General features: G+C 71.2%; 46 protein-coding genes and 1 riboswitch (2 of these 47 cut by a window edge). Of the genes, 26 read left to right on the forward strand and 20 right to left on the reverse strand.

Annotated elements, in window-relative coordinates; translation table 11 throughout:
- A protein-coding gene (locus IDM40_RS14945) for an acyltransferase family protein (RefSeq protein ID WP_193122618.1) crosses the window boundary here: on the forward strand, positions 1-53 show its final stretch. 1,159 nt of this gene lie to the left of the window's left edge; the window shows 53 of its 1,212 coding nt (coding positions 1,160-1,212); its start codon lies beyond the left edge, outside the window; the stop codon is at positions 51-53.
- Positions 54-195: 142 nt separating this feature from the next.
- Here IDM40_RS14945 and IDM40_RS14950 read toward each other — a convergent pair whose 3' ends face one another.
- A complete protein-coding gene (locus tag IDM40_RS14950; RefSeq protein WP_193122619.1) occupies positions 196-1,125 on the reverse strand; it encodes a CDP-alcohol phosphatidyltransferase family protein in 930 nt (309 codons plus the stop codon).
- Positions 1,126-1,360: 235 nt separating this feature from the next.
- Between IDM40_RS14950 and IDM40_RS14955 the strand changes: the two genes are divergently transcribed.
- A complete protein-coding gene (locus IDM40_RS14955) occupies positions 1,361-2,800 on the forward strand; it encodes a GuaB1 family IMP dehydrogenase-related protein (RefSeq protein WP_193122620.1) in 1,440 nt (479 codons plus the stop codon).
- A 504-nt stretch (positions 2,801-3,304) separates the two neighbouring features.
- Here the strand turns inward: IDM40_RS14955 and IDM40_RS14960 are convergent.
- Together IDM40_RS14960 and IDM40_RS14965 are read right to left on the reverse strand one after the other, a co-directional pair.
- The gene (locus IDM40_RS14960) at positions 3,305-4,075 is read right to left on the reverse strand and encodes an endonuclease V (protein ID WP_193122621.1); all 771 of its coding nucleotides are present in this window, start codon (positions 4,073-4,075) and stop codon (positions 3,305-3,307) included.
- A 71-nt stretch (positions 4,076-4,146) separates the two neighbouring features.
- Positions 4,147-4,986: a M23 family metallopeptidase gene (locus tag IDM40_RS14965; protein WP_193122622.1), complete on the reverse strand. Its 840-nt coding sequence runs from the start codon at positions 4,984-4,986 to the stop codon at positions 4,147-4,149.
- 207 nt (positions 4,987-5,193) lie between these two features.
- On the opposite strand from IDM40_RS14965, the gene IDM40_RS14970 reads away from it, so the two are divergent.
- The 4 genes from IDM40_RS14970 to IDM40_RS14985 all read left to right on the forward strand — a co-directional run bounded on the left by IDM40_RS14970 (position 5,194) and on the right by IDM40_RS14985 (position 9,419).
- Positions 5,194-6,042: an ATP-binding cassette domain-containing protein gene (locus tag IDM40_RS14970; RefSeq protein ID WP_193122623.1), complete on the forward strand. Its 849-nt coding sequence runs from the start codon at positions 5,194-5,196 to the stop codon at positions 6,040-6,042.
- Between the two features lie 10 nt (positions 6,043-6,052).
- Entirely contained in the window at positions 6,053-8,134 is a 2,082-nt protein-coding gene (locus IDM40_RS14975; protein WP_193122729.1) for a YhgE/Pip domain-containing protein, read from the forward strand.
- Positions 8,135-8,316: 182 nt separating this feature from the next.
- The gene (locus IDM40_RS14980; protein WP_193122624.1) at positions 8,317-8,958 is read left to right on the forward strand and encodes a TetR/AcrR family transcriptional regulator; all 642 of its coding nucleotides are present in this window, start codon (positions 8,317-8,319) and stop codon (positions 8,956-8,958) included.
- A gap of 65 nt (positions 8,959-9,023) precedes the next feature.
- Positions 9,024-9,419: a DUF3592 domain-containing protein gene (locus tag IDM40_RS14985; RefSeq protein ID WP_193122625.1), complete on the forward strand. Its 396-nt coding sequence runs from the start codon at positions 9,024-9,026 to the stop codon at positions 9,417-9,419.
- A 66-nt stretch (positions 9,420-9,485) separates the two neighbouring features.
- On the opposite strand, the gene IDM40_RS14990 is transcribed toward IDM40_RS14985, so the two are convergent.
- Positions 9,486-10,577, reverse strand: coding sequence for a hypothetical protein (locus tag IDM40_RS14990; protein ID WP_193122626.1), 1,092 nt, complete (start codon positions 10,575-10,577; stop codon positions 9,486-9,488).
- Between the two features lie 519 nt (positions 10,578-11,096).
- Between IDM40_RS14990 and IDM40_RS14995 the strand changes: the two genes are divergently transcribed.
- The 7 genes from IDM40_RS14995 to IDM40_RS15025 all read left to right on the forward strand — a co-directional run bounded on the left by IDM40_RS14995 (position 11,097) and on the right by IDM40_RS15025 (position 18,969).
- The gene (locus IDM40_RS14995) at positions 11,097-13,781 is read left to right on the forward strand and encodes a sensor histidine kinase (RefSeq protein WP_193122627.1); all 2,685 of its coding nucleotides are present in this window, start codon (positions 11,097-11,099) and stop codon (positions 13,779-13,781) included.
- Between the two features lie 2 nt (positions 13,782-13,783).
- Complete coding sequence (locus IDM40_RS15000) at positions 13,784-14,224, forward strand: roadblock/LC7 domain-containing protein (RefSeq protein WP_193122628.1); 441 nt, start codon at positions 13,784-13,786, stop codon at positions 14,222-14,224.
- Positions 14,225-14,232: 8 nt separating this feature from the next.
- Positions 14,233-14,712 (forward strand): DUF742 domain-containing protein, encoded by a 480-nt coding sequence (locus IDM40_RS15005; protein WP_193122629.1) that lies wholly within the window; start codon positions 14,233-14,235, stop codon positions 14,710-14,712.
- A complete protein-coding gene (locus IDM40_RS15010) occupies positions 14,693-15,271 on the forward strand; it encodes a GTP-binding protein (protein WP_193122630.1) in 579 nt (192 codons plus the stop codon). Before IDM40_RS15005 ends, IDM40_RS15010 begins: the two co-directional genes overlap by 20 nt.
- Positions 15,272-15,447: 176 nt before the next feature.
- Positions 15,448-16,428 carry an oxygenase MpaB family protein gene (locus tag IDM40_RS15015; protein ID WP_193122631.1) on the forward strand — a complete coding sequence of 327 codons (981 nt, stop codon included), beginning with the start codon at positions 15,448-15,450 and terminating at the stop codon, positions 16,426-16,428.
- 214 nt (positions 16,429-16,642) lie between these two features.
- The gene (locus tag IDM40_RS15020) at positions 16,643-17,614 is read left to right on the forward strand and encodes an oxygenase MpaB family protein (RefSeq protein ID WP_193122730.1); all 972 of its coding nucleotides are present in this window, start codon (positions 16,643-16,645) and stop codon (positions 17,612-17,614) included.
- A complete protein-coding gene (locus IDM40_RS15025) occupies positions 17,611-18,969 on the forward strand; it encodes an MFS transporter (RefSeq protein ID WP_407939976.1) in 1,359 nt (452 codons plus the stop codon). The genes IDM40_RS15020 and IDM40_RS15025 overlap by 4 nt, the downstream gene beginning before the upstream one ends.
- 713 nt (positions 18,970-19,682) lie before the next feature.
- On the opposite strand, the gene IDM40_RS15030 is transcribed toward IDM40_RS15025, so the two are convergent.
- The 4 genes from IDM40_RS15030 to IDM40_RS15045 are packed head-to-tail and all read right to left on the reverse strand — an operon-like array spanning position 19,683 to position 23,693.
- On the reverse strand, positions 19,683-20,432 hold the full coding sequence (locus tag IDM40_RS15030) for an SDR family NAD(P)-dependent oxidoreductase (protein WP_193122632.1): 750 nt from the start codon (positions 20,430-20,432) through the stop codon (positions 19,683-19,685).
- A gap of 3 nt (positions 20,433-20,435) precedes the next feature.
- Positions 20,436-21,842 carry an FAD-binding oxidoreductase gene (locus IDM40_RS15035; protein WP_193122633.1) on the reverse strand — a complete coding sequence of 469 codons (1,407 nt, stop codon included), beginning with the start codon at positions 21,840-21,842 and terminating at the stop codon, positions 20,436-20,438.
- The gene (locus IDM40_RS15040) at positions 21,839-22,714 is read right to left on the reverse strand and encodes a decaprenyl-phosphate phosphoribosyltransferase (RefSeq protein ID WP_193122732.1); all 876 of its coding nucleotides are present in this window, start codon (positions 22,712-22,714) and stop codon (positions 21,839-21,841) included. The genes IDM40_RS15035 and IDM40_RS15040 overlap by 4 nt, the downstream gene beginning before the upstream one ends.
- A gap of 28 nt (positions 22,715-22,742) precedes the next feature.
- Positions 22,743-23,693: a DUF3068 domain-containing protein gene (locus IDM40_RS15045; protein ID WP_193122634.1), complete on the reverse strand. Its 951-nt coding sequence runs from the start codon at positions 23,691-23,693 to the stop codon at positions 22,743-22,745.
- 263 nt (positions 23,694-23,956) lie between these two features.
- Between IDM40_RS15045 and IDM40_RS15050 the strand changes: the two genes are divergently transcribed.
- Positions 23,957-25,276 carry an acyltransferase family protein gene (locus IDM40_RS15050; RefSeq protein ID WP_193122635.1) on the forward strand — a complete coding sequence of 440 codons (1,320 nt, stop codon included), beginning with the start codon at positions 23,957-23,959 and terminating at the stop codon, positions 25,274-25,276.
- A 36-nt stretch (positions 25,277-25,312) separates the two neighbouring features.
- Here IDM40_RS15050 and IDM40_RS15055 read toward each other — a convergent pair whose 3' ends face one another.
- Both IDM40_RS15055 and IDM40_RS15060 read right to left on the reverse strand, forming a co-directional pair.
- A complete protein-coding gene (locus tag IDM40_RS15055) occupies positions 25,313-25,768 on the reverse strand; it encodes a nitroreductase family deazaflavin-dependent oxidoreductase (protein WP_193122636.1) in 456 nt (151 codons plus the stop codon).
- A 476-nt stretch (positions 25,769-26,244) separates the two neighbouring features.
- Positions 26,245-28,311 (reverse strand): hypothetical protein, encoded by a 2,067-nt coding sequence (locus IDM40_RS15060; RefSeq protein ID WP_193122637.1) that lies wholly within the window; start codon positions 28,309-28,311, stop codon positions 26,245-26,247.
- A gap of 175 nt (positions 28,312-28,486) precedes the next feature.
- Here IDM40_RS15060 and IDM40_RS15065 point away from each other — a divergent pair, with 175 nt between their 5' ends.
- The 4 genes from IDM40_RS15065 to IDM40_RS15080 all read left to right on the forward strand — a co-directional run bounded on the left by IDM40_RS15065 (position 28,487) and on the right by IDM40_RS15080 (position 31,091).
- The gene (locus tag IDM40_RS15065; RefSeq protein WP_193122638.1) at positions 28,487-29,233 is read left to right on the forward strand and encodes a class I SAM-dependent methyltransferase; all 747 of its coding nucleotides are present in this window, start codon (positions 28,487-28,489) and stop codon (positions 29,231-29,233) included.
- Positions 29,230-29,988, forward strand: coding sequence for a class I SAM-dependent methyltransferase (locus IDM40_RS15070; RefSeq protein ID WP_193122639.1), 759 nt, complete (start codon positions 29,230-29,232; stop codon positions 29,986-29,988). Before IDM40_RS15065 ends, IDM40_RS15070 begins: the two co-directional genes overlap by 4 nt.
- 51 nt (positions 29,989-30,039) lie before the next feature.
- Positions 30,040-30,507, forward strand: a complete 468-nt coding sequence (locus IDM40_RS15075; protein WP_193122640.1) for a hypothetical protein — start codon at positions 30,040-30,042, stop codon at positions 30,505-30,507.
- Between the two features lie 98 nt (positions 30,508-30,605).
- Positions 30,606-31,091 (forward strand): hypothetical protein, encoded by a 486-nt coding sequence (locus IDM40_RS15080; RefSeq protein ID WP_193122641.1) that lies wholly within the window; start codon positions 30,606-30,608, stop codon positions 31,089-31,091.
- Between the two features lie 2 nt (positions 31,092-31,093).
- Here the strand turns inward: IDM40_RS15080 and ligD are convergent, their stop codons facing one another.
- Together ligD and IDM40_RS15090 are read right to left on the reverse strand one after the other, a co-directional pair.
- Positions 31,094-31,975: a non-homologous end-joining DNA ligase gene (ligD, locus tag IDM40_RS15085; protein WP_193122642.1), complete on the reverse strand. Its 882-nt coding sequence runs from the start codon at positions 31,973-31,975 to the stop codon at positions 31,094-31,096.
- Entirely contained in the window at positions 31,972-33,459 is a 1,488-nt protein-coding gene (locus tag IDM40_RS15090) for an aldehyde dehydrogenase family protein (protein ID WP_193122643.1), read from the reverse strand. The genes ligD and IDM40_RS15090 overlap by 4 nt, the downstream gene beginning before the upstream one ends.
- A 263-nt stretch (positions 33,460-33,722) precedes the next feature.
- On the opposite strand from IDM40_RS15090, the gene IDM40_RS15095 reads away from it, so the two are divergent.
- From IDM40_RS15095 to IDM40_RS15105, 3 genes are all read left to right on the forward strand, one after another.
- Positions 33,723-34,886, forward strand: a complete 1,164-nt coding sequence (locus tag IDM40_RS15095; protein ID WP_193122644.1) for an RNA-guided endonuclease InsQ/TnpB family protein — start codon at positions 33,723-33,725, stop codon at positions 34,884-34,886.
- Positions 34,887-34,973: 87 nt separating this feature from the next.
- A complete protein-coding gene (locus IDM40_RS15100; protein WP_193122645.1) occupies positions 34,974-35,444 on the forward strand; it encodes a Rossmann-fold NAD(P)-binding domain-containing protein in 471 nt (156 codons plus the stop codon).
- Positions 35,445-35,513: 69 nt separating this feature from the next.
- A complete protein-coding gene (locus tag IDM40_RS15105) occupies positions 35,514-37,355 on the forward strand; it encodes a hypothetical protein (protein ID WP_193122646.1) in 1,842 nt (613 codons plus the stop codon).
- A gap of 70 nt (positions 37,356-37,425) precedes the next feature.
- On the opposite strand, the gene IDM40_RS15110 is transcribed toward IDM40_RS15105, so the two are convergent.
- The 8 genes from IDM40_RS15110 to IDM40_RS15145 form a co-directional block, all read right to left on the reverse strand.
- Positions 37,426-38,370 carry an electron transfer flavoprotein subunit alpha/FixB family protein gene (locus IDM40_RS15110; RefSeq protein WP_193122647.1) on the reverse strand — a complete coding sequence of 315 codons (945 nt, stop codon included), beginning with the start codon at positions 38,368-38,370 and terminating at the stop codon, positions 37,426-37,428.
- Between the two features lie 36 nt (positions 38,371-38,406).
- Positions 38,407-39,186, reverse strand: coding sequence for an electron transfer flavoprotein subunit beta/FixA family protein (locus IDM40_RS15115; RefSeq protein WP_193122648.1), 780 nt, complete (start codon positions 39,184-39,186; stop codon positions 38,407-38,409).
- Between the two features lie 433 nt (positions 39,187-39,619).
- A complete protein-coding gene (locus IDM40_RS15120) occupies positions 39,620-42,034 on the reverse strand; it encodes a protein kinase domain-containing protein (protein ID WP_235997610.1) in 2,415 nt (804 codons plus the stop codon).
- A gap of 308 nt (positions 42,035-42,342) precedes the next feature.
- Positions 42,343-43,131, reverse strand: a complete 789-nt coding sequence (locus tag IDM40_RS15125; RefSeq protein WP_193122649.1) for an enoyl-CoA hydratase/isomerase family protein — start codon at positions 43,129-43,131, stop codon at positions 42,343-42,345.
- A gap of 57 nt (positions 43,132-43,188) precedes the next feature.
- Complete coding sequence (locus tag IDM40_RS15130) at positions 43,189-43,962, reverse strand: energy-coupling factor transporter transmembrane component T (protein WP_193122650.1); 774 nt, start codon at positions 43,960-43,962, stop codon at positions 43,189-43,191.
- Positions 43,959-45,464, reverse strand: a complete 1,506-nt coding sequence (locus tag IDM40_RS15135) for an ABC transporter ATP-binding protein (protein ID WP_193122651.1) — start codon at positions 45,462-45,464, stop codon at positions 43,959-43,961. The genes IDM40_RS15130 and IDM40_RS15135 overlap by 4 nt, the downstream gene beginning before the upstream one ends.
- Positions 45,465-45,466: 2 nt before the next feature.
- Positions 45,467-46,075 (reverse strand): ECF transporter S component, encoded by a 609-nt coding sequence (locus IDM40_RS15140; protein ID WP_193122652.1) that lies wholly within the window; start codon positions 46,073-46,075, stop codon positions 45,467-45,469.
- A 71-nt stretch (positions 46,076-46,146) separates the two neighbouring features.
- Positions 46,147-46,255: riboswitch (TPP riboswitch) on the reverse strand.
- Between the two features lie 315 nt (positions 46,256-46,570).
- Entirely contained in the window at positions 46,571-48,706 is a 2,136-nt protein-coding gene (locus IDM40_RS15145) for a transglycosylase domain-containing protein (RefSeq protein ID WP_193122653.1), read from the reverse strand.
- Between the two features lie 648 nt (positions 48,707-49,354).
- On the opposite strand from IDM40_RS15145, the gene IDM40_RS15150 reads away from it, so the two are divergent.
- The 5 genes from IDM40_RS15150 to IDM40_RS15170 all read left to right on the forward strand — a co-directional run.
- Positions 49,355-51,325: an alpha-1,4-glucan--maltose-1-phosphate maltosyltransferase gene (locus IDM40_RS15150; protein WP_193122654.1), complete on the forward strand. Its 1,971-nt coding sequence runs from the start codon at positions 49,355-49,357 to the stop codon at positions 51,323-51,325.
- A 91-nt stretch (positions 51,326-51,416) separates the two neighbouring features.
- Positions 51,417-53,261, forward strand: coding sequence for a maltose alpha-D-glucosyltransferase (gene treS, locus IDM40_RS15155; protein ID WP_193122655.1), 1,845 nt, complete (start codon positions 51,417-51,419; stop codon positions 53,259-53,261).
- A gap of 1 nt (position 53,262) precedes the next feature.
- Complete coding sequence (locus IDM40_RS15160; protein WP_193122656.1) at positions 53,263-54,648, forward strand: maltokinase N-terminal cap-like domain-containing protein; 1,386 nt, start codon at positions 53,263-53,265, stop codon at positions 54,646-54,648.
- Between the two features lie 447 nt (positions 54,649-55,095).
- Positions 55,096-57,252, forward strand: coding sequence for a 1,4-alpha-glucan branching protein GlgB (gene glgB, locus IDM40_RS15165; protein WP_193122734.1), 2,157 nt, complete (start codon positions 55,096-55,098; stop codon positions 57,250-57,252).
- Between the two features lie 176 nt (positions 57,253-57,428).
- On the forward strand, positions 57,429-57,671 hold the 5' portion of the coding sequence (locus IDM40_RS15170) for a heparan-alpha-glucosaminide N-acetyltransferase domain-containing protein (RefSeq protein ID WP_216630837.1). 1,248 nt of this gene lie beyond the right edge of the window; only the first 243 of its 1,491 coding nucleotides appear in the window; the start codon lies at positions 57,429-57,431; its stop codon lies beyond the right edge, outside the window.

The following is a 57,671-nucleotide window of genomic DNA, read 5'->3' on the forward strand; positions in this document are numbered from 1 at the left end:
CCGCCGGACCGTCCTCCGGCGGGGGTGAAGGGCCGCGCCCCGGCGCTTCCTGACCCTCCCGGGGCACCCCGCGGTGCCCCCGCATACGACGAGTGCCGTGTCGGATCCCCTCGGGGAACCGGCACGGCACTCTCGTGTGTACGGGGAAGGCCTCTGCGTCCGTGTGTGGGGGCGGAGGCCTCTGCGTCGGGGCTGCTAGCTCCCGTTGCCGGCGGACGTGCCCCCGGAAGCGGCCAGCTGGGCCATGCGCGCCTCGAAGCGGCGGGTGTCCTTGTACAGGCGCCCCACGAGCACCACCTCGAAGAACGACAGCGCCAGGATCGAGAAGACCGCCACCGGGATGATGAGGCTGTTGAGCGGGGTGAACAGCGCCACCAGCACGGTGACCGGGGCGACCACGCACAGGAACATCTCGAACTCGATGCCGCTGAACAGGTGCGGGCGCACGCGGTGCCGCAGCAGGGTGTCGCGCACCCGCGGGTACAGGCCGGTCGGGCGCGGGGCGTCGGCCGCGCGGGCGGGCTCGGGGGCTCCGGTCTCCGCGTCCTCGGGGTCACCGGCGGGCTCGGCCACCTGCGCGGCGGGGTCGGGACGGCCCTCGGCCTCCGCCAGCTTCTGGTTCATGGTGCGGCGGGTCTTGGCCACCTGCGGGCCGTTGAGGTAACGCAGCAGGTCGAAGAAGACCACCACGGGCGCCAGGATCAGGTACGAGACCTCGCCCGTGGACAGCCACTGCCCGATGAGCAGGGCCATCACGCAGCCGAAGAAGCGGATCCGGTCGAACACGAAGTCGACCCAGCTGCCGAACACCGATCCGGTGCCCTTGAGCCGGGCGATCTTGCCGTCCATGCAGTCCAGCACGAAGCTCAGGTGGAACAGCAGGGCGCCGGCCAGCAGCCACGGCCATCCGGTCCCGGGCGTGAACGCGGGGACGAGGAAGGACAGGGCCGACAGCAGGCCCAGCACGCCCGCGCCCGCGGTGAGCTGGTTCGGGGTGATGGAGGTCCGGTTGGCCGTCCACACCACCAGTGGGCCGGCGAGCGGGTCCGTGAGATAGACCGTCCACCAGGCGTCCTTCGCCTTGTAGGTCTCGGCCTTGACCTGCGCCAGAGTGAAACGCGTCATAGAAGGGCTCTCCAGAGCGCCCCGCCGCCGCGGCGCGAGAGGTCACGGCACCGGATTTCGTGGGGCGGCCAAGGGGCATGAACAAGCGGGAACCGAGACATCATGGCAGACGGGGTGTCGACCGGCCTAATCAGTGGACGGCATAATTGACCGGTAAGAGGGGGATCAACAGGCGGCCGCTCTCGCACAGACGGCGGATGGTCCACCCCCTTCGGTCTCGACCAAGGTAGAGGCATTGCGTTTTCTCAACGACCAGGTCCCGCAGCACGACCTGACCTACAGCGACGTGTTCATGGTCCCGGGCCGCAGCGCCGTCGGGTCCCGGCTGAGCGTGGACCTGTCCTCCAGCGACGGAACGGGCACCACGATCCCCCTGGTGGTCGCGAACATGACCGCCGTGGCGGGGCGCAGGATGGCGGAGACGATCGCCCGGCGCGGCGGTATCACCGTCATCCCGCAGGACATCCCCATCGACGTGGTCGCCGACGTCGTCGCCTGGACCAAGCAGCGCGACCTGGTCCACGACACCGCCATCACGCTGAACCCGACCAGCACGGTCGGTGAGGCGCTCAACCTGCTTCCCAAGCGCGCACACAACGCCGTGATCGTCGTCGACGAGGACCGCCGCCCCGTCGGTGTGGTCACCGAGGCCGACTGCGCGGGCGTGGACCGCTTCTCCCAGCTCCGGGACGTCATGTCCAGTGAGCTGCTCACGATCCCGGCGGGCACCGAGCCCCGGGAGGCCTTCGGGATCCTGCACGACTTCCGGCACCGGCTCGCCCCGGTGGTGGACGGCGACGGCGCGCTCCAGGGTGTGCTGACCCGGACCGGCGCGCTGCGCTCGACCCTGTACAGCCCGGCCGTGGACACCGAGGGGCGCCTGCGGGTGGCCGCGGCGGTGGGCATCAACGGCGACGTGGCCGGCAAGGCCGCCGAGCTGCTGCGGGCCGGGGTGGACACCCTGGTCATCGACACCGCGCACGGGCACCAGGAGAAGATGGTCTCCGCGATCGCCAAGGTGCGGGCGCTGTCCCCGGGTGTGCCGATCGTGGCGGGCAACATCGTCACCGCGCAGGGGACCCGCGACCTCATCGAGGCCGGCGCCGACATCGTCAAGGTCGGCGTGGGCCCGGGCGCGATGTGCACCACGCGCATGATGACGGCGGTGGGGCGCCCGCAGTTCTCCGCCGTGCTGGAGTGCGCCGAGGCCGCGCACGAGCTGGGCGGCCACGTGTGGGCCGACGGCGGTGTGCGCCACCCGCGCGACGTCGCCCTGGCTCTGGCGGCGGGCGCGTCCAACGTCATGGTGGGTTCGTGGTTCGCCGGGACCTACGAGTCGCCGGGTGACGTGCTGCGCGACGCCGAGGGCCGCCAGTACAAGGAGAGCTTCGGGATGGCGTCGGCGCGTGCGGTGCGGCTGCGCACCTCCGACGACTCCCCGTTCGACCGTGCGCGCAAGGCCCTGTTCGAGGAGGGCATCTCGACGGGCCGCATGTACCTGGACCCGGAGCGCCCGAGTGTGGAGGACCTCGTCGACCAGATCGTGGCCGGCGTGCGCAGCTCCATGACCTACGCGGGTGCGACGTCGCTGGCGGAGTTCGCCGAGCACGCAGTGGTCGGTGTGCAGAGCTCGGCCGGTTACAACGAGGGACGCCCGGTTCCCACGAGCTGGTGACCCGTCCCGAAGGGGGCCGGCCCACCCGGCCGGCCCCTTTCGTGTGCGCGAGGCCCGACAGCGCACGACGCGGATCGGCATGCTCGCGCTCCTCGCGATCCCCGGGCCGAAGGGCATGCGATGAGCCCCTGCACGCGGGATGCTCGCGGATGACCCCACCCCGCACCCGCTGATTGCGCGGGGTCACGCATGCGGGGACCTTGTCCGGTCCGCCGACGGGCCCGGGCCGAAGGCCCGGCACCAGCCTCGACGCACGCGGGATACGGGGCGTGGCAGCGAAGCGGCATGCTCGCGAATGACCGTTCATCGTGCGGGCCCCGCTGCACCCGCCGTGCGCTCACACGCGTGCCACGCGTGCTGCATGCGGGTGCATACCGCGGAGCGGCCCCCACATGCATCGTGTGCCCCTCGCATGCGGGCTGCCTGCGCAACAGGCCGACCGGGCGCAGACCCGGCGATGAATCCGGGCAGGCGGGATGCTTCCGGCCTCTTTCGCGGACCCGGTCAGAGCTGCGCCTTCTCCGCCTCGTAGGCCTTGCGGCGCTCGCCGCAGAGCCGGTCGGCGTGGCGGATCGGCTCGGGCACCCGGTAGCTGGGCGAGAGCCGCAGGATCAGGTCGGCCGAACCGGCCAGGTCCACACGGTGCCCGACGGAGACGTAGACCGGCTTGACGCCCGTGCGCGTGCGCAGCACACGCCCGATGACCTCGGCCCCGTCGTCGGCCAGGCGGGTGGAGTCCTCCACGACCTCCGAGCGCCCGGCGACCATGGGCGTCCAGGACCCGCGCTCCTCGCCGGGCACGCTGTGCCGCCCGTACAGCACCGACTTGGCCGAGCCGACGACGGGCCTGTCGAGCAGCACCCCGAGGTGGCTCGCGATCCCGAACCGGCGGGGGTGGGCCACGCCGAACCCGTCGCAGACGATCACGTCGGGCGTGGTGGTGAGCTCCGTCAGCGCGGTCAGTACCGGGGGCAGCTCACGGAACGCGAAGAGCCCCGAGATGTAGGGGAACGCCACCTCCGCGGTCACGGCGACACGTTCGACGACCTCCAGGGTCCGGGCGTCCATGACCACGGCGGCGGCCGCGAGCGCGGGGTCGTCCTTGGCGTAGGAGACGTCGAGGCCGCACACCAGGCGCACCCCGTCCACGTCGAGCGCCTCCTCACGCACCCGGTCGGCCATGCGGCGCTGCACCGCGACGGCCTCCTTGGGGTCGGAGGGCCAGCGCTCGGGGTCGTCCAGGACCCGTGCCGCGAGCTCGGCGATCTCTGCCACGTCGTGTCCTCCCGTTACGTGTGGGGCCGTCCCCTCCATCCAACCGCACCCGGGGAGCGCGCGGTCCGGCGTCACGAGGTCCCGGGCACGCGGAACGCGGCGCCGTTCTCCGGGATCCCGACACCGGTCCAGGTGAAGGGCACCCCGACGGCCAACCGCGGGTCGGGCGCGTCCATGAGCTGGAAGTGCAGGTGGGGTTCGCTGGTGTTCCCGCTGTTCCCGCACTCGGCCAGCACCTGACCGGCGCGGACCTTCTCCCCGGCCTGCACCCGGGCCGACCCCTGCCGCAGGTGGGCGTAGAGCGCGTACACACCCCCGCCGAGGTCGAGCACCACGTGGTTGCCCAGCACCCGGCGGGCGCCGACGGTCTGGCGCACGATGCCCTCGACGAGGAGGTAGGCCAGCCCCGCGTAGGTTCCGCGGCTCAGGTGGTCGCGCGCGCCGTCCTCCACGTGCACGACCTGCGCCTCGGCCGGGGCGAGCAGGGGCTGCCCGAAGGCGGGGAAGGCCCCGTTGCGGCTCATGGGCGGCCACCAGGGGGAGGTGGGGCGTTCCTCGGAGTCGATGAGCACGTCGATCGCGTACTCCTGCCCCAGGTAGCGCACACCGTGGCTGGGCACCTTGTCGGCGGGGCCGTTGAGCGCGAACCACTCCCCCGCGACCGGCGCCGCGGTCTCGACCGGCCCGTGTGTGCTCTCGTCCCGCAGACGGCGAAGGGCGAACAGGATCCCGACGTGGACCGCCAGCCCGGCGGCGACCAGCACCAGGAACCAGAGGCCGAGCACCCCGCCGAGCGCCAGGTCGACCGCGGCCACCGCGAGCAGGGCCGGGACGATCCGGACGAGCACGCTGATCAGGCGCCACCGCAGTCGCCTCCGGCCCAGGTCCACCGCGCCCGCATCCCGCTCCATCACAAGCCCTCCGTAGTTTTTGAGTTTCTACGTAGGAGCGTAGTTCTGCGGCGCGACACATGACAACCGACGGGGCCGCAACCGGCCGACCGCCCCGCTGTGCCGGACCACACATCCCGCTGCGCGCAGGACATCGGCCCCACGGGCGTACCGTGAACCCACTGGTTTTTGCACTGACTGGTCAGTTCAAAAAGGAGGAGGGCAGTCATGCGATGGGCCACCGGCGCCCGCGTCCGGGCGGAGGGCCTCGCGCTCACCACGGGCGAGGGCCCCGTCTACACCGGCGTCGACCTCACCGCCCGGCCGGGCACGCTCACCGTGTTCCGGGCCGACTCCGGAGGCGGACGCAGCGCACTGCTGCTGTCGCTGACCGGACGGATGCGCCCCACCACCGGGAGCCTGTACGTGGACGGCTTCACGCTGCCCCGGCAGGCCCGCAAGGTGCGGCGCCTCAGTTCGCTCGGGCTCATGGACGACGTCAACGCGCTCGAGGAACGGCTGCGCGTACGCGAGCACCTCACCGAGGCGGTCATGCTCCGCAACCGCCCGGCGCACCGGGGCCTGGTCGACCAGGCGCTCGACGCGGCCGATGTGCCGGGTATCGACCGCGACAGCCTCACCAAGGACCTGACCATGCTGGAACGCCGCCGGCTGGGCGTGGCCCTGGCGCTGATCGCCGAGCCCCGTCTGCTCGCGGTGGACGACGTCGACGGCGGACTCGGGCCCGGCCACCAGGCCGATCTGTGGGGCACCCTGGCCCGCCTCGCCGAGGAGGGGATCACCGTCGTGGCCACCTGTGCCGACGCCGACGAACTGGAGGAGGTGCGCGGACCGCTGGTGAAGGGGCCGTTCCCGATCGAGCAGGGCCCGGACACCCGGCCCGGGGCCGGCGACGGGGACAGCACCTCCGACCGGACCGACGCCTCCCACGGAACCGGGGCCACCGCCACGGGCACCGCGGCGACCCCCGCCCGCTCCGGCCCGCGGTCACGGCTGAGCGCGCTCCTGCGCCGCTCCGAGCGCCGAGGGGGTGACCGTGGCACGTCGCAGGCGTGAGGCCCCCCGCATGCGCTGGTTCGCCTCCCCGAGACTGGGCCTGCTCACGCTGTGGTCCTTCCTCCGTTCCCCGCTCACCGCCGCCGCACTGTGCGCGCTCGTGCTCATCCCGCTGCTGTACTCCGGGATGTACCTGTGGTCGAACTGGGACCCCTTCGACCGGGCCGAGCAACTGCCGGTCGCGCTGGTCGACGAGGACGAACCGGTCGAGGTCGACGGGGAGGAGGTCGCGGTCGGCTCCGAGCTGGCCGACGAACTCCTCGACCGCGGCGACCTCGACTGGCACCTGGTCGACGCCGACGAGGCCGAGACGGGGGTGCGGGACGGCGACTACTACGTCTCCCTGACGATCCCCGAGCACTTCAGCGCCGACCTGACCTCCCCCTCCCGCGACCGCGAGGACCCCACGGACGCCCTGCTGACCGCGCACTACAACGACGCGAACGGCTACATCGTCCGCCAGCTCACCGGCAGCGCGTTCGCCGAGATCCGCGAGACCGCCGCGCAGGGGGCGATCAGCGAGTACTTCGACCAGATCTTCGTGGGCTTCAACGACATCCACGGCCAGACCGAGGAGGCGGCCGAGGGCGCGGACGAGCTCTCCAGCGGGGCCGACGACGCGGAGGAGGGCTCCGGCGAGCTGTCCGCGGGCGCGAGCGACGCCCACGACGGGGCCGGGGACCTGAACGACGGGCTGACCGAGCTCCTGTCGGGTTCGCGCACGCTGGCCTCCGGCGCCGAGACCGCATCGGAGGAGGTCGGTGACCAGGTCGAGCGGCTGAACGACGTCGCCGACGAGCTGCAGCCGCGCCTGGAGGAGGAGATCCCCGAGCTCCAGGAGCAGGCCGAGACGGTCGCCGAGGTCTCCGGTGACCTTGCCACGGCCCTGGAGTCGCTGCCGGCCGAGACCGAGACCGGCGAACTGGCCGAGCTCGACCGGCGTGTGGAGGCGTTCCTGGAGGAGAACCCGGACCTGGCCGAGGAGGACCCGGAGATGCACGGGCTCCTCACCGACGTGCAGGACGGCCTCGGGACCGCACAGTCGCTGGCCGACTTCGTGGACGAGCACCGCGCCGACATCGACGAGGCCGCGGAGACCGCCGCGTCGGTCAGCTCGGCCGCCGAGACCCTGGCCGAGGACCTGCCCGGCCTGGTGGACGACGCCGAGACCGCCCGTGAGCGCGCCGACGAGCTCGCCGAAGGGCTGGACGAGATGGCCTCGGGCGCGGGCGACCTGAGCGAGGGCCTGGAGGTGGCCTCCTCGGGCGCCGGTGAACTCGACGAGGGGCTGGACTCGCTCAGCGGCGGCGCATCGGAACTGCACGAGGGACTCGGGGAGCTGTCCGGCGGGGCCGACGAGCTCGCCGAGGGCCTGGGCGAGGGCGTCGACGAGATCCCGACCTTCTCCGACCGGGCCCGGGAGAGCGCCGCGGACACCATGAGCGAGCCGGTGGCGCTGAGCAGCGAGGTCGACAACGAGGCACCCGACTACGGCACCGGGTTCGCGCCGTTCTTCATCCCGCTGTCGCTGTGGCTGGGCGCGATGATGGTGTTCATGGTGCTGCCGCCGCTGTCGTCGCGGGCGCTGGCCTCGTCCGCGCCGTCGTGGCGGGTGGCGTTGTCCGGGCTGGTGGTGCCGTTGGTGCTGGGCGTCGGGCAGGTCCTGGTCATGACGGCGGTGCTCAGCGGCGGACTCGGGTTGTCGACGCCGCACTGGCCGGCGTTGATCGGGTTCCTGCTTCTGACCGCGGCGGCGTTCGCGGCGGCGGTGCAGTTCGTCAACGTCAAGTTCGGATCGTCGGGGCGTGTGGTGGCCCTGGTGCTGCTGGTGCTGCAGTTGGCCTCGGCCGGGGGCACGTACCCGACCGAGACGAGCCCGCAGTTCTTCCAGACGATCGGACCGTTCCTGCCGCTGTACTGGGCGGTGACGGCCGTGCGCCAGTTGCTGCCCGGCGGTGAGGCGGAGCTGGTGTGGCAGTCGGTCGGCGTGATGTCGCTCTGGCTGGTCGTGCCCCTGATCCTCACGTGGATCACCGTCGAACAGAAGCGCACGTGGACGATGAAGGCGCTCCACCCGCCGCTGAAGCTCTGAGGGCACGCCCGGTGGCCCACCGGGCGCGGTCCCGCAGGTCCCTGCGGGTGTGCGGTCCACGGAGCACACCCGCAGGGTGCACAATGGGCGGTCGACCCGACCCGGGCCGTCCGCGGTCCCGCACCACGTGTGCCGTCACCAGGAAGGAGTGGGCGCGTACCCCACGCGCGTCCCGGACGAGGATGAGCACGAGCACCCCGCGCCGCGGGAAGGCCTCCGGCGGTCGCCGCGAGGCCACCCGGCAGCGCCTCTACGACGCCGCGCTGTCGTTGATCGCCGAGCAGGGTTACGACGCCACGACCGTCGACCAGATCGCCGAGCGGGCCGGCGTGGCCAAGGGAACCGTCTACTACAACTTCGGCGGCAAGGAGGAGCTCTACACCGCGCTCCTGGAGTGGGGGGTCAGCCGCCTGGCCGAGACCCTGCACGCGGCGATCCCCGCCCCGGAGGAGGGTGTGGACGACCGTGAGTCGCTCACGCGGGTGCTGCGCGCGGGTGTGGTCTTCATCGGCGAGCACGAGGAGCTGGCCCGCATGCTCATGGCCGAGGCCTGGCGCACCAACCGGGCCTGGTACGCGACCGTGCACCAGCTGCGCAACGAGGCGATCGGGGTCATCACCGGCCAGTTGGAGAAGCTGGCCGAACGCGGCCGCCTGCGGCCGGACCTGGACACCGGCCTCGCGAGCACCGCTCTGTTCGGCATGGTGGTGACGGTGGCGTTGAACTGGCGTAACCTCCAACCGGAGCGGCCCGTCGAGGACATCCACGCCACCCTCGCCCACATGGCCGACGGCCTGATCGGCCCCGCGGAGGGGCCGGCCTGACCGCGGCCGGTGCGCTGCCCGGCGCGCCGCCTCCGCCTCCGTCCCCCGCCGAGAGGATCAGTCCCGTGGCCGACCTGTATCCGTTGCTGCCCCTGTTGTCCGGGATCGCCGTGCTGTGGCTCGTCTCCCGCGACACCCGACTGGAACTGCGGCTGATCCGCCACGGTGTGCGCGCCAAGGGCCGCGTCATCGGCTACCACGAGACCTCGACGGCGGCGCGCATGATCGTGCAGTTCCGGACCGAGGACGGGGTCGAGGTGCACGCCGAGCACGAGAACACCGGGTGGACGGCGTCGCGCTCGGGGGAGATCGTCACCGTCTCCTACGACCCCGACGCCCCGGAGCGGGCGCGCATCGTGTCGGGGCCGTGGATGACCCACTACGTGCGGGTGCTCTTCGGCGGGCTGGGTCTGTGCCTGGCCGGCATCGGTCTGCTGCTCGGTTACCTGGAGTGGACCTGACCGAGGATCTTGCTGCTGGAGCCGTATTCGGCGCCGAAGTCGGCTCTGGTGGCAAGATCCCCGCGGTCAGGTGTCGGCGAGCGCGGGTTCGGGCGCGGGCTCGCGGTGCAGCACCAGCCGGGTGGGCAGTTCTCCGGTCAGCGTGGCCCGGGTGGTCACGCGTACCCCGGTGACCAGGTCGGCCAGGCCGGCCCGGTCGTCGCGCACGACCGCGGTGCTCGAGTGCAGGACGACGAGCACGGGCGCGAGCCAGATCGGGGCGAAGACGAGCGCGAGCGCCACCGGGACCGGCAGCAGCAGCGCACGCACCAGCACCCGCCACCGCGCGGCCGGGCGGGACGAGCGTGCGTCGGCCAGCCCCAGACGAAGGGCGGCCCCTCCGGGTGTGGCGCGGTCGAGGCGCAGGAGCGGGACCAGAACGGCGCCCGCGACGGCGACGGCCGGGAGCACGGCGTCCGCGGTGTCGGGCGCGGGTTCCCACCCCGTCCACAGGCGGGCCAGGGCGAGCGCCGCGGCGGTGCCGAACCACCACAGCCCCAGGTCCACGACCGTGCCCAGCAGTCGGCGGACGAGGGCCGGGATGCCGCGGTCGGGCACGGCACCGGGCCATCCGCGGGCCAGGCGCCCGGGTCCCGTGCCGAGGGCGAACCGCGCGATCAGCCAGCCCAGGAGGGTTCCGAGCACACCGAGCGCGACCAGGAGCCACGAGGTCTCGGCGTAGGCGCAGGGGTACACGCCCAGGAGCCCGGTCGCCCGCACGGCGGCCGCGGCGAGGGCGAGCGCCGTCCCGATCGCGAGGGTGGTCCACAACCCGCGCCGGAACCGGTACCTGGCGAGCAGGCCGACGGGCAGCAGGACCGCGGCGGCCAGGACGAGCTCGAGCGGTCCGTGGCCGGTGACGGGCGGCGCTGCGGGGTCGGCGGTGCGCACGCACAGGCCGTCGGTGTGGGTGGGCAGCGGCCAGACGGCGTAGGCGGCCAGACCGGCGCCCGCGTACAGTGCCAGCAGCGTGAGTTGGCCGGGCATGCCCGACATGGGCCCGTAGCGCACGTGCTGTGCGCGCAGGTGGAGCGCGCCCCCGAGCACCACCAGCAGCGGGACCAGCGCCACGGCGGCCTCGACGGCGGCCGGTGCCCCGGTGTCGAAGGGTCGTTCCATGCTCGGTCCGCCTCTGTCCCGTCGTTCTCGGCTGCGCCTCCGGGCGCGTTCCGGTGGGCCACGCTAGTGCTCCGCGGGACGGGCCGGTGACCGAACGGAAAAATCTCCGCCGCGTCGATGTGTGATCGCTCCCCCGGCCCCCACAGCCCCCTCGTGGCCGGGGCTGCGTTCACCAGGCAGAACACAGGACCATATGTGACCTTTGTCCTATTGTCGCATTCTGTAGTCAGTTGTATTCCGAGACGTTATACGGGCTCGACTGGACATTCTCGCCCGTCATGGCAGACTGCCGACATCCCCCGCATCATCGGCCCATTACGGGGCGAGATACGATCCCCAACGCCATAAGCCGCGTTTGTGGTTACCCTGCGGTAGTCCCGCGTCATGCCCCGATGGGCCGGACCACCGCGCCCTTGGGGACGTCCCCCCACCCGCACCCCGAGCGGGCCCCCGGTGCCCCTCAGCACCCGGCGACACCACCGCAACCGATGAACTTCGACGCGGATCGACAGGAGAACCGTGCAGGCAGTACCCAAACGACGCGGGCGCAGCATCACCGCCCGTATCCGCGCGATGGTCATGATCCCCACCAGCGCACTCGTCGCGCTGTGGCTGATCCTCACCGGCGTCCTCGGCACCTGGGCCGTCTTCCAGCTGATGCTCGCCAACGCCACGGAGGACCTCGTCACCCCGGCCGCCGTCGGCCTCGTGGACGCGATGGAAGAGCGCTCCGCCACCATCGCCCACCTCGAGGACCCCGACGACCCCCAGGTCACGCAGGACCTCGCCGAGGCGCGCCAGGCCACCGACGACTCGCTCGGCGTCGTCGTGGAGGACCTCATCGGCTTCGCCGACCTGGCGCCCGGTGACGGCGGCATGCACATCGAGATGCTGCACGGGATGTACCAGGACATCGGCGAGATCCGCGACTCCGTCGACTCCGGCAACGCGGGCCGCGACGACGTCCTGGACTACTACAACGAACTCGTCCTGCACGGCGCCGACAGCTTCGACAGCCAGGGCCGCGAGGGCAACTCCGGTGACGCGGTCAGCCCCGGTTTCAGCGCGATCTACATGTTCCGCACGGTCGACACCCTCGCCCAGGCCGACGCGCAGGTCGCCCGCGCGTTCAGCACCGGCGAGCTCACCGTCGAGGACCAGCGCGAGTTCACCCGCCTCGTGGGTGCCTACGACGCCTTCCTCGAGGCCAACGCCCACTACCTGTCCGAGGAGCAGGCCGAGCGCTACGAGGCCGTCATCGCCAGCCCCGAGTGGGAGCGCCTCAAGGGATACGAGCAGGAGATCATCGACCGCCAGGTCGAGAGCGGCACCGTCACCGACCCGGTCACCCTCGAACCGGAGAACGTCGACGACCTGACCATGCCCGTGGACGCCGCCGACTGGCACGACGCCCACCAGCCCGTCCGGGCCGAGCTCACCGACATCGGCGCCGAGGAGGCCGTCTACGCCGCCTCCATGACGCGCGCCGGCGCCAACACCTGGGTCTACACCGCCATCGGCGGCAGTCTCGGTGTGGCCGCCGTCATCACCGTGGCCACCCTGCTGGCCCGCCGCTCCTCCCGCGAGCTCACCGGCCAGCTGCTCAAGCTGCGCGACGACTCCGACGACCTGGCCCGCAAGAAGCTCCCCGAGCTCATGGGCCGCCTCCACCGCGGCGAGCGTGTGGACACCAAGACCGCCCTGCCCGAGCTGGAGCGTTCCGACGACGAGATCGGTGACGTCGCCGAGGCCTTCAACACCGCCCAGCGCGCGGCCGTCGACGAGGCCGTGCAGCAGACCGAACTGCGCCACGGCGTCAACCGCGTCTTCCTCAACATCGCCCACCGCAGCCAGACGCTGGTCCACCGCCAGCTGCGCCTGCTGGACAAGATGGAGCGCGAGCAGGAGGACCCGGAGCAGCTCGGCCAGCTGTTCAAGCTCGACCACCTGGCGACCCGTTCGCGCCGCAACGCAGAGAACCTGCTGATCCTGGGCGGCGAGGCCCCGGGCCGTACCTGGCACCGCCCCATGCCGCTCATCGACGTGCTGCGCGGCGCCATCTCCGAGTCCGGCGACTACACCCGCGTCAAGCGCGAGCGCATCGCCCGCGTGCACCTCAACGGCCCCGCGGTCGCCGACGTCATCCACCTGGTCGCCGAGCTCGTCGACAACGCGACCATGTTCTCGCCACCGCACACGAGCGTGCGCCTGAGCAGCGACGACGTGCCCAACGGTGTGACCGTGGAGATCGAGGACCGCGGTCTGGGCATGTCCGACGGCGAGCTCTCCGCGGCCAACTCCCTGCTGGCCGAGCCGCCCGAGTTCGACGTCATGCGGCTCAACGAGAAGATGCGCCTGGGCCTGTTCGTGGTCTCGCACCTGGCCCACCGCCACGGCATCAAGGTGCACCTGCGCGCCTCGCCCTACGGCGGTGTGCAGGCCATCGTGCTGCTGCCGCAGGAGCTCATCTCCGGCGACCGCGCCTCGCTGCCCGCCTCGCCGGACACCGGGGAGGACATCTGGGAGGTCCGCCAGATCAGCGGCCCCGGCGAGGACACCGACAGCGGGAGCACCGGCGGCACGGACACCGCGTCCGGCGCTTCCGACACGAACGGTGACGGGCAGCAGAGCGGGCAGCCGGACACCGAGCCGGCCAAGCCCGTGCTGACCTCCGTGCCGTCCGCGCCCGCCGGCACCCCCGCCGACACCGGGGAGACCCCCGCGGCCCCGGCGGACCCCGCCCCGCAGACCGGCGGCGAGGACACCGGGAACGGCACCGGCGCACCCGCGGGCGGCAGCGACGTGCTCGCCGCCGGCCCCGACAGCCCTGCCCCGCAGGAACAGAGCAGCGCGAACGGTTCCTCCGCCTCGCGTCCCCCGCTGCCCACCCGTACCTCCAAGATCGCCGCGGTCCCGGCCGAGGACGGGAGCCGCGACGGCGGTTCCGGTTCCGACGGCGACGGCCAGGGCAGGCCCGCCCTGCCCAAGCGGCGCCCCCAGGAGAACCTCGCCCCCCAACTGGCCGCCGACCCCGCCCCGTCCAGCGGTGGGGCTCCCCGCTCCGGCGGTCCCTCCGGCGGTGAGACCAACAGCGCCGAACGGCTGGCGCGCCTGCGCAAGAACATGTCCGCGTTCCAGAAGGGCACCGACCGCGGACGGCGCGACGGCAAGCAGCAGACCAACGAGACCGACAAGGACGAGTGACCGTGACGAGTACCCCCGAGAACGGAAACGGCGCGGGCAAGAAGGACATCAACTGGCTGCTGGACGAGCTGCTCGACCGCGCGGTCGGCTCCCGCCACGCCATCGTCCTGTCCGCCGACGGCCTGCTGATCGGGCGCTCGGCGGACCTGGTCAAGGAGGATGCCGAGCACCTTTCCGCCGTGGCCTCGGCCTTCCAGAGCCTGGCCCGCGGAACCGGACGCCACTTCGGCGGCGGCGAGGTCCTGCAGACCGTCGTCGAGATGGAGAGCGCCTACCTCTTCGTCACCGGTGCCGGCCGCGGGGCCTGCCTCGCGGTCCTCGCGGAGGAGAGCTCCGACGTCGGCATGATCGCCTACGAGATGAACGTGCTGGTCGAACAGGTCGGCCGCTACCTCGACGCCGCTCCCCGTTATGAGAGTGCGGCCGGGGAAGCCACGCGATAGGGGACAGCATGCAAGCACACGACGACTACGGCCACGAGGGCCTGCCGCACCACCTCCCCATGCGGGAGGCGGGCGGCGGGCGCCCTCGTCCGGCCCCGCAACCGGAGGAACAGGCCTCCCCCGAACCCGAACCCCCTCCCGGGCCCGAGGCGGGACCCCTGGTGCGGCCCTACGTGATCGCGCAGGGGCGCGACCACGCCGACACCGTCAAGCTCGACATGATCAGCGTCGTCATCGCCGCCAAGCGCGCCGAGGTCGACGAGATGGAGCTGGAACCCGAACAGCTGCGCATCCTCGAGCTGTGCCGCCGCCCCCAGTCGGTGGCCGAGGTCTCCGCCCACCTGGACATCCCGGTCGCGGTCGTCAAGGTTCTGCTCAGCGACCTCCTCAACCGCGGGCTGGCCCTGGCCCGTGCCCCCTACACAGCGAAGAGCCCGGTCAGCCGGGACGTACTCCAGGCGGTTCTCGATGGCATCCAGAGACTCTGACACGCAGGCCCCCGTCCCCTCCGCGCTGAAGATCCTCGTCGCGGGCGGATTCGGGGCCGGCAAGACCACCCTCGTGGGGTCGGTCAGCGAGATCGCCCCGCTGAGCACCGAGGAGGTGATGACCGAGGCCAGCTACGGGGTCGACGACCTGTCCGGGGTGGAGGCCAAGTCCACCACCACGGTGGCGCTGGACTTCGGCCGCATCACCATCAGCGAGTCCCTCGTCCTGTACCTGTTCGGCACCCCCGGCCAGGAACGGTTCTGGTTCATGTGGGAGGAGCTGTCGGAGGGCGCGCTCGGTGCGATCGTGCTCGCCGACACCCGCAGGCTCGAGACCTGCTTCGCCTCGGTGGACTTCTTCGAGCGGCGCGGGGTCCCGTTCGTGGTCGCGGTCAACTGCTTCGAGGGCGCCCACCTGTACCAGCCCGACGAGGTGCGGGAGGCGCTCAGCCTGGATCCGACGATCCCTGTGGTGCTCACCGACGCCCGCACGCGCGAATCCTCCAAGGAGGTCCTGCTGACGCTGGTCAACCGTGTCGCGGAGCAGATGGCGGCCTGAGCCGCGGGTGGTGCCGGGTCCCGTACGCGGGGCCCGGCGCCCCGCACCCGTTGTACATACGGCCCTTCCGGGTAAAGTCGCCCACAGGACCTCCCCCATGACGGGCGTTCTGAGCAACCCGCTGACCGCGGACCCGTCACGACGGGTCGAACGAAGGTGACTGGAGTTCTGACCGTATGAAGCGGTTCGATTGGCGCGACCGGATCCACGAGCTGGATGCCGAGGCCGACTGCGAGCAGATCGTGCGCATCCTCGCCACGCACGAGTTCCCGTGGGACATCGAACAGGCTCTGGGCCTGGCGCTGTACCGTACCTACGCCGTGCCGAGCGTGGGCGAGCTCCTGGCCTACACCAGGGAATTCACCGAGCGCACGCAGCACCGGTACGACGACACGGCGCTGATCCTCAACGACATCATGGAGCACGGTTTCGGCCCGGGCCGCGGACGCGACGCCCTGCGCCGGATGAACCAGATGCACCGTTCCTACGACATCAGCAACGACGACTACCTGTACGTGCTGAGCACCTTCGTCGTGATGCCGGTGCGCTGGCTCAACGACTACGGGTACGGCTGGCGCCGCCTGAGCGACCACGAGATCGCCGCGAGCACCAACTACTACCGCAAGCTCGGCAAGCACATGGGCATCAAGGACATCCCCGAGACCTACGCGGCCTTCTACGAGCTCTACGACAACTACGAGCGCGACCACTTCGCCTACACCGACGGCGGGCGGGCGGTCTCCGACTCCACCCTCGAGCTGATGGTCGACTTCTACCCGGCCTGGCAGCGGCCCCTGGTGCGCCCCTTCACCAAGGCGCTGCTCGACGACCGGCTCATCCGGGCCTTCGACTACCCCGAGCCCTCCAGGTTCTGGCGCGCCGCCGCGAACGGGGCCATGAAGGGGCGGGCGAAGGTCGTGCGGTTCATGCCCCCGCGCAAGGAACCCCGCTGGGCCCGGACGAGCCCCAACATCCAGACCTACCCCGACGGTTACGACCCCTCGCGGATCGGCACGTTCCCCCAGGGCTGCCCGGTCCCGCACGACATGCGCACACAGATGGTCCCCGCCACCGGTGCGCAGGTGCCCGCGCCCGGCGAGGCACTGCCCCCGGAGGGCTCGGAGCGCTCCGCCGACGGCGGCGCACCGCAGCACTGAGCAAGCAGCACTGAGCGACCCTGCGGGCCCGACCGGCCCGCAGTACCGTAGGACCCGCGGGACCGACGCACACCCCCGACCCCGCACCTCCACGCACCACCGGGCCCGCACCCGGTGACGGGCGCAGCGCGCGGCCAGGCCGCGCGTTGCATCCCGCGACCCCCCGTCCCCACCCCTGATCCCCACACCCCTGAGGAACCCCTGAATGACGCGCATGAAGCGCTTCGACTTCCGCGACGAGATCCACCGCTTGGACCCCGAGAAGGACTGCGTGCGCATCATGCAGATCCTGCAGTCCCACGAGTTCCCGTGGGACATGGGCCGGGCCCTGGGTATCGCCCTGTACCGCACGTACGCGGTGCCGAGCATCGGGGAGCTGCTCGGGAAGACCGACGAGTTCACCGGCAACACCCAGAAGCGCTACGACGACACCGCGCTGATCCTGGGCAACATGGTCCAGCACGGTTTCGAACCCGGTAAGGGCCGCGACGCTCTGCGCCGGATGAACCAGATGCACCGGTCCTACGACATCAGCAACGACGACTACCGCTACGTGCTCAGCACCTTCGTGGTCATGCCGGTGCGCTGGCTCAACGACTACGGGTACGGCTGGCGCCGCCTGAGCGACCACGAGATCTCCGGGATCACGCACTACTACCGGACCCTGGGCAAGTACATGGGGATCAAGGACATCCCCGAGACGTACGAGGCGTTCGAGGAGCTCCTGAACAGCTACGAGGACGAGCACTTCGCCTACACCGAGGGCGGTCGGCGGGTGTCCGACTCGACCCTGGACCTCATGGTCACCTTCTACCCCAAGCGGGTGTCGGGGCTGGCGCGCAAGTTCTCGATGGCGATCCTGGACGACTCGCTGATCGAGGCGTTCCGGTACGAGAAGCCGTCGAAGGGCTGGCGCAAGGGCGCGGACCTGGCGCTGAAGCTGCGCGCGAAGGTCGTTCGGCGCATGAAGCCGCGCGAGGAGCCGCTGTGGGCGGACAACAACCCGAACATCCGCAGCTACCCGGACGGGTACCAGCCGTCCAGGATCGGCACGTTCCCGGCGAGCTGCCCCGTGGCGCACGACGTGGACCCGGTCGCCCACCAGGACCTGTACGGCCCCGACGGTGACAGCGGACCCGCTCCGGAGCCGGCCGAGGCGGGCCCGGCGGCGGACGGGCGCGCGTGACCGCGACCGTTCCCGGCCCCGTCCCCGGTGGGGCGGGGCCTTCGTCTGCGCGGGAGGGCCTGCCGCGGTCGGTGCACGCCTGGTACGGGACCGGTGCGGTGGCGATCGGGGTGTTCAACACCGTTCCGGGCCTGCTGCTGCTCATCTACCTGACGGACACGCTCGCGGTGAGCCCGGCGGTGGCCGGCGCGGTGGTCTTCCTTCCGAAACTGGTCGACCTGCTGGTGAGCCCCTCGATCGGGGTGTGGTCGGACCGCACACGTTCGCGGTGGGGGCCGCGGCGCCCGTGGATGCTCGCGGGTGCGCTGACGATGCCGTTGCTGTTCGCGGCGATGTTCGCCGGCCCGCCCCTGGAGGGGAACGCCGCCGCGGTGTACGTGGGCCTGGTGTTCCTGGCTGCGGCGTTGGCGTCGTCGATGTTCTCGGTGCCGTACACGGCGATGCCCGGGGAGATCACCGGGGACTACCACGAGCGTTCCACGTTCAACACGTGGCGGACGGCGTTCGTGGGGCTCGCGCTGATGCTGGGCGGGGCGCTCGCTCCGGTGCTGCAGGGTGTGCCCGACGACGAGCTGACCGGGTACCGCGCGATGGGGGTCGCCATGGGCGCGGTGGTGCTGCTGTCGATGCTGGGGGCGTTCTCGGGGACCCGGCGCGCGCCGCGGCCCTCGCACCCCTACCGCGGGGAGGGACTGTTCGCGCAGCTGCGGGTGGCGTTCCGGCACCGGCACTTCCGGGTGCTGTTCCCCGCGAACCTGTTGATGGCCACCGCGAGCGGGACGATGGTCGCCGGGGTCCCGTACGTGACCGCGAACGTGATGGGCGAGCCCGCGTACACGAGCATCCTCATGGTGTGTGTGCTGGTGCCGCTCATGGCCGCGGCCCCGGTGTGGCGGCGGGTGTCGCTGCGCCTGGACAAGCGGGGCGCCGCGGCCTGTTCGGCGCTGGTGTTCACGGTCGGCGGGCTGGGGCTCATGTGCCTGCCGCTGTGGGGTGTGCCCGGCGCGGTGGTCTCGTCGGTGCTGATCGGCGTCGGGTTGTCCGGAACCATGCTGCTGCCCGGTTCGATGCTGGCCGACTGCATGGCCACGGGCGACGACGGACGGCGCCAGGGCGGCGTGCTGTCGGGGCTGTGGACGTCGGGTGAGGCGATGGCGCAGTCCGTGGGCACGGGCCTGTTGTCGCTGTGCCTGGCCGTGAGCGGGTACGTGGAGTCCGGCGCCGGCGAGGTCGTGGAGCAGACCGACACCGCGCTGCGCGGGATGCTGCTGGGCAGCACCCTGTTGCCCGCCGCGGTGATGCTCGCGTGCCTGGTGCCCCTGGCGTTCTACCGCCTCACCGAACACGACACCTGATCCGCACACCACATGCACCACTCGTGACACACGTGGTGCATGTGGTGTGCAAGCGACGCTTTGTGCACACAGCGCACAGAAACGGCACGATGTGCGCATGGCACGCCCGGTGCGCGTGAGGCGCATCGTGCTCACGGAGCACGTGCCACAAGCACCACGCTTGCTGCGCGTGGCGTGCAAGGCGCATGCCGCCGTGCAGGATCTGTATTCGCGCGATGCGGGAGGCACGCGGGGCGTGCAGGGGGCACATGGTGTGCGCAGAGCGCCCGTGACGCGCAGGATGCGCGTGGAGCGTGGGACGTATCCAGCTCACGGAGCACGTGCCGCGCGGGACGCCACAAGGTAGGCATGACACGCGCAATGCGCGTGGTGTGCGCAGAGCGCGCGTAGCGCGCAGGAGATGCCTGATGCACGATCGGCATGCCGTCCGGCGCACGTGGTGGGGCACCGGCGAGGCCGCAGGCCCCGGCGCAGGAGACGCATCCGGCTCACGGAGCACGTGCGCCACATGCCGACCCGCATCGAGTGCCTGGTGTACCAGGCATATGCCGTGCGTACATGGCCCGTGGGGGGCGAAGAGGGCGCCCGATGCGCGAGAGGCACACGTGGTGGGGGCAGAGCGCGCATGACGCGCGATGCCTCATGCACACGGTCGGCCGCAGACAGGTGCGCCTGGTGGGCGCTGGTGCATGGGAAGTGTGTGACGGGTGGGGTCAGCGGCTCAGGCGGCGCCACAGGGGCCGGGGCAGGGCGCGCAGCACCGTGAACAGCGGGAGCAGCACCGGCGGGGCCCACACCGTGTGCGCGCCGGTCCGCAGGCCCCGGACGACGGCCGCGGCGACCTGCGCGGGTGTGGCCGGGAACGGCGCGGGCTCCACGTGCCGCGACATCTGCGTCGGCACGTACCCGGGCCGCACCACGAGAACCCGCGCCCCGCTCCCGTGCAGCGCGTCGCCGAGCCCCTGCGCGAACCCGTCCAGCCCGGCCTTGGCGGACCCGTAGACGAAGTTGAACCGGCGCGTGCGCACACCGGCGATCGAGGACAGCACCACCAGCGTCCCGTGCCCCTGCTCCCGCAACCGCGCGGCCACCGCCAGGTCCACGGACACGTGCCCGGTGTAGTTCACCGCGCTGTCCCGCGCGGCGGCGACCGGGTCGGCCTCGTAGGCGGCCTGGTCGCCGAGCACCCCGAACGCGTCCACGACCACGTCCAGGTCCCCGACCAGCTCCACCGCCCGTCGCACCGTTTCGGCGTGGGTCTCGGGCAGCGCGGCGTCGAAGTCGAGGGCGTGCACCTGCGGCCCCAGCGCGACCAGCGCCGCGGGCGCCTCCGCCCCGCCCCGCGCGGCCAGCACCACCTCGCGCGCGCCCTCGCGCACGAGGCGTTCGACCACGGCCAGGCCGATCTCGCTGCGTCCTCCCAGCAACAGCACGGACCTCACCGAACCGACGGCGTCGCGCATGGGTCACTCCTTCTCGGGTCGGGCTCTCAGTTCGAGGCGTCGGGCCAGGTCGGAGACCATGACCCCGTCCGGGTCGGCGCGCGCGCACGTGCGCCGCCAGTCGGGCAGGCCCGGGTACATGGCGTGTACGGTCTCCGGCCGGGCGCGGGCGTCCTTGGCCAGGTACAGCCGCCCGCCGGCCTCCAGCACACGCCGGTCGAGGCGGTCGAGCAGCGCCCGGAGCCCGGGGAGGTCCGCGGGAACGTCCACCGCCAGCGTCCATCCGGGCCTCGGGAAGGACAGCGGTCCGGGGGTGGCCTGCCCGAACCGTTTCAGCACGCCCAGGAAGGTCGGGACCCGCGCGAACTCGGCGGCCACGGCCCGCAACGTGTCCTCTTCCCCCTGCGGCACCACACACTGGTACTGCACCGCGCCCGCGGGGCCGTACGCCCGGTTCCACGCACGCACCCCGTCCAGGGGATGGAAGAACGCGGCCAGCGGCTGGACCTGCCCCCGCCGCCTGCGGGGCGCCCGGTGATAGTAGGCCCGGTTGAACGCGCCGACCGTCCAGCGGTTGAAGAGCCCGCGCGGGGCCGTGAACGGCACCGTCGCCGCCGGCCCCGCCCCTCCCCCGCGCAACGGTTCCCGCCGCGCCGCGAGAGGCAGGCCCCCGACGCAGGCGTGGTCGGCGCGCGAGACGACCGAACGCCCGCCGCCGGCCAGGTCGACCCAGGCCACGGAGTACCGGTGTCCGCTCTCGCACGACAGCAGCTCGAGGGTGGCGTCGAGGTCCCCGGTCCGGTCGGTGTCGACGCGGGCGAAGGCGGTGTCGACGGGCAGGGTGGCGACGGTGGCCTCGGTGACCACCCCGGTCAGCCCCATCCCGCCGACGGTCGCCCAGAAGAGCTCGGGGTCCTCGGCCGGAACGCCGCCCCGGCCGTCCTCGTCCGGAACCGCGCCGTCCGCAGCGGCGGCGCCCGGCCCCAGCCGCCGCACCGATCCGTCCGGGGTGACCAGGGTCAACGACCGAACGTGCGCACCCAGCGAGGAGTCCACGTGGTGGTTCTTGCCGTGCACGTCCGCGGCGATCGCCCCGCCCAGAGTGACTGCCCCGGTCCCGGGCACCACCGGCAGCACGTGCCCGTGCGGCAGCAGTGCATCGGCGATCCGCCCGAGCGGCACCCCCGCGGGCGCCGTGACCTGCCCGCGCGCGGCGTCGAACCGCACCGGCCCGGTGAGCCCGGTGCAGTCCAGGACGGTCCCGCCGGCGTCCTGCGCGGCGTCCCCGTAGGCCCGCCCGAGCCCGCGGGGCAGCGCGCCCCGGGGTCCGGCCCCGGCCAACGCGCGTGCGACCTGCGCGGCGTCGCGCGGGCGCACCACGCGGGCGGCGGAGGGGGCGGTCCGGCCCCATCCGCACAAGAGCACGGTCACGGGTAGATCCCCATTCCGACCAGGGCGAACAGGACCACGAGGCAGAGCTGGAGGGGCCGGTCGCGCAGGGCGATCTCCTCGGGTTCCTCCCCCGCCCCGCGGTCCACGAGCATGTTGTAGCGCAGGGTACAGGCGAACAGGGGGACCACACTCGCCGCGTGCCACGGCCCCTGCGACAGCGCCCACAGGCAGAACGTGATCACCAGGACGGCCGAGACCGACACCCGCAGCCGTGTCAGGAACCGGGCGCTGTACACCCCGAGGGTGCGCCGTGCGGGGGTCCTCCCGCGCCGTTCCGCCTCACGTTTGCCGCTGACCAGCAGCAGCGCACCCATGGCGACCACGAGCACGAACCATCCGGTCATCGGAACGCCGACCGCCACGGCCCCGGCGGCGGCGCGCAGCACGTGGCAGCCGGCCACCGCGGCCAGGTCGACGAGCACGACGTCCTTGAGCCGGAACGTGTAGGCGGCGGTCAGCACCACGTACCCGGTGACCACGGCGGTCAGCGCGGGGTCGCCCAGAAGCAGGGAGAGCGAGGGCGCGGCGGCGATGAGCACGAGCCCGGCCCCGAACGCCGTCCGCAGAGGCAGGGCACCGGAGGCGACGGGCCGGCGGCGCTTGCGTGCGTGCGCGCGGTCGCGGTCGACGTCGCGTACGTCGTTGAGCAGGTAGGTGCCGCTCGCCGCCAGGCAGAAGAGGGCGACGACGGCACCGCAGACGAGCCAGGCCGAGGGCTCGTCGAGGGCCCCGGCCGCAGCGGGGGCGGCCAGGACCAGCAGGTTCTTGGGCCATTGGCGGGGGCGGCAGGCGCGCAGCAGCGCCGGCGCGACCGCTCCCCCCGCGGCCCTGGAGGGGGCCCGACCGGGCACCGGGGTCCCGGGTGCCGTCGGGCGGGTCTCAGACCTGTCGTTCACCGTAACGGGGGGTCTCGGGCTCCTCGTCACCGCGGCGGTTGGTCACCAGCAGGACGACGGCGACGCCGATGAAGCCGACACCGACGATCAGGGACCCGATGGGCAGTGTGGTGTGGAGCAGCGGCAGGTACTGGCGTGCCTGCTCGGTGTTCTCGATCGCCTGGTCGATGGTCGCGTCGGTGTAGCTGAGTTCGCCGCTCAGCATGGTCAGCACCTCTTCGTCGTCGACCACGACGACCCGGTGCTGGTCCTCGCTGACGTTGACGGGCGAACCGGAGACCGGCTCGATCCAGTAGGTGCGGGTGAGGGAGAACTCCACGTCGCCGGTGACGTCGCCGTCGCCGTCGAGGCCTGCGACCTCGCGCGGGACGGTCTGTTCGTCGACGACGGTGGGCTCGACGGTCTGGACGAAGCGGTAGGTCTCCACGCCCTTGATGGTCTCGACGCCGTCGAACTCCATCGGGACGGTCTCCTCGACCATGGTCTCGAAGAAGTCGTAGTCCCGCTGTTCGGTGAAGAACGGGAACTTCCAGAGCTGGCCGTTCTGGGTGACCGACTCGTCGTCGACCATCGGGTCGCAGCAGTCGACGCCTTCACCGGTCACACGGTCGTGGCCGCCGCGGCGGCTCGTGGACGAGATACCGAAGTCGGTCTCGCCGTCCTTGATCCAGGTGAACTGGTCCCACACGACGGTGTCGTCGGTACTGGAGGCCACGTCGGCCCGGACGGTCGTGTGTGCCTCGACCTCGGCGTCCTCGACCTCCTCGACGTCCTCGATGTTGAAGTAGTCGACCTGCCCTGTGTTGACCATTTCGGCGTAGTAGTCCAGAGGGGTCTTCATCAGGGAACCGGCGACCCACGTACGCATGAGGGGTGCCATAGCGAGAGAGAAGACCCCCAGCGCGATGAGAACGACCGCGACGGTACGGCGCATGTGCCCTCCTGGGCGTGATGAGAGTCAGGTTCTGGAACGGGTTCGCGGGGGTGAGGGGACGATCGGGGGAGGATCGGCCCCATGGAACTGGCTTCAGTTCCGGGTAGACTACTCCCCAGTAGTGAACGGCGTCACCCTGGCGTGTCCTAATTTTTATAACAGGTTCTAGTTGAACGCACGGGGCGCGTGTGACCCGCTCGCTCCCCTCTCCCCGCGGCGCACCGGCGCCCGCGCTCCCCTCGCCCCCGTCCCCGGAAGGCCCCATGGCGCCCACATCCTCAGCGCCCGAGCACGACGGCGCGCGCACCCCCGGCAACCCTGCTCTCGTCCTGCCGCAGGTCACCGGCCGCCACGAGACGCTCGACGGCATCCGGGCGATGGCGGCGATGATGGTCCTGGTCTTCCACGTGGCCACCGAGACCGGGGACTCCCTCAGGCCCGGGATGGTCGGCGGGCTGCTGTCCGCGTTCGACCTGGCCGTGCCGCTCTTCTTCGCGCTCTCCGGTGTGCTGCTGTACCGGCCGTGGGCCCGCGCCGCGCTCGACGGCACACGGGGCCCGCGCGCCCGTGCCTACCTGTGGCGGCGTGTGGTGCGTGTCTTCCCGGCGTACTGGATCGTCGCGGTGGCGGCGCTGCTCATCTACTCCCGCGACCAGCTGGGCTCGGTGCGCCACTGGTTCGAGGTCATGACGCTGACCTTCACGTTCAACACCGACCCCGACTGGGTGGGGACCGGGCCCTACGGCCTCGGGCAGATGTGGAGCCTGTCGGTGGAGGTCAGCTTCTACCTGCTGCTGCCCGTCATCGCCGCCGTCCTGGCCCTGTGGGCCCGCCGGGGGCGCAGCGTGGACGTGCGCGCGAAACGCCTGCTCATCGGGTTGGCCGTCATCGCGTTCCTGGCGCTGCTGGCGTTGGTCCCGCAGTTCTATCCGGAACCCCGCGAGTACATGCACGCCTGGCTTCCGCGGGCCATGGGCCTGTTCGCGGCCGGGATGGCGCTGGCCGTGCTCTCGGAGTGGGCGTGGCGGGAACCCGGCGAACACGGCCCCGTACGCCGTTTCTGCCGCACCGTCGCAGCGTCGCCGGGGGTGTGCTGGCTCCTCGCCGGCGGGTTCTTCGTGCTCACCGCGACCGACGCCACCGGTGGGCGGTTCATCGGTTCGGGCGACATCTGGACCTCGGGGGTGGAGTCGCTGACCGGGATCGGTTTTGCGTTCTTCATCATCGCCCCCGCCGCGCTCGCCCCGCGGCCCACGCACGAGCCGTACCCGGTGCGTTCCGCCGAGGCCTGGCGCGAGGGGCGGTGGCTGGACTCGCTGCTGCGGCACCGGGCGTGGCAGTTCCTGGCGCGGATCTCCTACGGGGTGTTCCTGTGGCAGTTCCTGGTGCTGTACCTGTGGCGGGACTTCACCGGGCAGGAGATCTTCACCGGGTCGTTCTGGCTCGACGTCGTACCGGTGACGGTCGTGACGATCCTGTTGGCGATGGCGACGTACCGGTGGGTGGAGGAGCCCAGCCGCCGGTGGTCCCGGCGCTTCTTCCGCGAGCCCCGGCACAAGAAGGCCCCCGCCCACCGGTCCTGAACCGGCTCGGGCGGGGGCGCAGCGGGGCGTAGCGGCTCAGGCCGGGTCGACGACGAAGACCGGGATGTGGCGGTCGGTCCTCTCCCTGTAATCGGCGTAGGGCGGGTAGGCCGCCACCGCGCGGTCCCACCAGAGGGCGCGCTCGTCCCCCTCCACCTCGCGGGCGCGGGCGGCGAAGGGCTCGGGGCCGTCCTGGAGGGCGACCTCGTCGGGAGCGGCGCGCAGGTTGTGCACCCACGACGGATGCTCGGGGGCTCCGCCCTGCGAGCCGATCACCGCGTACCGGCCGTCGTGCTCGACGCGCATGAGCGCCGACTTTCGCACGTTGCCGCTCTTGCGGCCCCGGGTGCTCAGGATGACGACGGGCAGGCCGGTGTCCAGGAGCGTGTTCCCCTCACGGCCTCCGGTCCGTTCGTACAGGTCCACCTGGTCACGGACCCACTGGGACGGACTCGGCTCGTACTCGCCGTCGAGGATCTGACGCGTGCTCATCGTGCTCCTTCGGCTGAGGGGGTGGTCGAACCATCCCGATGATGGCACGGGCGCGCAGGGACGGGGGACCGACATGCACGCCCAAGACCTTCCCCTCAAGGCGCGCACCGCATTGCAGGAACGCACCGCCCAAGGCACGCATCGCATTTCAGGAGCGCTCCGCACCCCGAGCACGCTCCACCCGAGGAACGCTCCATGCGGTGCGCGAACGCCAGTGAGTGCACCGCATGGAGCGGAAACAGAGCCTCAGCCCACAGCCACCTGGACGCCCCCTGCGGCCGATGCCGAGACGTACCCGCTCGACCTCGGACACTCGCCGGCGCTCGCACACGAGGCCGAGCGGTTCCAGGGGCGCACGCCCGCGCACATAGCCGAGCACCCCCGGGGACAGGCCGAGCGGTTGCAGGGGCGCACGCCCGCACACGCGGTGACACGTTCCCCGGAACCCGGCGGAGCCCGGCTCAGCAGAGCCGCACCTACGCGTCGTCCTCGTCGGCGTCCCCGTCGTCGGTGGGATCCGACCGCTCGTCGTCGGCCGGCACCCACGGCTCACCGTCCTCGGCCGGGCCCATCGTCCCGACCGACACCCAGTTCACGCACACCGCGTCCTCCTCGGTGTGCAGGGCGAGCTGCTGACCGGGCGCACCGGAGGGCACGAACCACACGCCGTCCTCCTCGGCCTCGGGGAGGTCGATCTCCAGCAGGTCGTCGCCCAGGAACAGCGCCGCCTCCGTCTCCTCCTCCGCCTCGTAGCCGATGGTGACGACCTGCGAGGGCCCTCCGTGCGCCTCCACCGGCCAGGACATGACGCCGTCCCAGGTCTCCAGGCAGTTCTCGCCCTCCTCCGGGACGAAGACGGTCGCGTTGCTCCCCGGCCCCGCGGGCACCAGGTCGCCGTCGCCGTCGAAGACGTAGCCCGTGTCGGCCTCCTCCGGAACCCGCATGCGTTCGGCGGTCTCGGCGTCGGCCAGCGGGGACAGCACCCACGAGCTCAGCCGTTCCGCCTGGTTCCACTCCAGCACCACGTCGTCCGGGACCGGGCTCGAGTACAGCCCGCCCTCGTCCGGCACGTCCCCCATCGAGGCCCGCACGGAGTCGAGGTAGGCACCCAACTGGTCGCCGCTCAAGGTGCGCGCGTAGGTGTGCGTGGACATCACCGCAGCGGCCGCGAACACCACGGTCACCGCGGCGGCCGTCGCACGCGCGGGGCGCCGGATCCGCACGCGGTAGGGCTGCAGGTCGGCGCGGCCCTCCCCCGCCGCTCCCACGTACGCGCGGGCGCGTTCCTCACGGGTGGGCAGAAACGCCAGCGCCAGGCACAGCGCGAAGACCATCGCGGCGTCGGCCACGTAGCGGGGGTCGGCGGCGACCACGTCCTGGAACCGTGCGCGTGCGATGACCGTGGGCAGCACGTCCACGACCACCACGTATCCGACCAGCAGCACCCAGGCCCGCCACGCACGCCGGCGCATCCGCACGCTGACCAGCACGATCAGGGCGAGCACCGCCCACGAGGCCAGCACGACCCACCCGCGCGGGTCGACGAGCCCGCCGGTCGGGGTGACTGGACCCCACTCCAGCGGCCCGCCCAGGGCCCCCACGGGGAAGACCTCGGTGACCAGCCCGCGCGCGATCGCCCACGCGGAGTCGCTCTCGGGCACCCCGGCCCCGTCGGTGTTCTCCGCCGAAGCCATCCGTCCCACGTACAGGACGGCGTAGGCCGCGAAAAGCCCCGCCATGGTCGCCCAGTAGGGCCGGTGGAGTTCCCACGCCCGGCGCACCGACACCAGCAGCCCGCCCGGGTACAGGTAGGTGACCGCGACGGCGAACACGAGCACCGGCAGGAACATCGCCTTGACGGTGAAGAGCATCCCGAACACGATCGCGCCGACCGCCAGCCACGCGGTACGGGGTTCGCCGGTGCGCAGGTGGCGCACGGTCCACAGCAGCGCCAGCGCCAGGGCGAGCTGGAACGGCACCGCGTTCAGCGCCGCCGACCACCAGGCCAGCACCGGAACCGTGAGGGGCGCGAGCACGAACACCGTCAACGGCACCAGCAGCGCCCAGCGGCGTCCGAACAGTTCCCACAGCAGTCGCAGGAACGCCAGGTACGCCGCGGCCTGCACCACGAACATCACACCCGCGCTGAGCCACCACTGGTAGGGCCAGAACGCCGTCTGGAAGTAGACCAGGAACAGCGCCCCGGGCATGAGGTGGCCCTTGTGCAGGTCGAAGAGGTGGTCGGGGCTGAGCTCCTCGGCGTCGGCGGCCGCGAAGAACAGGTAGTCGTCCTCGACGAAGTGCGACTGGGTGAGCACGTACGCGCGCACCACCAGCGCGACCGCGACGACGGCCAGGGACGCCAGGAACACCCGGTCCCGCATCAGCCCGCGCAGTGTGGCGGCGCCCGTGCGCAGGAGCTCGCCGAAGGAGGGACCCTCCCCGTCGGGCTCCTCGACCGGGCGGCGTACCCTGAGGGCGCCTTCACCGGCCGCGTCGCCCTGTGCCTGCCTGCCCTCGCGGGCGTCGGAGTCGGGCTCCATCGAGTTCTCTCCCCGCACTGTATTGGCCATCCCGGAAAAGGGGTGCCAGAATACAACACGTTCCACTTTCTTCCTCGACCGTTATCGCAGGTCCACACTGACCGCGCGTGCAGAACAGGAACACGCTCCAACGACGCGTGTCCGGCTGGGGTCGTGCAACCGTGGGGGTGATGCCGTGGGGCTCGAACAGGTCCGGCGCGACTGGACCCGCCTGGGTGCCACCGAACCGCTGTGGGCGGTGTGCGTGGACCCCGACAAGCGGGACGGCGGATGGGACGACGACGAGTTCCTCGCCTCCGGGCGCGCGGAGATCGACCCGTCCGTCTCACGTATGCGCGACCTGGGTGTACACCCGGGCGGCGGCAGGGTCCTGGACTTCGGGTGCGGGGCCGGGCGGCTCTCCAACGCCCTGGCCGCGCACTTCGACGAGGTCGTGGGCGTGGACATCTCCGAGCCGATGCTGGCCGAGGCCGAGCGCCTGGACCGTTCGGGCGGGCGCATCACCTTCGAGCTGAACGAGAGCCCCGACCTGTCCCGGTTCGAGGACGACAGCTTCGACCTGGTCTACACCGACCTCGTGCTGCAGCACCTGCCGCCGGAGCTGGCCGAGGGGTACGTGCGCGAGTTCGCACGGGTGACCCGGCCGGGCGGTGTGCTGGTGCTGGGCGTGCCCGAGCGGGTGCGGCCGACCTTCAAGGGCCTGGTGTTCCGGTTCCTGCCGTGGCCGCTGGTGGCGCTGGCTCAGAAGGTGATCCTGCGGTACCCGGCGCCGATGCGGATGCACGTCCTGCCCGCCGCGCGCCTGGCCGAGCTCCTGCCGGACTCTCGCATCGCCGGCTCCGACCCCTACTGGGGCGGGGACCACTGGCAGCACCTGCGCCACTACATCGTGGTCGGCCCTGAGACGGAGGCGCAGGCATGACCACCGGAACCCGTTCCGACGAACTCGTGCCGTTCCGCGCCACGCTCGGGCGCTCCGTCGGGCTGTTCTCGGCCTTCCGCAAGGAGCAGACCGACCCCGCGTTCTTCTACGGCAAGCTCGCCCGAGACACCGTCGACCAGCTGCGCTCCTACACCCCGTTGGACGGGCGCACGGTCGTGGACGTGGGCGGCGGGCCCGGTTACTTCGCCGACGCGCTGCGGGACTCCGGTGCGCGCTGCGTGTGTGTGGACGCCGACGCACACGAGATGCGGCTGCACGGGCGTTCCGCGGACGTCAACGGGGTGCAGGGGAGCGCGCTCGACCTGCCGATGCGTGACGGGTCGGTGGACGTGTGCCTGTCCTCCAACGTGCTCGAGCACGTGCCCGACCGCCGGCGGATGGCGGACGAGATGGTGCGCGTGACCCGGCCCGGCGGCCTCGTGTACCTGTCGTACACGCTGTGGCTGTCGCCGTGGGGCGGGCACGAGACCTCGCCCTGGCACTACCTGGGCGGTTCCTACGCGGCGGAGCGGTTCGCCCGCAAGCACGGCCGGCGCCCCAAGAACGACTACGGGCGGACCATGTACGCGGCGCACGCCAAGGAGATGCTGCGCTGGGCGCGCTCGCACCCGGACGCGGAACCGGTCGACATCCGGCCGCGGTACCTGCCCACGTGGATGAAGCCGATCGTGCACGTGCCGTTCCTGCGCGAGGTCGTCACGTGGAACCTGCTGCTGGTTCTACGCAAACGCTGAGCGCACGCCGTCGCCGGACCGCGGCCTGATCGCGAACCGAGGGGTCGAACAATGAGAAGGACGGCTTACGCGGCCTGTGCCCTCAGCACCGCCCTACTCCTGAGTGGATGCAGCTACGTCACGCCGACCATCACCGAAGACGAAGCAATAGCAAAAACCCAAGAACACGCGGAACACACTCTCTCCGCACTCCCCGAAAACGCCGAACTCGAAGAACTGAGCGAACCCAGCTCCTCCCCTTGCGGAAATTCACAAACCCGCGTTACCGTCAGCGTAAATCTCTGGATCCATGGAATCCCAGAAGAAGACAACGACACCGCACTCGAACTCATGCACGAGCACTGGGAAACCAACGGATACCAAATCCTCAACGACAGCCGACCCGACGACACCTTCATCAATGCCAAAAACGAAGAAGACGACTTTCAGGTAGCAACTCGATACAATATAAATGACGAACTGTCCCTCAGCGTCAGGCCCCCCTGCCTCTGGCCCGACGGCAGCCCCGAATTCTCGTGAGAGCACCCCGAGAACATCATCGGAATTCAGTCCACTCACAAATACATAGGACCTGGAGGTACAGGGGTAGAACGATTGCGAATGAGTACACCAACCAAGTGAAACACGTAGCGATCCTCCCGGTCTGCATCCTCAGCACCGCCCTACTCCTGAATGGATGCAGCTACGTCACACCCACCATCACCGAAGACGAAGCAACAGAAAAAATCCAAGAACACGCACGAAACACCCTCGCCGCACTTCCCGAGAAAGCCGAAATCGAAGAACGAGACGGACCCAACACTTCCCCCTGCGGGAATCCAAGCATGCTAAGCGACGAAGACCGCGTCACCGTCAGTGAACATTTTTGGGTCCGCGGAATCCCAGAAGAAGACAACGACACCGCACTCGAACTCATGCACGACCACTGGGAAACCAACGGCTACCAAATCCTCAACGACAGCCGACCCGACGACACCTTCATCAACGCAGAGCATGAAGAAAATGACTTTCAAGTAGCAACCCAATACAACAAGAACGGCACGCTCTCACTCGTCGTCAGGTCCCCATGCCTCTGGCCCGACGGCAGCCCCGAACTCTTCTGAGCTCACCCCAACGCGCGTGCGGCCTTCTTCGGCGAGCGCGCATGCCGACCCATCCCCTGGAACGGGCACCCCGTGCGCTCGTCGGCGATGGTGAAGTCCGCGGCGGTCTCCAACCGCTCCAGTTCGGCCCACGTCACCGGCGTGGCCACCGGAGCGCCGGGCCGGGCCCGCACCGCGTAGGGCGCCACGGCCAACTGCTCCCGTCCGTTGCGCAGGTAGTCCACGAACAGGCGCCCCCGGCGGGCGTCCTTGCGGAACTCGGTGGTCAGGTCGTCCGGCCGGCCCGCCGCGATGCGTTCGGCGATCGCCTTGGCCAGCTCGCGCACCTCCTGGTCCCCCAGCTCCGGCCGCAGCGGCGAGTGAACGTGCAGCCCGCGTGAGCCCGTGGTCATGACGTAGGCGGCCAGCCCCAGGCCCTCCAGCACCTCCCGCGCCTCGTGCGCCGCGGTCCGGCACGCGTCGAAGGCCGCGGCCGGGTCTCCCCCGCCGGGCGGGTCGAGGTCCAGGATCATGCGGTCGGGCCGGCCCAGGTTCGGTTCGCGCGAGAGCCACACGTGCTGGGTGAGGGCGGCCTGGTCTGCGCACCACACGAGTACGGCGGCGTCCTGGCACAGGATCATGCGCCCGCCGCTGGTCGCCACTTGTCCGACCCAATCGGGCGCGTGCGGGTGTTTGACGTAGAACCGTTCGCCGTCGATGCCGTCGGGCAGGCGTTCCAGCGCCACCGGCCGTCCGCGTATCTGCGGCACCATGAGCGGGGCCACGCTGACGAAGTACCGGGCCAGGTCGAGCTTGGTCGCCCCTCCTTCCCCGAACATCGTCTTGTCGGGGCGCTTGACCGGAACCTCGCGCCGCCCCGCCCGCACCTGGACGACGGGGGTCATTCGTCCACCCCGAAGGGCAGGTCACGGGTCGTGTGCTGCACGCTGACCCAGTGGTCGGTGGTGAAGTCCTCGATCGCCCACACCCCGCCGAACCGCCCCACCCCGGAGTCCTTCTCCCCGCCGAAGGCCGTGTTGGGTTCGTCGTTGACGGTGGTGTCGTTGACGTGGGTCATGCCGGCGTGCACGCGCCGGGCGAAGTTCACGCCGCGTTCGACGTCCTCGGTGAACACGGCGCTGGAGAGCCCGTACTCGGTGTCGTTGGCGATGTGCAGCGCCTCTTCCTCGCTCTCGGCACGCACGATCGTCGCGACGGGTCCGAAGACCTCCTCCGCCGCCGTCGCGACGTGGTTGCCGCCCACCAGCACGTGCGGGGGCAGCACACGTCCCGCAGGGCCCGACGGGTCACCCGAGACGAGGAGCTCGGCGCCGTCGCCCACCGCCCGGGTGATGAGGTCGCGCGCGTGCTCCAGCTGGCTGTCGTTGATGATCGGCCCGATCTGGGTGTCGGCCCCCGCGGGGTCGCCGGTGCGCAGGTCCTGGGCGCGTTCGCGGACCCGGTCGACGATCTCATCGTACACCCGCGCCTGCGCCACGATGCGGTTGGTGGACATGCAGATCTGGCCCTGGTGGTAGAAGGAACCGAAGACGGCGGCGTCGGCGGCGCGGTCGAGGTCGGCGTCGTCGAGGATCACCAGGGGCCCGTTCCCGCCCAGTTCCAGGGCGTGGTTCTTCAGCGGCGACTGCGCGGCGATGTGGCTGCCCACGCCGGTCGACCCGGTGAAGGAGATCAGCGAGGGAACACGGCTCGTGACCAGGGCGTCCCCGATGCGGCTTCCCTTGCCGATGACGACGTTGAGCACCCCGGGCGGGAGTCCGGCCTCCTCGTAGATGCGTGCGAGCAGGAGCCCTCCGGTGACCGGGGAGTCCTCGGCCGGTTTGAGCACGACGGCGTTGCCCAGGGCGATGGCGGGCGCGATGGTGCGGTGCGACAGCTGCATCGGGAAGTTCCAGGGGGTGATGGCCCCGACCACACCGACGGGTTCGCGGTAGACGCGGTTCTCCTTGCCGGGGGTGACACCGGGCAGGATCCACCCGGACACACGGGTGGCGTGGTTGATCACCTCGATCATCCCGGCGCGCACGAGCGACCACTCGAACTCGGCGCGCTGACGCACGCCCCCGATCTCGTGCACGAGCCATTCGACGATCTCGCCGCGGCGCCGGTCCATGACCTCGAGGGCGCGCAGGAACAGGGCGGAGCGTTCCACGGCGGGGGTGGCGGCCCACTGCTTCTGCGCGGCGGCCGCGGCCCGGTAGGCGCTCTCGACGTCGTCGGTGTCGGCGAGGCGGATGCGGGTGAGCGGGGTGTCGTCGTAGGGGTTGCGGTCCTGGTACTCGGTGTCGGAGGAGCCGGTCCACTGCCGTCCGCCGATCGACATCGTGTCGAAGCCGCCGTAGGGCTCCGGTGCCTGTGCGTCGCTCATGGTGCCTCCCGGGACGAGGGTCCGTGGGCTCCACCGTGCCCGGGCCCTGCAGCCGAAAAACGATACTCAGCGTCGAATCACCACAAAACAGGCACTTGCTCGACCACCCCGGCCACGCCGGCCACCACGCTCATTCCGGCGGAACCTGGTGAACCCCAGGACCACGACCGCGCCGACCAACAGGTGCTGCAGGCATGAACAGGGACTGGGAATTCCCTGATTCCGCCCCCAAGGAGCGAACCAGATCGTTAGTGTGTTCGACCATGAAGACGGTGGTGCAGGTCAAACTGCTGCCCACGCCTGAACAGGCGAGGGCGCTCGAGGCGACCCTGCACGCCTGCAACCGAGCCGCTAACGAGGCCTCCCGCGTGGTTCAGGCGAGGGGGTTGCAGCACAAGTACGCCTTGCACCACGCGGTCTATCAGCGGATCAAGGCGGAGTTCGGGCTATCAGCCCAGCCGGCGGCGCGAGTCATCGGCAAGGTCGCCGATGCTTACACCACCCGGCAGGCCCACCTGAAAGCAGGAAAGCTAGGCCGTCCTGGTGCGCCCCGGCGCCGACGTATCGAGTCCACCCCGATCGACTTTCGGCCCGATGCAGCCCAACCGTTCGACGATCGGTGCCTCTCCTGGCAGATGGACGCTCGCACTGTCTCCATCTGGACCGTGCAAGGCCGAATGAAGCACCTGGCACTGACCGGTTCACCCGAACAACTCAAGCTCCTGGCCGACCACCGCCAAGGTGAGAGCGACCTGATCCGTCGAAACGGCATGTGGTTCCTCGCAGCCACGTGCGAGGTGCCCGAACAACCTCTGAACACTGTCCCGGACGGCTTCGTGGGAGTGGACCTGGGCATCGTAGAGATCGCCACCACCTCCGACGGAAACCGATACGCCGGTCGCGTCTTGAACCGGTACCGGCGCCGCCAGAATCGCCTCCGGGCCAAGCTGCAGAAGAAGAACAGCAAGAGCGCCAAACGGCTGCTCAAGCGCCGAAGTCGCCGAGAGGCGCGGCGAGCCCGGGACATCAACCACCAGATCTCCAAACGCATCGTCGAGCGTGCCGAACGCACCGACCGCGGGATCGCCCTGGAGGACCTTCGGGGCATCCGCGGACGGGTACGGCTGGCCAGAGCACAACGTTCGACCTTGCATTCCTGGAGCTTCGCCCAGCTGCGGAACTTCATCTCCTACAAAGCACGCAGGTCAGGGGTGCCGGTCCAGATGGTCGATCCGGCATATTCCTCCCAGACCTGCTCGGAGTGCGACCACACATCAAGGCTCAACCGAAGCGGCCGTGGCCGGTTCGTGTGCCGCTCATGTGGTGTGGTCCTGCACGCCGATGTGAATGCTTCCCGCAACCTCGCCCGATCCGGCGAGGTCGCGTGGAACGCGGGGCGCCAATCAGTCGCCTCCGACCCTCTCTGACAGAAAGGTCTGGACGCGGGAGGAGAGACCCACTCACCAAGTGGGCGCCTACCTGCAAGTCCGTGGGGATCTCCCTCCGGGCAACTGATGCAGAACTTGCACCGCGCGATCTCCACGCACGGTGTGGACATCGTCGAGCACGGGGAGCTGTTCGTGCCCGCCGGCCGCGGACGCACGACCTTCCTCGACGCCCGCGACGTGGCGGAGGCGGTGCGGCTGATCCTGGCCGAACCCGACGCGCACGCCGGGCGCACCTACACGCTGACCGGCTCCGAGACGCTGGACATGGACGGGGTCGCGCAGATCGTCTCGGCCGCCCTGGAACGCCCGGTGCGCTACGCCCGGCCCGGAGCGCTCCGGTTCGCGGGCCGCCTGCTGCGCCGCGGGGTCACCTGGGACACCGTGGCGTTCATGGCCGGCGTGTACACGCTCACCCGGTTCGGCCGGAACGACGTCGTCACCACCGATCTGCCGAAGCTCCTCGGGCGGCCTGCCACCCCAATGGCGGACTGGGCCCGCGACCACCGCCGGGTCTTCGACACCCGCGCCTGGACCTGACGCCGCCCGTGCCTAACCTGAGGGGGACCCACACGGGAACGTGCACCGCCCCCACCCCCAGGAAGCCCCTTGCCACCTGACCAGCCCGCCGAGGAACCCGCGGACCACGAAGGTCCCGGTTCCGCCCCCGGACCGGCGTCCGCCCCGGGCTCCGGACCCACGACCGGCTCGGCACCCGCCCCGACGCCCACCGCCTCCCGCGCACGGATCGCAGCCTGGTGGATCCTCCGCATCGCCGCGCCCCTCGGGGTCCTGTGGGTCCTCTGGCGTCTACTCCCGCCGGCCGTCACGATCCCCGCGGCGCTCGTCCTCCTCCTGGCCTCGGCCGCCCTCCTCGCCCCCGGCGACCTGCCGAAACGACCCGTGGCAGCACCTGGAGCGCTCGTCGTGGCCTGGGACCTCGTCCTGCTCGCCACCGTCACGGCCCTGTGGGCCGTCCAGGCCCATCCCCACGGCCTCGCCCTCACCGCGGTCGTGCCGGTCCTGCTCGGCCTGGGCGTGCGCCTGCGCACCTGGTCGGCGCTCACAGCGCCACCGGCCCACCCCCTGGAACCCCGCGTCCCCCCAGCCGCCGGCGTCCTCGCCCTCGCCGCCGTGCTCGCCCTCGCACTCCTCAGTCCCCTGTACCGCGACGGGCCCGCACACGCCCTGGAGTGCTCAGGGCTGGCCTCCGCGCCCGGGGGCGGCCAGGTCTGGGACGACGCCGAGGTCCTGGAGGGCGCGCCACCGCCGGACCACCCCGCGCTCGGCGAAGCGCTCTGGCGTTCCGACCGGCAGGAGACCCTCACCGGCGGCCACGGCGGCACCGTCACCATGATCCGGTCCTCGTCCGACGAGGAGGGGCTCGCCGTCCGCGCCGCCGACGACGGCCGGGTCCTGTGGCACGTCGACGCCGACCGGATCGCCTCCGACACGTCCCGGGCCCAGGTCCGCACCGACCGGGTCCACCAGGTCGGCGGCACCGTGGTCGCCGGCTTCCATGGGATCGGGGAGACGGCGATGGGCGAGCCGGAGACCCGCACCGTCGGCTACGACGCCGCGACCGGCCGGATGCAATGGTGCGCGTCCGGCCTGTGGGAGCTCACCACCGACGTCGAGGAGACCGAGCGCTTCGCCGCACGCAGGGACGGTCCGCACTCCTCCTGGTCCCTGTACGAGGCCGCCGACGGCTCCGAGGTCGCCCGCATCTCCGCCGACGGCGACACCGACCAGCCCGACCACGACAACCTGGGGAGCCGCGCGCACATGTCCGGCGGCCGGGTCACGGTCCACACGGTGCAGGGGTTCACCACCTACGACCTCGCCACCGCCGAACCCGTCACCGCCGCGGTCAACCTCACGGACCGCTTCGACCTCCGTCCGGTCCAGGACGTCACCCACGTCGACGACGTCACCGTGGCCTCGTTCGCGGAGTCCGACGACCACGACGGCCCCGAACGCGGCCACGAACGCCATGGCGTCGCCGCCTACGGCCCCGGCGGCGAGTACCTGTGGGACAGCTTCGGCACCGGCCCCTTGGAGGAGGGCGAACCCCTGGTCGGCAGCGGGTTCGGGGCGTGCGACGAGCCGGAAGGGGAGCCGCGCCACCTCGGTTTCGACGGGCACTTCCTCGCCCTGGACGCCCCGGACAACGACCGGAGGGTCGCCGGGGTCCGCGCCACCGACGGCACCGTCACGTGGTTGAGCGGGGACCAGCACGCGTTCGCCCACTGCTCCTGGGAGCAGCGCGTGATCGACGGGAACCTGGTCACCGACACCGGGGACACCGTCGGCGCCGACGGGCCGGTCACCGGTCCCCTGGGCCACCCGGACTCCGCCCAGGACCACATCACGGTGCTCATGTTCGCCGGGAACGGCACCGCCACCGGCCACCCGCCCACCTCGCCCGTGGTCTTCCACGCGCTCCCCTGACACCGCACACACGACGGCGCCCGGCCGAACGTGTCGACCGGGCGCCGTCGCAGGGATCGGGCCATGCGCATCACTTGCGCTTGTTGATCTCCTCGGTGAGCTGCGGGGCGACCGTGTGCAGGTCACCCACGACGCCGAAGTCGGCGAGCTCGAAGATCGGGGCCTCGGGGTCCTTGTTGACCGCGATGATGTTCTTCGCCGTCTGCATGCCCGCGCGGTGCTGGATCGCACCGGAGATGCCCAGGGCGATGTACAGGTTCGGGCTGACCGTCTTACCGGTCTGGCCGACCTGGAACTGGTTCGGGTACCAGCCCGAGTCGACGACGGCGCGGGAGGCACCGACGGCGGCACCGAGGGTGTCGGCCAGCTCCTCCACGACGCCGAACTTGCCCTCGCCGACACCGCGGCCACCGGAGACGACGACCGCGGCCTCGGTGAGCTCGGGGCGCTCGCCCTGCTCCTCGACGACGCGCTCGACGACCTTGGCGCCCTTGGCGGCGTCGGACAGGTCGACCGAGACGGCCTCCTCGGCGGCGGCGCCGGAGGCGGCCTCCGGGACGACCGAGTTCGGGCGGACCGCGACGACCGGGACACCGGCCTTGACGCGGCCGTGCGTGACGGTGGCGCCACCGAAGATGCTGTGCTCGGTGACGACCTCGGCGGTGACGTCGACGACGTCGGTCAGCACACCGGAGCCGAGCTTCACGGCGGTGCGGCCGGCGATCTCCTTGTTCGCGGCGGTCGCCGAGACGAGGACCGCGGCAGCACCCTTGTCCTGCGCGAGCTTGGCGAGCAGCTCGGCGGTCGGGGCGACGACGTAGTCGTTCAGCTCGGCCGGGGCCGTGTAGACCTTCTCGGCACCGAACTCGGCCAGCGCGGCCTTGCCGTTCTCTGCACCGTCGCCGACCCAGACCGCGGAGGGCTCGCCGATGCGGCGGGCCGCGGTGAGCAGCTCCGTGGTGACCTTCTTGACCTCTCCGTCGACGTGGTCGACGAGGACGAGGACCTCAGCCATAATCCTTGAACCCTTACCTTTCGTCTCTCGCCTGACCTACACGAACTTCTTCTCGGCGAGGAAGTCGGCGGCCTTGGTGCCGCCGTCGCCCTCGTCCTTGACGATCGTGCCCGCGGCGCGCGGCGGCGCGGCGGCGAAGTCCACGGTCTCGGTGGTGGCGTTGGCCAGCCCGATCTTGTCGGCCTCGATACCGACGTCCGCGGCGCTCTTCTCGTCCACAGGCTTCTTCTTGGCCTGCATGATGAGCTTGAAGGAGGGGTAGCGCGGCTCGTTGATCTTCTCCACGACGGAGACGACGGCCGGCAGCTGCGCCTCGACGACGTCGTGGCCGTAGTCGGTCTGACGCTGCACCTTGATGGCGCTGCCGTCGATGTCGACCTTGCCCGCGAGCGTGAGCTGGGGGACGCCGAGGTACTCGGAGAGCGCGGCACCGACGACGCCGGTGCGGGCGTCGGTGGACTCGGAGCCGAGGACGACGACGTCGTACTCGATGCTGCCCAGGGCCTTGGAGATGGCGTAGGCGGTCTGCAGGGCGTCGGAGCCGTGCAGCGCGTCGTCCTTGAGCCAGACGGCCTTGTCCGCGCCCATGGAGAGGGCCTTGCGGATGGACTCCTTGGCCTTGTCCGGGCCCATCGTCAGCACGGTGACCTCGCCGCCGTGCTTCTCCTTGAGCAGGAGCGCCTCTTCGACGGCGTACTCGTCCAGCTCGTTGATGACACCGTCGGACGCTGCGCGGTCGAGCGTGTTGTCCTCGGCGTTCAGCTTCCGCTCGGTCGCCGTGTCCGGGACCTGCTTGACCAATACGACAATATTCATGGCCGGTGGCCGACCTCCCTGCACTCCCATGATCCGCCGTCCGGCGGACGGGCGCTGGCGCGCCCCGTATGCCAACAATGCCGAATGCCGTTCGGCCATCCGACGGCGGGTCCGGTATTCACGTCAATGCCGGTCCCGCGGTGTGCTCTACCCAGATGTTACTGGCTAGTAGCCAGGAGGCCAAGCCATGGCCCCCGCTCGTACTTAGGAAACCCTAACCAGGGTGGCTCCACAGGATGCCAGAGTGCCGGCGCCGCCCGGACGTCCAGCCCCCTGGAACCGGGATCCACCCGGCCCCGCTGCGTCCACACTAGGGGCTCTCGTTCCGGCCGCATCGGTGCATCGACCTGCCGCGATCCCGCCGATCGCCCCCGTGCACGACGAAGGCCCGGCCGGACACGTGGTCCGACCGGGCCGCACACCCTCGTCCGGGTCAGGAGAACCAGTCGGACGGGCCGCCGAAGGGCACCCAGTCGGGCGCCGAACCCAGGCCCATCGACAGGATCAGCATCGTGAGCAGGCAGATGCCCACGACCACCCCGATGTACAGGTAGATGCTGTGGAACCGCACCCGCTCCACCAGCCACACGGCCTGGTGCCGGGCCTCGCGGCCGCTCGGCATGATGTAACCGAGCAGCACCATGACGAAGATCGCGAAACCGCCGGTGTAGTTCGCGCCCTCACCGCCGGTGTCGACGAAGACCGAGTAGACCATGCCGACGAGGATCCCGCCGATCAGGTAGACCGCGCCGAACCCGATCGTGCGCACCAGCATCCGGCCGAGCGCCCACGGGAAGCTCAGCACCACCATCATCGTGTCGGAGTTGCTCGGCCCCCGCCGCTGCAGGCGCCGCGCGTGCTCGGCCTTGACCGTGTCCAGCGCGGACAGGCCGGCGATGACCAGCACACCCAGCAGCAGACCGAACCACGGGAACCACAGGGCCACACCCGCGAGCATGAACATGACCGGCACGAGCACCAGCGGGTGCATCCGCCAGGCCTCGTACTCGTCGTCGTCCTCGTCGTCGTAGTACTCGTCGTACTCGTCGGCCTCGGTGCCATCACCGCGGAAGTAGTCGCCGAACCGGTCGTTGCTGCCCTTGCGGAAGCGCCCCAGCAGTCCGCTGTTGCCCTCCTGGAAGTCCTCCTCGTCGAACTCCTGCGTCTGGTGCGGGCGCTCCTGCCCCACCGGGGTGAGGATGTCGCGGAACTCCTCCGGGCGCAGCGTCGAGTTGAAGAACTGCGTCTGGGGGACGTCGTTGCCCGGCGCCTGCGGCGGTGCCTGGGGCTGCCCCTGCTGCGGGTCGACCATCGTGCCCTGCGGGTCGCCGCCCGTGTCCGGGATCTGGCCCGGGTCCACGCGCATGGTGCCCTGCGGGCCGCTCTCCTGCGGGGCCTGCGACGGGTCGATGCGCATCGTGCCCTGCGGGTCCTCCTGCTGGGCGCCCTGCGGCGAGATGCGCTCGGTGCCCTGGCCGCCGCGCAGGTCGTCGGTGGACTCCGGGTCGGAACCCCATCCGCCCGAGGCGGCCTCGTGCAGGTCGTCCGTGGATTCCGGGTCCGAGCCCCAGCCCCCGGCGTTCCACCCGCCCTGAGCGGCCTTGTTGAGGTCGTCGGTGGACTCGTCGTCGCCGTTCAGCCCGCCCGAGGCGGTCTGGTGCGCCTCGCCCGGGGGCTCCTGGGGCACACCCCAACCGCCCGTGGCGGGCCGATGCGACTGCTGCGCGCCGCTGCCCCATCCGGCGGAGGCGGCGTGCGAGGACTGCGGGGCGGACGGCGACGCCCAGGCGCTGTGGGTCGGGTTGGCGCCGCTGCTGGTGTGCGGCGGGCCCCAGCCCTGGCTCCCGCCGAGCTGGTTGGCCAGGTAGGCCCCGGCCGCGCCCCCGGCGACCGCACCGCCCGCGGCTGCCGCGGCAGCACCGCCACCACCGCCACCGGAGGCCGGCGGTTCCTGCTGCTGTCCCTGCACCGTGTGGTTTCCGGTCACGCCGGTGGGGCGGCCCGGGTCCTCGGTCCAGGGCAGGTCGAGGTTGAGCCGGCTCGTCTCCTCGACCAGCTGGGCCGCGGTCGGCCGGTTGCGCATCTCCCGGGACACGGCACGGGTCACGATCGGACGCAGCGCCTCGTGCATGCCGTCCATATCGATCTCGCCGTTGAGGATGCGGAAGAAGATGACCTCGAACGAACCCGCGCCGTAGGGCGGGCGCCCGGTCGAGGCGAAGGCCACGGTGCCGCCCCAGGCGTGAACGTCGGTGGCCGAGCCCAGGTCGGTGCCCTCGATGACCTCCGGCGACAGGTAACTGGGCGTGCCCACGAACGTCCCGGTCTGCGTCAGCTTGGCGCCGTCGACCGCGTGGGCGATACCGAAGTCGATGACGATCGGCTCGCCGTTGGAGATGATGACGTTGCCCGGCTTGAGGTCGCGGTGGATCACGTCGACGGCGTGGATGTCCTTGATCGCCCGGGCCATGCCGGTCACGAAGCGGGTCAGCGCACGTCCGCGCAGCGGACCGTGGTCCGTCACCGTCGAGTCCAGGGTCGGACCGGGGATGTACTCGGTGACCACCCAGGGGAGCTCGGCCTGGGTGTCCGCGTCGATCACCTCGGCCACGTTCGGGCTGTGCACGCGGCGCATCGTCTCGACCTCGCGCGCGAGTCTGGCGCGCGCGATCTGGTCGCCGGCCACCTCGGGCTTGAGGACCTTCACGGCCACGAACTGGTTGGTCCGGGGATCCTCGGCCTGGTACACCACACCCATACCGCCCGCCCCGATGCGGCGGCGGATGGTGTAGTGGCCGATGCGCTCCGGCAGCTCCTCGCCCGTGGGGAAACCTGCCGACATTGACATCGAGAACTCATCCCCTCAAAAGACCGCATACCACCACGTCCAGCTTATCGGCCGGGGGATGGGTCCAACATTGGCTTCGTGTGGCCCGTCTTGTGCCCGCATGACTCGTTGTGTGCGCCGCCGGGGGTTCGGGGGTCCGGGCGGCCCGTCCGCGTGGGCTGACCACCACGAGTATGACGGAAAAAACGGCGTGGCGGTTCCCCCCGACGGTACCGCGCGGGCGGCCCCGCGAAGAGACCGGAGGCGGAGGAGGGGGTGCCGTTGTCCGCTTGCGGCCAACGGCACCCCCTCTTACGTGCACCTTCGGGTCAGCGGCCCTCGAACTGCGCCTTTCCGGGGCCCTGTTCGACAAAACTGCGCATCCCGGTCTTCTGGTCCTCGGTGGCGAAGAGAGAGGCGAACTGCACCCTCTCGACCTCGAGCCCCGTGGCCAGGTCGGTCTCCAGTCCCCGGTCGACGGACTCCTTCGCGGCGGCCAGGGCCACGGCCGGCCCCTGCGCGAGCGGGGCGACCTTGGCGACGGCGGCGGCGTAGACCTCCTCGTCGGCCACGACCTCGTCGACCAGCCCGATCTCGCGGGCCTCGTCGGCGCGCACGTGGCGTCCGGTGAAGATCAGGTCCTTGGCGCGGGCCGGGCCGATGAGGCGCGGCAGGCGCTGGGTGCCGCCGGCGCCGGGGATGACTCCGAGCTGGATCTCGGGCACACCCAGCTTGGCCTTGGTCCCCACGACCCGGAAGTCGGCGGCCAGCGCCAGCTCCAGGCCGCCGCCGAGCGCGAAGCCGGTCACCGCGGCCACGACGGGCTTGGGGATGCGCTCCACGGCGTTGAGGGCCTCCTGCAGGTCGCGGGAGTACTCGCGCATCTGCACAGCGCTGTTGTCGACCATCTCCTTGATGTCGGCGCCCGCGACGAAGACGCGCTCGCCCCCGTACACGACCACGGCCCGCACCGCGTCGTCGGCCGCCACCCGGCGGGCCGCCTCGGCGATCTCCGCGGTCAGCACGGCGTTGAGCGCGTTGACCTTGGGGCGGTCCAGCCGGATCACGGCCACACCGGTGTGATCGGGGTCGGTCTCCACACGCACGAACTCGGCCACTGGTCCTCCACCTGCTTCACTCGATCGTTTCGTTTCCCGGTCTACCTATCACCCGGGTCAGGTCCAGAGCAGGACCAGGGTGCCCGCGCTGTGGGAGATGGCGTAGGCCGCGGCGAGCAGGGCGGGGGCGGCGGCCACGAGCAGGGTGTCCCCGCGACCCCACCGGCTGACGCGGGCGCGGGTGCGCGGGCCGGTGCCGAAGGCGCGCGCGTCCATGGCGGTGGCCAGCAGCGTTCCGGTACGGATGGAGCGCACGAGCAGCGAGAACAGGCGGCCGAAGAACAGCGCCACGGCCCGGATCGGGTTGCCCCCGGCGGAGATGCCGCGGGCCCGGCGGGCGAGGGTGATGGTCCGCCACTGGTCGGCCAGCAGCGGCACCAGGCGCAGGGCCGCGAGGATCCCCATGGCGGGGCGTTCGGGCATCCTGAGGCGCTGCACGAGCCCGTCGGCCAGGTCGGTGGGGTCGCTGCTCACGGCGGCGAGCAGCCCGGGCAGGGCGATGGCGAGCACACGTACCGCCGCGCCGAGGGCGCCGTCGGCCCCCTGGTCGCCGTAGAGGAGGTTGACCACCAGGGTCGATCCGCCCATGAGCAGGAACGGCACCCCGAGCACGAGCAGGGTGTGCCGGTCCACGCCGCTGACCGGGACCACGGCCAGCACCACGGCGAGCACGACCGCGCCGGTGACGGGGTCGGCGGCCGGGACCAGCCCGAGGGCGAGCACCAGTGCGGCCAGGAGCTTGGCGGCGGGGTTGAAGCGTGTCAGCAGGTGGCGGGCCCCGGCGTCCTCGGGCACGTCCAGGGTGAGGGTGTCGCCGCGGTGGGCGTTCACGCGGTCCTCCCCTCGTCCACGCGCACGCCGCCCCCGCCGACCCGGATCCGGGTGTCGGTGAGGTGGCGTTGCAGGAGCAGGTCGTGGGTGGCCATGACCACCGCGCTGCCTCCGGAGCGCAGGGCGGCGAGCAGGTCGACCAGTTCGCTCCAGGTGCGGGTGTCCTGGCCGAAGGTGGGTTCGTCCAGGGCCAGCACGGCGGGGGCACGGGACGGCCCGGAACCCAGCGCGGTGGCGACCGACAGCCGCCGCTTCTCCCCTCCGGAGAGGGTGTAGGGGTGCACGTCGGCGAGGGTGTCCAGGCGCAGGCGTTGCAGGAGCTCGTCGACCCGGGCCTCCGCCTCGGCGGCGGGCAGGCCTGCGCGCAGCGGTCCGAACCGGAGTTCCTCACGCACACTGGCGGTGACGAACTGGTCCTCGGCGTGCTGGAACACGGTGCCCACGTGGCGGGCCAGACGCTGTGCGGGCCACCGGGCCAGGGGACGGCGGTCCGCCTCGGCCAGGGCCCCGCGCGGGACGACGGCGCCGCGGTGGGGGCGGTCGAGCCCGGCGAGCAGGGTCAGCAGGGTGGACTTGCCCGACCCGTTGGCGCCGACCAGGGCGGTGGCGGTGCCCGCGCGGACCTCGGCGTGCACACCCTCGAGCACGGTCCTGCGCCGGCCGCCGCGGGCGCCGAGCTGCACGGGCGTGCGCGCGCTCAGGCCCTCCGCCGCCAGGACCGGGGCGCCGCCCGGTGCCGGGTCGACGTGCGGCGCGGGTTCGTGCCCGGGCACCCAGACCCCGCGTTCGGCCAGTTCGGAGCCGTGCCGGGCGAAGACCTCACCGGGCGGTCCGTCGGCGGTGACCCCTCCCCCGGGTTCGAGCACGACCACCCGGTCGACCAGGTCGACGACCTCGGCGACACGGTGCTCGACCAGGACCAGGGTCGCCTCGGTCTCGGCGAGCAGGTTCCGCAGGACCCCGCGCACGAGGGCGGCGCCGTCCGGGTCGAGGTTGGCCGTCGGTTCGTCCAGGAGCAGGAGCCGGGGCCGCATCGCCAGCGCCCCGGCCACGACGAGGCGCTGTTTCTCCCCGCCGGAGAGCGCACCGGTGGAGTGCCGGGGGCCGTAGGGGAACCCGACCGCGTCGAGGGCGTGGGCCACGCGCGGCCAGATGCGGGCGGGCTCGACGCCGAGGTTCTCCAGCCCGAAGGCCACGTCGTCGCCTGCGCGCGCCATGACCAGCTGGGACTCGGGGTCCTGGCTGACCAGCCCCACGAGCCCGCGGCCGCGGTCGGCGGGACGGCCGTCGACGAGCAGGGTGCCCTCCTGTTCCCCGCTGATGGCCCCGTCCGGTCCGGTGAGCCCGGCCAGGGAGTGCAGCAGGGTGGACTTGCCCGCGCCGGACGCCCCGAGCAGCAGGACCCGCTCCCCCGAACGGATGTCCAGGTCCAGACCGCGCAGGGCGTGCGCGCTGCGCCCTGCGTGGCGCCATCCCCAGCCGGACAGGCGCACGTCGGCCACGGTCAGTCCCTCGCCGACGCGAAGGGGGTGAGCGCGCCGGAACGGGCCAGCGCTGTGGTCAGCACGCGCGCGCCCACGCCGGCCAGGACCGCTGAGCTGAGCACCACGAGCCCCCCGTAGACCAGGTGGTGGCTCATCGGCCAGGCCACGTGGTACATCACCGCGTCCTGCACCGCGGGGGACAGACCGGCCGCGGCGCCGGCGAGCACGGCGATGCCCATCGTCCAGCGGCGGTACCGGGTCGCCAGGAAGACCAGCTCGGGCAGCAGGCCCTGCACCAGGCCCTGGACCAGCACCATGACGCCCCACTGGGTGCCGAGCACCATGGAGACGGCGGCGGCCGCGAGGGAGGTCAGGACCGCGGCGCCGGGTTTGCGGATGATCAGGCCGCCCAGCACGCCCGCGAGCAGCCAGACGCCGTAGACCACGGCCTGGGCCGGCGGGAAGACGGCGAAGAGCGGTGCGGTGGCCGACCAGACCAGGCCCCAGAGCCAGAAGACCACGCCCATGGCGACGCCGATGACGGCGGCCACGACGATGTCGACGGTGCGCCAGGACCGGGCCAGGGCGAGGAGGCCGGGGCGCTGCCCGGTACGGCTGTCGGTGTCCATGCGGTTCCTCTCGTCGGTGTCGACGAGGGGCGGCCGTGAAACCACGGCCGAGAGCGTTCCCGGAACGTGCGGGAACGGGTCCCACGACTTCCTTCGCCGGCATGACCCGGATCAGGTGTGTAAGGGTCTGCGGCCGCTCGGCCGCACTCTCAGCGCTCGCGCGCTCCCCTGTCGGTTCCTCCCATTATGCGCCACTCCCCGCGCCCCGGCGAGCCCTCACCCCACGGTGTCCACTCGGGCTCCGCCCTCGCACCGCGAGGCGGTGCGCCCGGCCGGGAGGGGTCCCCTCGCCGCACACGACATCACGCGCCCGGCGACCGAGCCGCCGGGCATGGTCCGGCAGACCGAAGGCCACGCGCCGGCAGCGTGCCGGACACGGACCCGCGGAGCGGGTCCCGGTACGGCGAATCGGACACCCCGACCAACGCGTGTGCCGGGCGCACACGGCGGAAGGGGCGCCCCTGCTCCGGGGCGCCCCTTCCGTCACGGGTCGGGTCAGTCGTCGTCGCCGTCGTCGCTGTCGTCGGAGGAGTTCGACGGCTCCGAGGTCGGGTTGCCGAACTTGCTCGGCGGACCGGGGAACCCGTCGTCGGGGGTCACCTCCGACGCCTCGCGCATGGTCTCCTGCCAGATCGGCCCCGGGATGTCACCGCCGTAGACCACCCCGAAGGTGCGGCCCCCGATGTTCACGCCCTGCAGCGGGTACTGCTCGCCGCCGCGCACGTCGCCCACGACCACCGCCGACGACATGTGCCGCGTGTACCCGGCAAACCAGGCGTAGGCGGCGTTGTCGGTCGTCCCGGTCTTGCCGGCCGCGTTGGCCCCGATGTCCAGACCGTTGGCGGTCCCGCCGTTGAAGGTCTGCTGCAGCAGGTGGTTGACCCCGTCGGCGACGTCGCTGCTGATCGCGTTCTGCTCGCACTGGCTGTCGACCTCGATGCGCTCACCCCCGTTGTCGGGGTCGCCCACGGTGATCTCGCGGACCGGGGTGGGCTCGCACAGGGTCCCGCGGGAGGCGAAGACGGCGTAGGAGTTGGCCACGGTCATCGGGGACACCTCCTGGTCGCCGAGCGTGAAGGAGCTCCACACCCCCATGTCCTGGCCGTCGGCGCGGTGCACCCCGAGCTTCTCGGCCATCTCGGAGGTCTCACAGAGCCCGACCCGGCGCTGCAGCTGCGCGAAGTAGGTGTTCACCGAACCCTTGGTCGCGCTGATCATGTTGTGGTCGCCCTCGTCGCTCTCCCCGGCGTTGCTCACGCTCCAGGACGACATCCGGCCCCCTTCGCAGTTGGACAGGCCGCCCACCGAGACGCTCTTGGGCGAGTCGAAGCTGGTGCCGAACCCGAGGCCGTCCTCCAGCGCCGCGGCGAGTGTGTAGGACTTGAACGTCGACCCGGCCTGGAACCCGCCGGATCCGCCCTGGTCCTGGTCGACGGCGAGGTTGATCGAGGTCGTCCCTGCCTCCTCGTCGTCGAACCCGTACCGCAGGTTCTGAGCCAGGGCCCGGATCTGTCCGGTCCCGGGGTGCACGACGGCCTGCGCGGCGAACTTCGTGGAGTCGTCGGGCGGGACGTGGCGGTCGACGGCCTGCTGCGCGGCGTCCTGGGTGCGGCGGCTCATCCCCGTCTCCACGACGAGGCCGCCCTGCCCGATGAGTTCGCTGCGTTCCTGGCTGGTGCTGCCGAGCACGTCGGTGGTGGCCAGCCAGTCCATGACGTACTGGCAGTAGTGCGGGTGATCGCTCTCGGCGCAGCTGCCCGCACGCGGGGTGTGGTCGATGCCGAGGTCGCCGCCGCGGTACTCCTCGGCTTCCTCGGCGTCGAGGTGCCCGGTCTCGACCATGCGGTCCAGGACGACGTCGCGCCGGTCCTCTGCGGCCTCGGGGTTCTCCAGAGGGTCGTAGTAGGTGGGGCTGCGCACGATCCCCACGATGGTGGCGGCCTGCCCGGGGTCGAGCTCCTCCGCGGTGGTGGAGAAGTAGCGCTTGGCGGCGACCTCGATGCCGTGGGCACCCGCGCCGAAGTAGGCGAGGTTGAGGTATCCCTGCAGGATCTCGTCCTTGCTCAGGCGGTCCTCGAGCTCGACGGCCTGGCGCAGCTCCACGATCTTGCGGGTGATGTTGCGGGCGCTGGCGCGTTCCAGCTCCTCCTCGGTTTCGGCCTGTTCCATCAGCAGGTTCTTGACGTACTGCTGCGTGATGGTCGAGCCGCCCTGGGTGTCACCCTGCGCGGTGCGGACCGCTGCACGGAGCAGGCCGCGCAGGTCCAGACCGCTGTGTTCGTAGAAGCGGTCGTCCTCGATCGCCATGAGCGCGGCCGGCACGTACGGGCTGATCTCGTCGAGCGGGACGTTCTCGCGCTCGCGTTCGGCGACCTCGCCGAAGGGCTCGCCGTTGGTGTCGGTGAGCACGATGCGCTCGGAGAGGCGGGGGACCTCGAGGTCGTGCGGCATGTCCATGAAGGTGGCCGCGGCATCGCGTCCGACCAACCCGAGACCGCCCACCCACGGCATGAGCAGTGCGGCGCTCAGGATCCCTGCCAGGGCTCCGAGCCCCGCCAGCCGCAGGGTCTTCCTGCCCGTCTCGGTGTCGACTCTCTCGCGCAGCGTGCGCTGGTCGTCCGACTCCTTCACGTCGCCCCCTACGAGGTGTGCGACCCGCCCCGTGTGTTCGACAGGGCAGGCACTGCCGTACACCAGAGTTCCAGGAGCAACGCGAGAACAGAACGGTCATTTCGGGCGCGTCAGTGAAAATCTTTCCCAACCCGCAGCAAAGGCCACGGGCACATCATCAGGAACTCGGACATTGATTCCAGGTGAAACAACTGCGACACCGAGGGATGTCCGGAATTCGGGGCGACAACACAAGGCAGCATTCGGTCAGCCCTACCCATCAGGACGCGACCGCCAACACGAACACGGAGCTTTCCGACTTTCCTCCACAGGCAACCAGAAAACCACCGGGGAGACACCTGGATCTGCTGCACACTTATGCCCGGTTTGCGAGGTTTACCCAGGTGAAACCGTGCAAATACCAGGTTCACAGGCGACCTCCCAGTGTGATGAAGATCACAGAAATTATCCGGCCCCGATGCTCCGCCAAAGGGCGCGGGAGGGCCGACGATAGACAGCGGCGGGCACCGAAGTCGCAATCCGGACAGCCCCAGATGCGCCCCGTCAGCCACCCCGCTCCGCTTTCGCATTCACCCGAAGCTTTTCCGCTTTCCGGAACCCAAAGCGCATCAAGAAAACGCCCGAACCATGACAATTACGGTGTAGCCAGTGATCGGACGCCTGCCCATCCTCGACCTGTTCCCGACCAACGACCTGGGCCCGGTGAAAGCAGTTCCCGGAGAACGATTCACCGTGGGCGCCACCGTCATCCGCGAGGGGCACGACTCCCTCGCCGCGGGCGTGGCCCTGTACTCCCCCGAGGGCCGACGCCATTCCCTCGTCCGTATGCGCGAGACCCATCCCGGGACCGACCGGTTCGAGGCCGAGATCAGCCTCCCGAGCGAGGGGAAATGGTCCTTCGCCGTCGAGTCCTGGCACGACCCCTTCCTCACTTGGCGCCACGCCGCGGAGATCAAGGTCCCCCTCGGCCAGGACACCGAGCTCGTCCTGGAAGAAGGGGCCCGCCTGCTCGCCCGCGCCGGACGCCGTGTTCCCCGCGACCCCGCCCTGAACCGCGCGGCGAAGGCGCTGCGCGACACCTCCCTCACCCCGGCCGAACGCCTCGCCGCCGGCCTCGACCAGCACGTCGTCGCGGCCATGGAACGCTCACCCGTGCGCGAGCTCGTGACCCGCTCGCGCAAGGTGCGCGTGGCTGTGCACCGCGAGCGTGCCCTCTTCGGTTCCTGGTACGAGTTCTTCCCCCGTTCCGAGGGCGCCCAGGTCGACACCGTGCCCGGCCAGGAACGCTCGGGCACCTTCGCCACGGCCGCCAAGCGCCTCCCCGCCGTCGCCGACATGGGCTTCGACGTGGTCTACCTACCCCCGATCCACCCCGTCGGGGTCAGCAACCGCAAGGGCCCCAACAACACCCTCACCGTGGGACCGGGCGACCCCGGTTCGGTGTGGGCGATCGGGTCCGAGGAGGGAGGCCACGACGCCGTCCACCCCGACCTGGGCACGATCGCCGACTTCGACGCCTTCGTGGCCGAGGCCCGTGAGCACGGCCTCGAGATCGCCCTCGACCTCGCCCTCCAGTGCTCCCCCGATCACCCCTGGGTGGCCGAGCACCCGGAGTGGTTCGTCCAGCGCGCCGACGGTTCCATCGCCTACGCCGAGAACCCGCCCAAGAAGTACCAGGACATCTACCCGCTGTGCTTCGACCGGGACTTCGAGGGCCTGTACGCGGAGATCCTGCGTGTGGTGCGGCACTGGATGTCGCACGGGGTGCGCATCTTCCGCGTCGACAACCCCCACACCAAGCCGGTCGTGTTCTGGGAGCGCCTGCTCGCCGACGTGGCCGCCACCGACCCCGACGTGCTGTTCCTGGCCGAGGCCTTCACCCGGCCCGCGATGATGCGCACGCTCGGCAAGGTCGGGTTCCACCAGTCCTACACCTACTTCACCTGGCGCAACAGCAAGGACGAGCTCACCGACTACCTCACCGAGCTCAGCCGGGAGAGCGCCCACCACCTGCGCCCCAACCTGTTCACCAACACACCCGACATCCTCCACTCCTATCTCCAGCACGGGGGCCGGCCCGCCTTCGAGGCACGGGCCGTCATCGCCGCGCTGGCCTCGCCCACCTGGGGCGTCTACTCGGGGTTCGAGCTGTGCGAGAACACCCCGGTGCGCCCCGGCAGCGAGGAGTACCTCGACTCGGAGAAGTACCAGTACCGGCCCCGGGACTGGGCAGCCGCCGAGGCCTCCGGGGAGACCATCGCGCCCCTCCTGACCGCACTCAACCGGCTCCGTCGTGAGCACCCGGCCCTCCGGGAGCTGCGCAACCTGCGTTTCCACCACGTGGACCGACCCGAGCTCATCTGTTTCTCCAAGCACAGGCCCGGTGTCGGGCCGGAAGACCCCGACGACGTCGTCATCGCCGTCGTCAACCTCGACCCGCACCACGCCCGCGAGGCGACGGTGCAGCTGGATCTGCCGTCCATCGGCCGCGACTGGGAGGAGGAGATCGAGGTGACCGACGAGCTGACCGGCCGTGCCTTCACATGGCGAGCGCACAACTACGTGCGGCTCGACCCGGCGACCGGGCCCGCTCACGTGTTCACCACCACCGGCAGATGAGGCCACCCGGGGCGGGCCGAACGGCAAGGGCCCGCACACCCCGGGAGACGCCCGTTGATCCGACGTCGAACATTTTGGTGGGGAGCAGTAGATGAGCAAAGACGCGCCCGGACCCGGCGACCACGCCGAACACGGTCCCCTGGCCCCGGCGACCGGGGCCGCCACCGGCCCGCTGATGTCGTCCGGTGGTTCCAGCGATCCCTACTGGTACAAACACGCCGTCTTCTACGAGGTGCTCGCCCGGGGGTTCTTCGACTCCAACGGCGACGGCACCGGAGACCTGGCCGGTCTCACCCGGAAGCTCGACTACCTCGAGTGGCTGGGGATCGATTGCGTCTGGCTGCTGCCGATGTACGAGTCGCCGCTCAAGGACGGCGGCTACGACATCTCCGACTACTTCAAGATCCTCCCGGAGTTCGGCCGCACCTCCGACTTCGTGGAGCTGCTCGACGAGGCGCACCGCCGCGGCATCCGGGTCATCACGGACCTGGTCATGAACCACACCAGCGACCAGCACCCGTGGTTCAAGGCCTCACGTGAGGACCCCGAGGGCCCCTACGGCGACTTCTACGTCTGGTCGGACACACCCGACCGCTACGAAGAGGCCCGGATCATCTTCGTGGACACCGAGACGTCCAACTGGACCTGGGACGAACAGCGCGGGCAGTACTACTGGCACCGGTTCTTCTCCCACCAGCCCGACCTGAACTTCGAGAACCCGAAGGTGCAGGAGGCGATCCTGGGGGTCCTGCGCTACTGGCTGGACCTGGGCATCGACGGGTTCCGGCTCGACGCGGTGCCCTACCTGTACGAGCGCGAGGGCACCAACTGCGAGAACCTCAAGGAGACGCACGAGTTCCTCAAGCGGGTGCGCTCCGAGGTCGACCGCCTCTACCCGGACCGTGTGCTGCTGAGCGAGGCCAACCAGTGGCCGTCCGACGTCGTCGACTACTTCGGCGACCACGAGAGCGGCGGCGACGAGTGCCACATGAACTTCCACTTCCCGCTGATGCCGCGGATGTTCATGGCGGTGCGCCAGGAGCAGCGGTTCCCGATCTCGGAGATCCTCGCCCAGACCCCGGAGATCCCGGAGAACTGCCAGTGGGCGATCTTCCTGCGCAACCACGACGAGCTGACCCTCGAGATGGTCACCGACGAGGAACGCGACTACATGTACGCGGAGTACGCCAAGGAACCCCGCATGCGCGCGAACGTGGGGATCCGCCGGCGCCTGGCTCCGCTGCTGGACAACGACCGCGACCAGATCGAGCTCTTCCACGCCCTGCTGCTGTCGCTGCCGGGTTCGCCGATGCTCTACTACGGCGACGAGATCGGCATGGGCGACAACATCTGGCTGGGCGACCGCGACGCGGTGCGCACGCCGATGCAGTGGAGCTCGGACCGCAACGCCGGGTTCTCCAAGGGCGACCCGGGACGCCTGTACCTTCCGCTGATCCTGGACCCGGTCTACGGGTACCAGGCGGTCAACGTCGAGGCGCAGGTCGACAACCCGGGCTCGTTGCTGAACTGGACACGGCGGATGATCCAGATCCGCAAACGCCACCCGGTCTTCGGTACGGGTGCCTACACCGAACTCGACGCGACCAACCCGAGCGTGCTGGCCTTCCTCCGTGAGGACGGCGACGACCGGATGCTCTGCGTGAACAACCTGTCCAAGTACCCGCAGCCCGTCGAGCTCGACCTGTCCCGGCACGCCGGGGTGAGCCCGGTCGAGTGTGTGGGCGGGGTGCGTTTCCCCGAGATCGGACAGCTGCCGTACCTGCTGACCCTGCCTGGCCACGGGTTCTACTGGTTCCAGCTGCCGCCCCTCGTGCCGGAGGACACCACGCGGGCCGAGGCCGGTGACCTGCCCAGTTACGGGCTCCCGGCGGCGGGGATCAGCGCGCACAGTACCCAGGGAAGCGGGCCGATCTGACATGTCCGAACTCGAAGAACTCCTGGCGGTCTGGCTGCCCCGGCAGCGGTGGTTCTCCGGAAAGGGGATCCCGATCCGGCGGCTGCGTATCCTGAGCCGTCACCGTCTGTTGTCGGCCGGTGACGAGGGCCCCGACCTGAACCTGCTGGTCGTGGAGGCGGGCCAACGCGGCACGTACTCCCGGTACCAGGTCATGCTGGGCTCTCGTCCGCCGCGTGCGCTGCCCGCCGACCTGGCCCGCACCGCCATCGGTGTGTGCCAGGTCTTCGGCGGCCGGGCTCAGGTGGTCTACGACGCCGCCCACGACGAGCAGCTCACCCGGCTCCTGCTGGAACGCTTCGCCGCACCCACGAGCGAGGGCCGCTCCGAGGTGCGGTTCCGTACCGTGCCGGGCGCGCGGGTGCACACGGGGGCGCCGGGGCGCCTGCTGACGGGGGAACAGTCGAACACCTCGCTGGTCTTCGGGCGCGAGCACGTGCTCAAGACCTTCCGACGGCTGTGGCCCGGGCCCAACCCGGACCTGGAGCTCAACACGGCGCTGTCGGGCTCGCCCTACGTGGCCGAGCCGTGCGGGTGGATCGAGGCGGACCTACCGGGTTCGCCGACCCCGACGACGCTGGCGATGCTGCAGACCTTCGTGCCCGACGCGACCGACGGCTGGGTGCTGGCGACCGAGAACGTGCGGTCGCTGCTGCAGGGGTCCTCGCCGGAGCGGGAGTCCTCCTTCGCCGAGGAGGCGGCCCTGCTCGGGCGCACGACCGCGGAGGCCCACCGGGCGTTGTCCCAGGCGCTGCCCACCGACGTGCTCTCGCCGGGGGAGATCTCCGACCTGGCCGACGCGATGATCGAACGCCTGGCGATGGCGACCGCGGAGGTCCCGGAGCTGGCCGAGCACGCCCCGAGGGTGATGTCGGCCTACTCCGACTTCTCCCGCGTGGACGAGCCGCTGCCGACCCAGCGGGTGCACGGCGACTACCACCTGGGCCAGGTCATCCGCCCGGAGCAGGGGTGGGTGCTGCTCGACTTCGAGGGCGAGCCCACGATGCCGGTGCAGGACCGCCGGAGCCTGTCGACGCCGCTGCGGGACGTGGCCGGGATGCTGCGCTCCTTCGACTACGCCGCGGGTTACCTGCTCATCGGCCACCCGGGCGAGCCGGACCTGGAGTGCTCGGCCCGCGCGTGGGCGCAGCACAACCGGGAGGCGTTCTGCCGCGGTTACGCCGACGGCGGCGGGATCGACCCGGAGAAGCACCTGACGGCTCTGCGGGCCTTCGAGTTCGACAAGGCGGTCTACGAGGTGCTCTACGAGGCGCGGAACCGGCCGAACTGGCTACGGGTCCCGCTGGACTCGATCGCCTCGGCGGTCGCGCCCTCGTTGCCGGGCTGACCCGGTGTGCGGTCACGGTCGCCGTGCGCGGCCGTGACCGCACCGCTCCCCGTTCCCCGCTCCCCCGGATCCGCCCTCACGCAGGACCCCGCTCGAGCCGCTCGTCCCTCGCCCCCGTTCGACGTCCCCCCGATCACGACCACCGTCCACGACCACGACACACACGGAGCCGAGTTGTCCCCGTCCAGCGAAGAACAGCGACCGCGCGAGCGCACCGCGACACCCGCGCCGAAGGCCGCCTCCACGAAGAAGAGCACCGCCGACAAGAAGCCGTCCGCGACGGCGAAGAAGGCGCCCGCCCCGAAAAAGGCCGGCACCGCCAAGGGCGCGACCGCGAAGGGCGCTGCTGCCAAGGGCGCGGCCGCGAAGACCTCCGGCCCCGGGACGAAGGCGTCCGCCGCCCGCACCCGGCGCCCGTCCGGCCCCGCCGCCGAGCTCCTGGCCGAGATCGACCGTGTCGTCGACGGCCACCACCACGACCCGCACAGTGTGCTGGGCGTGCACACCGAGGGCCGCTCCACGGTCGTGCGGGCCCTGCGTCCGGGCGCCCTCGAGGTGCACGCGGTCCTCGGCGACGGCACGCGGGTGGAACTGGCCCACCTGCACCGGGGGGTCTTCGCAGGCAAGGCCGCGAAGAAGGCCCTGGGCACGCCCGCCGACCTCCGGGTGGCGGCCCGCTACGAGGAGGGCGGCGCCGAGCACGTGAGCGCAGACCCCTACGTCCTCGCCCCGTCCCTGGGCGAGCTCGACCTGCACCTCATCGGCGAGGGCAGGCACGAGGAGCTCTGGAACGCCCTGGGCGCGCACGTGGACACGCTCTCCACCAGCAAGGGCGAGACCGCGGGCACCGGGTTCTCGGTGTGGGCACCCGACGCGCGCGGGGTCCGGGTCGTCGGCGACTTCAACTACTGGAACGGCGTCGGCCACCCGATGCGCAGCCTCGGGTCGAGCGGCGTGTGGGAGCTGTTCGTCCCGGGCGTGGGCGCCGGCGACCTGTACAAGTTCCAGGTGCTGGGCGCGGACGGCCACTGGCAGGACAAGGCCGACCCGATGGCGCGCGCCACCCAGGTCCCGCCCGCGACGGCGTCGGTGGTGGCCTCGTCCGAGTACGTGTGGGGCGACCAGGAGTGGATGGCCGACCGCAAGGGGGTCGAGCCGCACCGCGCCCCGATGAGCGTGTACGAGGTGCACCTGGGGTCGTGGCGCCCCGGGCTCGGGTACGAGGAGCTGGCCGAGCAGCTGGTGGAGTACGTGACCGAGCACGGGTTCACCCACGTGGAGCTCCTGCCGGTGGCCGGGCACCCGTTCGACGGGTCGTGGGGGTACCAGGTCACGTCGTACTACGCGCCGACGCCGCGGTTCGGTTCGCCCGACGGGTTCCGGCACCTTGTGGACTCGCTGCACCGGGCGGGTGTCGGCGTGCTGCTGGACTGGGTTCCGGCGCACTTCCCGAAGGACGCCTGGGCGCTGGCGCGGTTCGACGGCACGGCGCTGTACGAGCACCCGGACCCGCGGCGGGGCGAGCACCCCGACTGGGGCACGCTCATCTTCAACTACGGCCGTACCGAGGTGCGCAACTTCCTCATCGCCAACGCGCTGTACTGGCTGGAGGAGTTCCACATCGACGGGCTGCGGGTGGACGCGGTGGCGTCGATGATCTACCTCGACTACTCGCGCGACTCCGGGGGGTGGGAGCCCAACGCCTTCGGGGGGCGGGAGAACCTGGAGGCGATCGACTTCCTCAAGGAGCTCAACACCGCGGTGTACCGGCGCAACCCGAGCGCGGTGATGATCGCCGAGGAGTCCACGGCCTACACGGGTGTGACCACACCGGTCGACATGGGCGGGCTCGGTTTCGGGCTCAAGTGGAACATGGGGTGGATGCACGACTCCCTGGAGTACGTGAAGAAGGAGCCCGTCCACCGCAAGTACCACCACAACGACATCACCTTCGCGATGGTGTACGCCTACAGCGAGAACTACGTGCTGCCGCTGTCCCACGACGAGGTGGTGCACGGCAAGCAGTCGCTGATCAACAAGATGCCCGGGGACGAGTGGCAGCGGGCGGCGAACGTGCGTGCGCTGTTCGGCTTCATGTGGTCGCACCCGGGCAAGCAGCTGCTGTTCATGGGCGGGGAGATCGCCCAGGGCGAGGAGTGGTCGCACGAGGACGGTGTGCCGTGGTGGCTGCTCCAGTTCGACCACCACGCGGGGGCGCAGCGCCTGGTCAAGGCGCTCAACGACGCCTACCGCCCGCGTGAGGCGCTGTGGTCGCTGGACACCGACCCGGCCGGGTTCACCTGGTTGGACGGCGGCGACCACGAGGGCAACACGCTCTCCTACCTGCGGTTCGGGGAGCAGGGCTCCGTGCTGGCGTGCGCGGTGAACTTCTCGCCGGTGCCGCGGGAGGACTGGCGCATCGGCCTGCCGCGCGGGGGCCGGTGGAGCTCGGTCCTCAACACCGACGACACCCGGTTCGGCGGTTCGGGGTACCCGGCGCCGGCGGCCGTGGAGGCCGAGGAGCAGGGTTGGCACGGGCAGCCGTTCTCCGCTCCGATCACGCTGCCGCCGCTGTCGGCGGTCTGGTTCGAGCCGCAGGACTGACACCGAGCATCGAAGCGCAGGTGAGGGGCCTCGGGGGTGCGGAACCCCCGGGCCCCGCCGTGTGTGCGGGGCCGTGGCGTCGCGCACAGGGGGCCGTGAGCCGGTGGCAAGCGGTGCAACCGGGTCGTTACGCTACGGGGACTCGTGTCCCCGATCGTCCGGTTCCAGAAAGGTCCATGTCTGCGCCCCGCTACCCCGCTGCCCTTCCCTCCCCTGCCCTGAAACAGGCCCGACCACGGTTGGAGGGGGTGGACCTGGCGCGGTGGGTCGCGGTCACGGGCATGTTGATCGTGCACTTCAGTGTGCCGTTCGTCCCCGGTGACACCGTGACCGCCTGGCTCACCCACCAGGCGGCCTGGGGCCGTTCGACGATCCTGTTCACGTTCCTGGCCGGGGTGTCGCTGGCCATCATCGCCGGA

Origin of the sequence: Nocardiopsis coralli, assembly GCF_014892575.1 — a bacterium.
Lineage (GTDB): Bacteria > Actinomycetota > Actinomycetes > Streptosporangiales > Streptosporangiaceae > Nocardiopsis > Nocardiopsis coralli.

Excerpts from the sequence above, each read along its gene's own strand:
- IDM40_RS14950 (WP_193122619.1), bottom strand. The coding sequence starts at position 1,125 with ATGACGCGTTTCACTCTGGCGCAGGTCAAGGCCGAGACCTACAAGGCG.
- IDM40_RS14965 (WP_193122622.1), bottom strand. The coding sequence starts at position 4,986 with ATGGAGCGGGATGCGGGCGCGGTGGACCTGGGCCGGAGGCGACTGCGG.
- IDM40_RS14970 (WP_193122623.1), top strand. The coding sequence starts at position 5,194 with ATGCGATGGGCCACCGGCGCCCGCGTCCGGGCGGAGGGCCTCGCGCTC.
- IDM40_RS14975 (WP_193122729.1), top strand. The coding sequence starts at position 6,053 with ATGCGCTGGTTCGCCTCCCCGAGACTGGGCCTGCTCACGCTGTGGTCC.
- IDM40_RS14980 (WP_193122624.1), top strand. The coding sequence starts at position 8,317 with ATGAGCACGAGCACCCCGCGCCGCGGGAAGGCCTCCGGCGGTCGCCGC.
- IDM40_RS14990 (WP_193122626.1), bottom strand. The coding sequence starts at position 10,577 with ATGGAACGACCCTTCGACACCGGGGCACCGGCCGCCGTCGAGGCCGCC.
- IDM40_RS15005 (WP_193122629.1), top strand. The coding sequence starts at position 14,233 with ATGCAAGCACACGACGACTACGGCCACGAGGGCCTGCCGCACCACCTC.
- IDM40_RS15010 (WP_193122630.1), top strand. The coding sequence starts at position 14,693 with ATGGCATCCAGAGACTCTGACACGCAGGCCCCCGTCCCCTCCGCGCTG.
- IDM40_RS15015 (WP_193122631.1), top strand. The coding sequence starts at position 15,448 with ATGAAGCGGTTCGATTGGCGCGACCGGATCCACGAGCTGGATGCCGAG.
- IDM40_RS15020 (WP_193122730.1), top strand. The coding sequence starts at position 16,643 with ATGAAGCGCTTCGACTTCCGCGACGAGATCCACCGCTTGGACCCCGAG.
- IDM40_RS15030 (WP_193122632.1), bottom strand. The coding sequence starts at position 20,432 with ATGCGCGACGCCGTCGGTTCGGTGAGGTCCGTGCTGTTGCTGGGAGGA.
- IDM40_RS15045 (WP_193122634.1), bottom strand. The coding sequence starts at position 23,693 with ATGCGCCGTACCGTCGCGGTCGTTCTCATCGCGCTGGGGGTCTTCTCT.
- IDM40_RS15050 (WP_193122635.1), top strand. The coding sequence starts at position 23,957 with ATGGCGCCCACATCCTCAGCGCCCGAGCACGACGGCGCGCGCACCCCC.
- IDM40_RS15055 (WP_193122636.1), bottom strand. The coding sequence starts at position 25,768 with ATGAGCACGCGTCAGATCCTCGACGGCGAGTACGAGCCGAGTCCGTCC.
- IDM40_RS15060 (WP_193122637.1), bottom strand. The coding sequence starts at position 28,311 with ATGGAGCCCGACTCCGACGCCCGCGAGGGCAGGCAGGCACAGGGCGAC.
- IDM40_RS15070 (WP_193122639.1), top strand. The coding sequence starts at position 29,230 with ATGACCACCGGAACCCGTTCCGACGAACTCGTGCCGTTCCGCGCCACG.
- IDM40_RS15075 (WP_193122640.1), top strand. The coding sequence starts at position 30,040 with ATGAGAAGGACGGCTTACGCGGCCTGTGCCCTCAGCACCGCCCTACTC.
- ligD (WP_193122642.1), bottom strand. The coding sequence starts at position 31,975 with ATGACCCCCGTCGTCCAGGTGCGGGCGGGGCGGCGCGAGGTTCCGGTC.
- IDM40_RS15090 (WP_193122643.1), bottom strand. The coding sequence starts at position 33,459 with ATGAGCGACGCACAGGCACCGGAGCCCTACGGCGGCTTCGACACGATG.
- IDM40_RS15095 (WP_193122644.1), top strand. The coding sequence starts at position 33,723 with ATGAAGACGGTGGTGCAGGTCAAACTGCTGCCCACGCCTGAACAGGCG.
- IDM40_RS15100 (WP_193122645.1), top strand. The coding sequence starts at position 34,974 with ATGCAGAACTTGCACCGCGCGATCTCCACGCACGGTGTGGACATCGTC.
- IDM40_RS15110 (WP_193122647.1), bottom strand. The coding sequence starts at position 38,370 with ATGGCTGAGGTCCTCGTCCTCGTCGACCACGTCGACGGAGAGGTCAAG.
- IDM40_RS15115 (WP_193122648.1), bottom strand. The coding sequence starts at position 39,186 with ATGAATATTGTCGTATTGGTCAAGCAGGTCCCGGACACGGCGACCGAG.
- IDM40_RS15120 (WP_235997610.1), bottom strand. The coding sequence starts at position 42,034 with ATGTCAATGTCGGCAGGTTTCCCCACGGGCGAGGAGCTGCCGGAGCGC.
- IDM40_RS15140 (WP_193122652.1), bottom strand. The coding sequence starts at position 46,075 with ATGGACACCGACAGCCGTACCGGGCAGCGCCCCGGCCTCCTCGCCCTG.
- treS (WP_193122655.1), top strand. The coding sequence starts at position 51,417 with ATGAGCAAAGACGCGCCCGGACCCGGCGACCACGCCGAACACGGTCCC.
- IDM40_RS15160 (WP_193122656.1), top strand. The coding sequence starts at position 53,263 with ATGTCCGAACTCGAAGAACTCCTGGCGGTCTGGCTGCCCCGGCAGCGG.